General features: G+C 61.6%; 48 protein-coding genes and 1 riboswitch (1 of these 49 running past the window's edge). Of the genes, 23 read left to right on the top strand and 25 right to left on the bottom strand.

The window, feature by feature from the left end:
* The first annotated feature begins 61 nt into the window (after positions 1-61).
* Positions 62-1,714, top strand: a complete 1,653-nt coding sequence (locus tag ACMFWR_RS09085) for a gamma-glutamyltransferase family protein (RefSeq protein WP_413194663.1) — start codon at positions 62-64, stop codon at positions 1,712-1,714.
* Between the two features lie 107 nt (positions 1,715-1,821).
* Here ACMFWR_RS09085 and astB read toward each other — a convergent pair whose 3' ends face one another.
* The 4 genes from astB to ACMFWR_RS09065 form a co-directional block, all read right to left on the bottom strand.
* Complete coding sequence (gene astB / locus ACMFWR_RS09080; protein ID WP_413194833.1) at positions 1,822-3,168, bottom strand: N-succinylarginine dihydrolase; 1,347 nt, start codon at positions 3,166-3,168, stop codon at positions 1,822-1,824.
* Positions 3,169-3,179: 11 nt separating this feature from the next.
* Positions 3,180-4,262: an arginine N-succinyltransferase gene (gene astA, locus ACMFWR_RS09075; RefSeq protein ID WP_413194662.1), complete on the bottom strand. Its 1,083-nt coding sequence runs from the start codon at positions 4,260-4,262 to the stop codon at positions 3,180-3,182.
* Positions 4,263-4,380: 118 nt separating this feature from the next.
* The gene (locus ACMFWR_RS09070) at positions 4,381-6,804 is read right to left on the bottom strand and encodes a putative bifunctional diguanylate cyclase/phosphodiesterase (RefSeq protein ID WP_413194661.1); all 2,424 of its coding nucleotides are present in this window, start codon (positions 6,802-6,804) and stop codon (positions 4,381-4,383) included.
* A 243-nt stretch (positions 6,805-7,047) separates the two neighbouring features.
* A complete protein-coding gene (locus tag ACMFWR_RS09065) occupies positions 7,048-7,854 on the bottom strand; it encodes a formate/nitrite transporter family protein (RefSeq protein ID WP_413194660.1) in 807 nt (268 codons plus the stop codon).
* 285 nt (positions 7,855-8,139) lie between these two features.
* Between ACMFWR_RS09065 and ACMFWR_RS09060 the strand changes: the two genes are divergently transcribed.
* Both ACMFWR_RS09060 and ACMFWR_RS09055 read left to right on the top strand, forming a co-directional pair.
* The gene (locus tag ACMFWR_RS09060; protein WP_413194659.1) at positions 8,140-10,476 is read left to right on the top strand and encodes an FdhF/YdeP family oxidoreductase; all 2,337 of its coding nucleotides are present in this window, start codon (positions 8,140-8,142) and stop codon (positions 10,474-10,476) included.
* A gap of 249 nt (positions 10,477-10,725) precedes the next feature.
* The gene (locus tag ACMFWR_RS09055) at positions 10,726-11,076 is read left to right on the top strand and encodes a 2Fe-2S iron-sulfur cluster-binding protein (RefSeq protein ID WP_413194658.1); all 351 of its coding nucleotides are present in this window, start codon (positions 10,726-10,728) and stop codon (positions 11,074-11,076) included.
* A 107-nt stretch (positions 11,077-11,183) separates the two neighbouring features.
* On the opposite strand, the gene ACMFWR_RS09050 is transcribed toward ACMFWR_RS09055, so the two are convergent.
* The 3 genes from ACMFWR_RS09050 to hmpA form a co-directional block, all read right to left on the bottom strand.
* The gene (locus ACMFWR_RS09050) at positions 11,184-12,014 is read right to left on the bottom strand and encodes a PhzF family phenazine biosynthesis protein (protein ID WP_413194657.1); all 831 of its coding nucleotides are present in this window, start codon (positions 12,012-12,014) and stop codon (positions 11,184-11,186) included.
* Positions 12,015-12,162: 148 nt separating this feature from the next.
* Positions 12,163-12,582, bottom strand: coding sequence for a group III truncated hemoglobin (locus ACMFWR_RS09045; RefSeq protein WP_413194656.1), 420 nt, complete (start codon positions 12,580-12,582; stop codon positions 12,163-12,165).
* Positions 12,583-12,794: 212 nt separating this feature from the next.
* The gene (hmpA, locus tag ACMFWR_RS09040; protein ID WP_413194655.1) at positions 12,795-13,976 is read right to left on the bottom strand and encodes an NO-inducible flavohemoprotein; all 1,182 of its coding nucleotides are present in this window, start codon (positions 13,974-13,976) and stop codon (positions 12,795-12,797) included.
* A gap of 228 nt (positions 13,977-14,204) precedes the next feature.
* Here hmpA and norR point away from each other — a divergent pair, with 228 nt between their 5' ends.
* Positions 14,205-15,800, top strand: coding sequence for a nitric oxide reductase transcriptional regulator NorR (norR, locus tag ACMFWR_RS09035; protein ID WP_413194654.1), 1,596 nt, complete (start codon positions 14,205-14,207; stop codon positions 15,798-15,800).
* Positions 15,801-15,807: 7 nt separating this feature from the next.
* Here the strand turns inward: norR and ACMFWR_RS09030 are convergent, their stop codons facing one another.
* Positions 15,808-18,456 carry a leucine-rich repeat domain-containing protein gene (locus ACMFWR_RS09030; protein ID WP_413194653.1) on the bottom strand — a complete coding sequence of 883 codons (2,649 nt, stop codon included), beginning with the start codon at positions 18,454-18,456 and terminating at the stop codon, positions 15,808-15,810.
* Here ACMFWR_RS09030 and ACMFWR_RS09025 point away from each other — a divergent pair.
* Entirely contained in the window at positions 18,446-18,631 is a 186-nt protein-coding gene (locus ACMFWR_RS09025; RefSeq protein WP_413194652.1) for a hypothetical protein, read from the top strand. The genes ACMFWR_RS09030 and ACMFWR_RS09025 overlap by 11 nt on opposite strands.
* A 146-nt stretch (positions 18,632-18,777) precedes the next feature.
* Here ACMFWR_RS09025 and ACMFWR_RS09020 read toward each other — a convergent pair whose 3' ends face one another.
* A complete protein-coding gene (locus tag ACMFWR_RS09020) occupies positions 18,778-20,145 on the bottom strand; it encodes an amidase family protein (protein ID WP_413194651.1) in 1,368 nt (455 codons plus the stop codon).
* Positions 20,142-21,020 carry a cysteine hydrolase family protein gene (locus ACMFWR_RS09015; RefSeq protein WP_413194650.1) on the bottom strand — a complete coding sequence of 293 codons (879 nt, stop codon included), beginning with the start codon at positions 21,018-21,020 and terminating at the stop codon, positions 20,142-20,144. The genes ACMFWR_RS09020 and ACMFWR_RS09015 overlap by 4 nt, the downstream gene beginning before the upstream one ends.
* Positions 21,021-21,230: 210 nt before the next feature.
* Here ACMFWR_RS09015 and ACMFWR_RS09010 point away from each other — a divergent pair, with 210 nt between their 5' ends.
* The 5 genes from ACMFWR_RS09010 to ACMFWR_RS08990 all read left to right on the top strand — a co-directional run bounded on the left by ACMFWR_RS09010 (position 21,231) and on the right by ACMFWR_RS08990 (position 26,881).
* The gene (locus ACMFWR_RS09010) at positions 21,231-22,250 is read left to right on the top strand and encodes a BMP family protein (RefSeq protein WP_413194649.1); all 1,020 of its coding nucleotides are present in this window, start codon (positions 21,231-21,233) and stop codon (positions 22,248-22,250) included.
* A 5-nt stretch (positions 22,251-22,255) separates the two neighbouring features.
* Positions 22,256-23,935: an ABC transporter ATP-binding protein gene (locus ACMFWR_RS09005; RefSeq protein WP_413194648.1), complete on the top strand. Its 1,680-nt coding sequence runs from the start codon at positions 22,256-22,258 to the stop codon at positions 23,933-23,935.
* 71 nt (positions 23,936-24,006) lie between these two features.
* Positions 24,007-25,062, top strand: coding sequence for an ABC transporter permease (locus tag ACMFWR_RS09000; protein WP_413194832.1), 1,056 nt, complete (start codon positions 24,007-24,009; stop codon positions 25,060-25,062).
* Entirely contained in the window at positions 25,059-25,976 is a 918-nt protein-coding gene (locus tag ACMFWR_RS08995) for an ABC transporter permease (RefSeq protein WP_413194647.1), read from the top strand. Before ACMFWR_RS09000 ends, ACMFWR_RS08995 begins: the two co-directional genes overlap by 4 nt.
* Before the next feature lie 137 nt (positions 25,977-26,113).
* Positions 26,114-26,881, top strand: coding sequence for a TetR/AcrR family transcriptional regulator (locus tag ACMFWR_RS08990; RefSeq protein ID WP_413194646.1), 768 nt, complete (start codon positions 26,114-26,116; stop codon positions 26,879-26,881).
* Between the two features lie 125 nt (positions 26,882-27,006).
* On the opposite strand, the gene ACMFWR_RS08985 is transcribed toward ACMFWR_RS08990, so the two are convergent.
* The 6 genes from ACMFWR_RS08985 to ACMFWR_RS08960 all read right to left on the bottom strand — a co-directional run bounded on the left by ACMFWR_RS08985 (position 27,007) and on the right by ACMFWR_RS08960 (position 36,298).
* Positions 27,007-29,259, bottom strand: a complete 2,253-nt coding sequence (locus ACMFWR_RS08985; RefSeq protein WP_413194645.1) for a TonB-dependent siderophore receptor — start codon at positions 29,257-29,259, stop codon at positions 27,007-27,009.
* 339 nt (positions 29,260-29,598) lie between these two features.
* Positions 29,599-30,729: an acyl-CoA dehydrogenase family protein gene (locus ACMFWR_RS08980; RefSeq protein ID WP_413194644.1), complete on the bottom strand. Its 1,131-nt coding sequence runs from the start codon at positions 30,727-30,729 to the stop codon at positions 29,599-29,601.
* Positions 30,730-30,739: 10 nt separating this feature from the next.
* Positions 30,740-31,921, bottom strand: a complete 1,182-nt coding sequence (locus ACMFWR_RS08975) for an acyl-CoA dehydrogenase family protein (RefSeq protein WP_413194643.1) — start codon at positions 31,919-31,921, stop codon at positions 30,740-30,742.
* A gap of 330 nt (positions 31,922-32,251) precedes the next feature.
* The gene (locus ACMFWR_RS08970; protein WP_413194642.1) at positions 32,252-33,283 is read right to left on the bottom strand and encodes an aldo/keto reductase; all 1,032 of its coding nucleotides are present in this window, start codon (positions 33,281-33,283) and stop codon (positions 32,252-32,254) included.
* Between the two features lie 133 nt (positions 33,284-33,416).
* Entirely contained in the window at positions 33,417-34,622 is a 1,206-nt protein-coding gene (locus tag ACMFWR_RS08965; RefSeq protein ID WP_413194831.1) for an ABC transporter substrate-binding protein, read from the bottom strand.
* A 410-nt stretch (positions 34,623-35,032) separates the two neighbouring features.
* Positions 35,033-36,298, bottom strand: coding sequence for a DUF1479 domain-containing protein (locus ACMFWR_RS08960; protein ID WP_413194641.1), 1,266 nt, complete (start codon positions 36,296-36,298; stop codon positions 35,033-35,035).
* A gap of 95 nt (positions 36,299-36,393) precedes the next feature.
* Between ACMFWR_RS08960 and ACMFWR_RS08955 the strand changes: the two genes are divergently transcribed.
* Both ACMFWR_RS08955 and ACMFWR_RS08950 read left to right on the top strand, forming a co-directional pair.
* Entirely contained in the window at positions 36,394-37,368 is a 975-nt protein-coding gene (locus tag ACMFWR_RS08955; protein WP_413194640.1) for a helix-turn-helix domain-containing protein, read from the top strand.
* 647 nt (positions 37,369-38,015) lie between these two features.
* The gene (locus ACMFWR_RS08950; RefSeq protein WP_413194639.1) at positions 38,016-38,885 is read left to right on the top strand and encodes a slipin family protein; all 870 of its coding nucleotides are present in this window, start codon (positions 38,016-38,018) and stop codon (positions 38,883-38,885) included.
* Here ACMFWR_RS08950 and ACMFWR_RS08945 read toward each other — a convergent pair.
* Entirely contained in the window at positions 38,869-39,786 is a 918-nt protein-coding gene (locus tag ACMFWR_RS08945) for a response regulator transcription factor (protein ID WP_413194638.1), read from the bottom strand. The genes ACMFWR_RS08950 and ACMFWR_RS08945 overlap by 17 nt on opposite strands.
* Before the next feature lie 294 nt (positions 39,787-40,080).
* On the opposite strand from ACMFWR_RS08945, the gene ACMFWR_RS08940 reads away from it, so the two are divergent.
* The 5 genes from ACMFWR_RS08940 (at position 40,081) to ACMFWR_RS08920 (ending at position 44,364) form a co-directional block, all read left to right on the top strand.
* Positions 40,081-40,956: a carbon-nitrogen hydrolase family protein gene (locus ACMFWR_RS08940; protein WP_413194637.1), complete on the top strand. Its 876-nt coding sequence runs from the start codon at positions 40,081-40,083 to the stop codon at positions 40,954-40,956.
* A 127-nt stretch (positions 40,957-41,083) separates the two neighbouring features.
* Entirely contained in the window at positions 41,084-42,460 is a 1,377-nt protein-coding gene (locus tag ACMFWR_RS08935) for an APC family permease (protein WP_413194636.1), read from the top strand.
* A gap of 553 nt (positions 42,461-43,013) precedes the next feature.
* Positions 43,014-43,403: a hypothetical protein gene (locus ACMFWR_RS08930; protein WP_413194830.1), complete on the top strand. Its 390-nt coding sequence runs from the start codon at positions 43,014-43,016 to the stop codon at positions 43,401-43,403.
* 24 nt (positions 43,404-43,427) lie between these two features.
* Positions 43,428-43,829, top strand: a complete 402-nt coding sequence (locus ACMFWR_RS08925) for a hypothetical protein (protein WP_413194635.1) — start codon at positions 43,428-43,430, stop codon at positions 43,827-43,829.
* Positions 43,830-43,893: 64 nt separating this feature from the next.
* Positions 43,894-44,364, top strand: coding sequence for a lytic transglycosylase domain-containing protein (locus tag ACMFWR_RS08920; protein ID WP_413194829.1), 471 nt, complete (start codon positions 43,894-43,896; stop codon positions 44,362-44,364).
* Positions 44,365-44,506: 142 nt separating this feature from the next.
* Here the strand turns inward: ACMFWR_RS08920 and ACMFWR_RS08915 are convergent, their stop codons facing one another.
* Positions 44,507-45,064: a histidine phosphatase family protein gene (locus ACMFWR_RS08915; protein WP_413194634.1), complete on the bottom strand. Its 558-nt coding sequence runs from the start codon at positions 45,062-45,064 to the stop codon at positions 44,507-44,509.
* 70 nt (positions 45,065-45,134) lie between these two features.
* Positions 45,135-45,201: riboswitch (cobalamin riboswitch) on the top strand.
* Positions 45,202-45,260: 59 nt separating this feature from the next.
* Between ACMFWR_RS08915 and ACMFWR_RS08910 the strand changes: the two genes are divergently transcribed.
* Genes ACMFWR_RS08910 through ACMFWR_RS08900 form a run of 3 tightly spaced genes read left to right on the top strand, consistent with a single transcriptional unit; the run spans position 45,261 to position 46,999 of the window.
* Positions 45,261-45,470 (top strand): CbtB domain-containing protein, encoded by a 210-nt coding sequence (locus ACMFWR_RS08910; protein WP_413194633.1) that lies wholly within the window; start codon positions 45,261-45,263, stop codon positions 45,468-45,470.
* A gap of 10 nt (positions 45,471-45,480) precedes the next feature.
* Positions 45,481-46,230, top strand: coding sequence for a CbtA family protein (locus ACMFWR_RS08905; protein ID WP_413194632.1), 750 nt, complete (start codon positions 45,481-45,483; stop codon positions 46,228-46,230).
* A gap of 43 nt (positions 46,231-46,273) precedes the next feature.
* Positions 46,274-46,999, top strand: coding sequence for a copper homeostasis protein CutC (locus ACMFWR_RS08900; protein ID WP_413194631.1), 726 nt, complete (start codon positions 46,274-46,276; stop codon positions 46,997-46,999).
* A gap of 22 nt (positions 47,000-47,021) precedes the next feature.
* Here ACMFWR_RS08900 and ACMFWR_RS08895 read toward each other — a convergent pair whose 3' ends face one another.
* The 5 genes from ACMFWR_RS08895 to ACMFWR_RS08875 form a co-directional block, all read right to left on the bottom strand.
* Positions 47,022-47,696, bottom strand: a complete 675-nt coding sequence (locus tag ACMFWR_RS08895; RefSeq protein WP_413194630.1) for a hypothetical protein — start codon at positions 47,694-47,696, stop codon at positions 47,022-47,024.
* Between the two features lie 202 nt (positions 47,697-47,898).
* A complete protein-coding gene (locus ACMFWR_RS08890) occupies positions 47,899-48,408 on the bottom strand; it encodes a flavin reductase family protein (RefSeq protein ID WP_413194828.1) in 510 nt (169 codons plus the stop codon).
* Between the two features lie 189 nt (positions 48,409-48,597).
* Positions 48,598-49,626, bottom strand: coding sequence for a methionine synthase (locus ACMFWR_RS08885; RefSeq protein ID WP_413194629.1), 1,029 nt, complete (start codon positions 49,624-49,626; stop codon positions 48,598-48,600).
* Between the two features lie 26 nt (positions 49,627-49,652).
* On the bottom strand, positions 49,653-50,636 hold the full coding sequence (locus ACMFWR_RS08880; protein ID WP_413194827.1) for a DUF1852 domain-containing protein: 984 nt from the start codon (positions 50,634-50,636) through the stop codon (positions 49,653-49,655).
* Between the two features lie 188 nt (positions 50,637-50,824).
* On the bottom strand, positions 50,825-51,757 hold the full coding sequence (locus ACMFWR_RS08875) for a DMT family transporter (RefSeq protein ID WP_413194628.1): 933 nt from the start codon (positions 51,755-51,757) through the stop codon (positions 50,825-50,827).
* Positions 51,758-51,886: 129 nt separating this feature from the next.
* Here ACMFWR_RS08875 and ACMFWR_RS08870 point away from each other — a divergent pair, with 129 nt between their 5' ends.
* Positions 51,887-52,828: a LysR family transcriptional regulator gene (locus ACMFWR_RS08870; RefSeq protein ID WP_413194826.1), complete on the top strand. Its 942-nt coding sequence runs from the start codon at positions 51,887-51,889 to the stop codon at positions 52,826-52,828.
* 72 nt (positions 52,829-52,900) lie between these two features.
* Here the strand turns inward: ACMFWR_RS08870 and ACMFWR_RS08865 are convergent, their stop codons facing one another.
* The gene (locus ACMFWR_RS08865; RefSeq protein WP_413194627.1) at positions 52,901-53,476 is read right to left on the bottom strand and encodes a TetR/AcrR family transcriptional regulator; all 576 of its coding nucleotides are present in this window, start codon (positions 53,474-53,476) and stop codon (positions 52,901-52,903) included.
* A gap of 133 nt (positions 53,477-53,609) precedes the next feature.
* Between ACMFWR_RS08865 and ACMFWR_RS08860 the strand changes: the two genes are divergently transcribed.
* A complete protein-coding gene (locus ACMFWR_RS08860; RefSeq protein WP_413194626.1) occupies positions 53,610-54,344 on the top strand; it encodes an SDR family NAD(P)-dependent oxidoreductase in 735 nt (244 codons plus the stop codon).
* A 168-nt stretch (positions 54,345-54,512) separates the two neighbouring features.
* Positions 54,513-55,112, top strand: coding sequence for an NADPH-dependent F420 reductase (locus ACMFWR_RS08855; RefSeq protein ID WP_413194825.1), 600 nt, complete (start codon positions 54,513-54,515; stop codon positions 55,110-55,112).
* A 65-nt stretch (positions 55,113-55,177) separates the two neighbouring features.
* On the opposite strand, the gene ACMFWR_RS08850 is transcribed toward ACMFWR_RS08855, so the two are convergent.
* Positions 55,178-57,671, bottom strand: the 3' portion of a protein-coding gene (locus ACMFWR_RS08850; RefSeq protein ID WP_413194625.1) for an efflux RND transporter permease subunit. 716 nt of this gene lie beyond the right edge of the window; the window shows 2,494 of its 3,210 coding nt (coding positions 717-3,210); its start codon lies beyond the right edge, outside the window — the gene reads right to left on this strand; its stop codon occupies positions 55,178-55,180.

The following is a 57,671-nucleotide window of genomic DNA, read 5'->3' as shown; positions in this document are numbered from 1 at the left end:
GTCCAGGCGATTCACGTTGCGCACGCGAACCGCGTCTTCGTTCAAGAGGTCTGTCGTCATCATGCTGGACGCCTTTTCGCATCACTCCCCTTACCCGTCCCGACGCAGCGTCGTGTACTCCCTGGGCGGCATGGTCGCGACCTCGCAGCCAGTTGCCGCGCAAATCGGCCGCGACATGCTGGCGCGCGGCGGCAACGCCATCGACGCCGCCATCGCCGCGGCGGCCGCGCTGACCGTTGTCGAGCCCACGAGCTGCAGTATCGGCGGCGATGCGTTCGCGATCGTCTGGATCCGCGACCCGCTGACCGGCAAAGGCACGTTGCACGGACTCAATGCAAGCGGCCCGGCCCCGGCGGGCCTTTCGCTCGAGCAAATCCGCTCGGCCGGTCACGAAACGATGCCATGGCATGGATGGATGCCAGTAACCGTGCCGGGCTGTCCGGCCGCGTGGGCCGAGCTGTCACGGCGCTTCGGCAAACTGCCGTTCAAGGAACTGCTGGCGCCGGCCGTCTTGCTTGCACGCGACGGCTTTGCCGTGACGCCGGTCATCAGTCAGCTCTGGCAGAAGGCCGACACGCAGTTTCGCAAGAACGACATGCTGCGCGACATCGTGGGTGACGACGTCGCACGTCGCTGGTTCGAAGTCTTCACGCCGAACGGTCATGCGCCGCGCGCAGGCGAGATTCATCGATGGGAAGCGCAGGCTCGAACGCTGGAAGAACTGGCCGACACGCAATGCGAAAGCTTCTATCGTGGCGGCCTCGCACGCACCATCGACGCGTTTTCGCGCGACAGCGGCGGCTATCTGCGCGAAAGCGATCTTGCAAGCTATGCACCTCAGTGGGTCGACCCGATTTCGATCGACTATCGAGGCTATCGCGTCTGGGAGATTCCACCCAACGGCCAAGGGCTCGTCGCCCTGCTCGCGTTGAATATCCTCAAGGGCTTCGACGATCTGCACAGCCGCGAGCATCCGGCCACGCTCCATCGCCAGCTCGAGGCCATGAAGCTCGCCTTTGCCGACGGCCAGCACTACATCACCGAAGCCGATCGCATGAAAGTCCCGCTCGATGCGCTGCTCAGCGACGACTATGCCGCACGGCGCCGCGCGCTGATCGGCGACCTCGCGTCAGATCCGCTGCACGGCGATCCGGTGGCGGGCGGCACGGTGTATCTCGCCGCAGCCGATCGTGACGGCAATATGATTTCGTTGATCCAGAGTCACTATCGCGACTTCGGTTCCGCGATGGTCGTGCCGGGCACCGGGATCGTGCTGCAAAACCGCGGCGCCAGTTTCGATCTCGACCCCGCCCACCACAACGCGTATGCGCCGGGCAAAAAGCCCTACCACACGATCATTCCCGGATTTCTGACGCGCGATGGCGAGGCACTCGGCCCGTTCGGCGTGATGGGCGCCTTCATGCAGCCGCAAGGGCATGTGCAGGTGCTGATGAACCTGATCGACTTCGGCCTGAATCCGCAGGCCGCACTCGATGCGCCGCGCTGGCAATGGTTCGGCAAGCGCCGCTTCGGTTTCGAGCAAGGCTATTCGAACGCGCTCGTGCACGAGATGGCGGCGCGCGGACACGACGTCTACGTCGATCATCATTCGACCGACTATGGCCGCGCCCAGATCATCCTGCGCGACCCCGTCACCGGCGTCTTCTGCGGCGGTACGGAGCCGCGCACGGATGGCGTCGTCGCTGCGCTTTGATGCCGAGCTTGAAATAGATGCTTGAATCAAGCACGGGCCGAGCGCTGTATCGACCCGTGCGCGACACGAACACAGAGCGCGCCGGAGTGGGCCAGGCTGGCTAGACGCTAACGCTGGAACCCGTACACCGGACCAATTCCAAGCAGACCCGTGAGTTCGTCGAGTGCCGTGCGCACTTCGACGAGCAGTTGCGGATCGGCCAGGTCATCAAAGCCAAGTCGATCGCGGTAGTGCCGCTCGACCCACGCCGTCAGCGTGTCGTACAGCGCGTCGTTCATCCAGACACCCGGCGCAACCGCGTCGATCTCGGCCTCGTTGAGCGCGACACGCAAACGCAGGCAAGCGGGCCCACCACCGTTACGCATGCTCTCGCGCAGATCGAAGACACGGTATTCGGCAATCGGACCACCCGACTCGACCAGGCGATCGAGGTACGCAGCGACACGCGTGTTCTCACGGCATTCCTGCGGCACGATAAGCACTTGCTTGCCATCGCCGCGCGCAAGCAGCTGACTGTTGAACAGATACGACCCGACCGCGTCCGCGACCGTGACATCCGAGTCGGGCACCTCGACCGCTTCGAACGTCACGCCGGTACGCGCCAGCTTCTCGCGCAGCGCTTCATAGACCGACGCCTGATCGACAAACGCGTGCGCATGGCAGAACAAGACCTGCTGATTGCCGACCGCAATCACGTCGTTATGAAACACGCCCGCATCGATGACGTCGGGTCGCTGCTGCGCGTAGACGACCGCGTCGTCCGACAAACCATGGCGGCGCGCGATCGCCTGACTCGCCTCGAGCGTCTGCCGCGCGGGATACTTCACCGGTGCAGCCGCACCACCGTACACGCGACGGCCATACACGAAGAACTCCACGCCGCGCGCATCGTAGTCACCGCAAAACCGCGTGTGATTCGCCGCGCCTTCGTCGCCAAGCACCGGTGTGCCGGGCAACGCAGGATGCACCGCGAAATGGCGTTCGTCATGAAAGATGGCGCCCAGCAGGCGCTGCGTCGTGACGTGCTCGATCGAGCGATGCAGATTGAAGGCAAGATTCGCCGGCGTAAAGTGCACACGCGCGTCCGCCGTGTCGCCCGACGGACTGACCGTGGCCGCATTCGCGGCCCACATCGCCGAGGCCGAGCTTGCCGCCGACAGCAGCTCAGGGGCCATGCGCGCCGCTTCACGAATCACATACGCATCGTCGCCTTTGAAGCCCAGCGTGCGAAGCAGATCGGTCGACGGACGCTCATGCGGCGGCAGCACGCCTTGACGATAACCGAGCGCCGCGAGTGATTTCATTTTATGCAGGCCCTGCAGCGCAGCCTGCTTCGGATTGGCCAGGCGCTTCTCATTGGCCTGCGACGCGACGTTGCCGAACGACAGGCCTGCGTAGTTGTGGGTCGGGCCGACGAGACCGTCAAAGTTGGCTTCCGTTGCGTGTTTCGTCATCGTTTGCATAGTTAGTGAGCCTGAACCGGAGATGACGGCACCTGCACGAGCACGCGAACCTGCATGCCATCCGATACCTTGAGTGCAGCCTTCTGCTCCGCGTCGAGCGCAATCGTATCGCCGCTGATACCCACCGTCGCTGCGATAACGCGAAAGTCTTCGATCGACAGATTGGACACGAGGCATTTGAGTGGATGCGACGCACCGTTCAGTACGCCGATACCCGCCACATCGACGCCCTCCCCGTCCGAACCCGCAGCGCCGACCGTCAGCAGACGGCTCGCTCGCACCGTTCGCAAATCCGAGGTGTGGCATTCGAGCACGGGCCCCGCATCGAAAATGTCGACGTGGTTCTCGTAGCGCAGCCCTTCGGCTTCCAGCATGCGCCGCGCGGGCAGCGTGTCCTTGTGCGTGACCGCAATGGCTTTCTGCGCGGTCTCGGGCAACAGTCGCACATAAACCGGATGCCGCGGCATCAGCTCGGCGATAAACGCCTTCTTGCCTTGTGCACTCAGATAATCCGCGGCATTGAAATCGATTTGATAAAAATGCGAACCCAGTGCCTGCCAGAACGGCGATTCGCCGTGTTCATCGAAATATCCGCGCATTTCCGCGCAAATCCGTTCCGGAAAACGGTTTTGAAACTGCGCGATAAACATGAATCGCGAACGCGACAATAACCCGCCCGCGCCGTGAGCGCGCGCACGCGGACTCAGGAATAACGAACACAGCTCGGCATAGCCGGTCAGGTCGTGCGAAATCGTCAGCAGCGACGTACGCGACCAGACGTTGAGTTCCTTGCTCGCGTGCACGACCGTGCTCACACGGTAGTTGTAGAACGGCAGCTCGAGCCCGACCGCTGCTTCGAGCCCGCAGACGCCGATCACTTCGCGCGTCGACGTGTCTTCCATGACGAACAGATAACCCTGTTCATAGAGCGCGGCGTCGCCACGCACGGTGCGCACGATGCGGTCGATGCGTGCCGCGATCGCGGCACGATCGGGCTTGAGCGTCGTCAATCCGGGGCCGGTTTCATTGGCCAGCGCCAGAACGGACTCGAGGTCACTCGTCTGGACACTGCGGACAACCATCATTGCTTATCTCCTGCTCGGTCGGGCGGGACCTTCGGACCGGCTTGCTCACGGCAATTTGTGATCGCCGGGCAAAACAACCGGAATGATAAGCGAGACGGCGCGCCGGAGGAAACCGGCGTCAGGCGTCGAAGCGGAACAGCTGGCTTTCGTCGCCGAGCACGGGGTCGCCGTGCGGCGGGCGTGTCGGCGATCGCAGCAACGCGACCGCATGGTCGGGCAGCACGGGTTTGGAGAGCAGGTAGCCCTGGGCGTAGCCGCAGCCGCTCGCCCGCAGGATCGACAACTGGCCTGGCGTCTCGACGCCTTCGGCAACCACGCCGTAGCCGAGTCCCTTGGCCAGCAGGATCACGCCGCGCACGATACCGGCACGCGAAGGACGCGTTTCGAGCTCGCTGACGAACGAGCGGTCGATCTTGAGCCGGTCGATTTCGTAGGTGTCGAGGTACGACAGGCTCGAATATCCCGTGCCGAAGTCATCGATGGCGATACGAATGCCGTGATTGCGCAGGGTCTGAAGCTGCGACAAGGTGCGCGAGGTGTTTTGCACCAGCGAGCTTTCCGTGATCTCGAGTTCGAGCCAGTGCGCTTCGATGTCATGCCGGCGCAGCGTATCGAGCACGACGCCCACGAAGTCGCCGCTCGCGAACTGCTGGGCGGCGACGTTGACCGACACCGCGACCAGCGGCACGCCGGCGGCGCGCCACGCCGCAAGCTGGGCGAGCGCTTTGTCGAGCACGTACTCGCCAAGCCGCCCGATCAGTCCATGCTGCTCAGCGATCGGAATGAACTCCCCGGGCATGAATAGTCGACCGTGCGCGTCGCGCCAGCGAACGAGCGCTTCGAGCCCGGTCAGCTGGTGCGTCGTCAGCGAATACTGCGGCTGGTAGACCAGATAGAGTTCGTTGTCCGCGAGCGCGCGGCGCAGCTTGTTCGACATGCCGAGGCGCGCTTCGATCTCGCGCCCGAGCGACGGCTCGAACACGCGCGAGCAATTCCGCCCATCGGCCTTGGCGAGATACATGGCGGCATCCGCGCATCGCAACAGATCCGACGCCGAGCGTGCATGCAGCGGGCACAGCGCCACGCCGATACTGCCGTCGACATGCAGCTCGCTCGTGCCGCTGAACACGGGTTCACCGACGGCATCGAGCACATCGCGGCACAGGATTTCCACGTGCGCGGCGTCGTATCCCGCGGCGGCGATCACAAACTCGTCGCCGCCGTAGCGTGCAATCAACACGTCACGCGGCAGGCGTTCGCGCAAGCGCTTCGACACCTCGCGCAGCACGGCATCGCCGGTGGCATGGCCGAGGGTGTCGTTGATGTACTTGAAATGGTCGAGATCGAGGAACAGCACGACACAGCTGCTGCCCGAATCCGACGCCTGACTCAGCATCGCATCGAGACGCTCGAGCAGTTCGTTGCGATTCGGCAGCAACGTCAGCATGTCGTACTTCGCCTGCTGCCGCAGACGCTCGCGTGAAGCGAGCAGCTCGCTGACGTCGTTGAGCACGACGACATAGTGCGCGGGTGCCGACGCGCCGTCGACGACCGCCGAAATGCACAGCTGCACGCCGATCTGCGCGCCCGACTTCGCCCGCAGATGCACCAGGCGCTGATAGCGGCCGGTCTGCTCGAGCGTCGCACGCATCTCCGCGACGTCGGCCGGGTCGGCCAGCACCTCGCCCTTCATGCCGATCAGTTCGTCGTTCGCGTAGCCGAGCATCGCCGACACCGCCGGGTTCGCATACTCGATCAGTTCGGCCCCGTCATCATTCAGACGGCTGATCAGCACGCCGTTCGGACTGTCTTCAAGGGCCTGGCTCAGCAGACGCAACTGATGGTCGGACATCGCCAGTGTGTTCATGGCGTCGAGTTCCGACTGACGCGTCGCGACGAACCGCGAGAACAACGCGAGCAGCACGAGATTCGTGACGATCACCGAGCTGAGCAGAAACCCGACAACCCAGTATGACCAGCCGAACACGCTGTTCATGGCGTGCGTCACGCGCTCGCTTTCGATATTGCGTTCGACGGCAATCTGCGAAAGCACAGCGTTGAGGCGGACGTTGAGTGGCATCAGCCCGGCCGTGCCGCCACTGGTGAGCGTCTCCTTGCCGCGCCAGCGGTCGAGTGTCTGCCGGGCGGATTCGAGATATTGCTCCGTCAGGTCCCGCAGGCTGAGTCCGTCCTTGGTCACCGCGCGTGTGGCCGGCTCGAGCGCCGACAGTTCGTCGAGTGCGCGGCGCGCGTTCGCGTAGCGCTGCAACTCGAGCGAATGCTCGCCGATGACAATGGGAGCGGCGATGCCGGACGACACCGCCGAGTTGACCTGGAGCAACGCGTCCTGCAGCGAATCGAGCGCCTGTTTCGCCGCCGCGGTCTGAACGAGTTCCGACTGCGAGCGCCGCTCCGATTTAATGCAGAAATAGGCGACGCTTGCGTCGAATGCGGTCGCGAGAATGATCAGGAACAGGACATAAGTCCAACCCGATTTCGCCGGCGCCTTCGCGCGTCGCGTGAATTTTTCCGGTAGCCGCATGAAGGTCAGGAAAAGGCGCAATCAACATTGCCTAAAACCTTATTTACGGCACTCTGAATTTAAAATCGAGCGTACGAATGTACGTACTTACCCTGCCCTGATACGCGTGAATGGAATGAAGCGGTACTTTTGCCCGGTTCCAATGAAACAAATCCGCTCGATTCGGTGAATCGTGCGGATTTGTTTATTACGCAGCCGAGAAACATTCACGCATATCGTGAATGTCGGACGCCGTGAACCTCGTTATTGCGCGGCCGCCGGTACGCGGCTCTTCGACGGATGGCCGGCGCTGCCTTCCTGCAGCCAGTAACCAAGCGCCATAAAGATCGCGCCGCCAGCCAGATTACCCAGCGTCACGAACACTTCGTTATGCACGGCACCGGCCAGCGTGATCTCCGCCGGATGGTCGGCCATCAGCGCCAGGGCGAACACGAACATATTCGCGACGCTGTGCTCGAAACCGCTCGCAACAAAGGCGAATACCGGCCAGAAAATCAGGCCCAGCTTGGCGCCGTCATTGTTGGTGCGCGACGCCATCCAGATCGCAAGGCAGACGAGCCAGTTGCACAGCAGTCCCTTGGAGAACAGCGCAAGACCCGGCGCCGCCATCTTGGCTTCGACGGCCTTGAAAAACACCGGTGCGCCGTCGGTCAGCAGCACCCCGCCGCCGGCTGCATGCAACAACGCGGCAAGGATCACGGACCCGATCAGATTGCCGACCCAGCACACGACCCAAACCAGCACGACGCCACCGACGCCGGTCTCGCCTCGCAACAACGCGAGAGGCATATACATCGCCGTACCCGTGAAGAGATCCGAACCGGCGAACACGACGATCGTCAGCGCACAGGCAAACACCGCGCCCATCACCAGGTGGACATACGCGGGGTCGACGTGCGAGCCGACGGAGAACATCAGAATGTCGCCGAATCCGATATAGGCACCCGCCATCGCCGCACCGATAAGAAATGCGACCGGTGAGCGCAGAATCAAGGCAACCCGCGATGCGCCTGCCTTGGCGAATTTATCAATGCTGTCTGCGTACATCATTGCTCCGTTATTATCTTGTCTCTCGCGAGTGCGCGAGACGGGAATTCAAACTGGCGCGTAGGATAAAGCCGCAAATATCGACGGGGCATTCTGATTTCGCATCGCGCCAACTGTACTCCCCGGAGCCACCATGCTCTGTACTCCTTTTCGCGGGGGATGGACCTTTAAGCTTCGAAACTGTAAGCCGTTAACTTAGTATTCCCTGTGCCAGCATGCCGGCGTCGTCGATATCCGCGCCGAATGGGGAAACACAAAAAATAACGCGGCGGAAAAACCGAGCACTACATGTCGAAAAGCAAACCGGAAGCACGCATCGAGGCCTACACCCATCCGGCCGCAGGCTGGGGTGCACTCAAGCAAGTCGCGATCAACCTGATCCGCGAACGCGTACCGGGCGGGAACTATCGGACGCTGCTCAAGCAGAATCAACCTGATGGTTTCGACTGCCCCGGATGCGCATGGCCGGACCGCGAACACGCGTCGACCTTCGAGTTCTGCGAGAACGGAGTCAAAGCGGTGGCCGCGGAGGCCACCAGCAAGCGTGTGACACCGGAGTTTTTCGCCCAGCACACGATCGCCGAGCTGATGCTCCAATCGGATTTCGAACTCGAAGGCCACGGCCGTCTGACGGATCCGATGGTCTACGACGCAGCGAGTGACAAATACGTCCCGATCAGTTGGGATGCGGCCTTCGCGCTGATAGCACGTCATCTGCACGCGCTCGACGATCCGAACCAGGCCGCCTTCTACACGTCGGGCCGCGCGAGCAACGAAGCCGCGTTTCTGTACCAGCTCTTCGTACGCTTGTTCGGCACCAACAACTTCCCCGACTGCTCGAATATGTGCCACGAGCCGACGAGCCGGGGCCTGCCGAAGACCGTCGGGATCGGCAAAGGCACGGTCACGCTCGACGACTTCGAGCATTGCGACACGATGCTGATCTTCGGTCAGAACCCGGCGACAAACCATCCGCGCATGCTCGGCGAGCTGCGTGAAGTGTCGCGGCGCGGTGCGACGCTCGTGTCGATCAACCCGCTGCGCGAGCGCGGTCTCGAACGCTTTGCGAGCCCCTCCCACCCGGCGGAAATGCTGACCGGATCGAGCACGCCGATCTGTTCGGTATTTATCCGGCCCAAGCTCAGCGGCGACTTTGCGTTGATCAAGGCGGTCGCGAAGCGCGTGCTCGAACTCGACGACGACGCCGTGGCAAGCGGCGCACCTCGCGTGCTCGACCTCGGCTTTATCGAGGAGCACACGACAGGATTCGACGACTTTGCGGCGGACCTGCGCGCGGAAAACTGGGACACGCTAATCGAAGAATCGGGCGTGCCGCGCGACGATATCGAGCAACTGACGTCGATCTACGTCAAGGGCGAACGCGTGATCTGCACGTGGGGCATGGGCCTCACACAGCACCGCCAGGCCGTGCCGGCCATTCAGATGTTGTCGAACCTGATGATGATGCGCGGCAATATCGGCAAACGCGGCGCCGGGCTGTGCCCCGTGCGCGGACACTCCAACGTGCAGGGCGACCGCACGATGGGCATCGAGGAAAAGCCTTCGAAGGCGTTCCTCGACCGGCTCGGCAAGGTCTACGCGTTCGAACCTCCGCGCGAGCATGGCTACGACGTGGTCGAAACGATTCAGTCCATGCTCGAAGACAAGGTCAAAGTCTTTGTCGCCCTCGGCGGCAATTTCGCGATCGCGACGCCCGATACCCCGCGGACATGGGAAGCGTTGCAATCCTGCGCGCTGACCGTGCAGGTGACGACCAAGCTCAACCGCAGCCACCTCGTGCACGGGAAGGACGCGCTGATTCTGCCGACGCTCGGCCGCACGGAAATCGACGTGCAAGCCGGTGTTGCTCAAGGCGTCACGGTTGAAGACTCGATGAGCATGGTTCACATCTCGTACGGGATGAACAAGCCGGCCTCGACGAACCTGCTCTCGGAAATCGCGATCGTTGCGCGCATGGCTGAAGCGACGCTCGGCAGCGCGAAGGCCGACTGGGCTGGCTACACGAACGACTACGCAAAGATTCGCGACGCGATCGAACAGGTCATCGACGGCTTTCACGACTACAACGCACGCGTGGCCAAACCCGGCGGCTTCCACCTTGGCGTCGCATCGCGCGAGCGGGTGTGGAAAACCGCGAGCGGCAAGGCGCAGTTCATTGCGCACGCGGTCGACCTCGATACGCCGATTCATCGCGCACGCGCGCGCTACGGCGAACGCCTGATGACGCTGATGACGACGCGTTCGCACGACCAGTACAACACCACGATCTATGGTCAGGACGACCGCTATCGCGGTGTGTTCGGACAGCGCCGCGTGGTATTCGCGCATCGTGACGATATCGCGATGCTCGGTTTGTCCAACGGCGACTGGGTCGATCTCACGAGCGTATGGGACGACGGCATCGAGCGCAGGGCCGACCGCTTCAGGCTCGTGGAATATGACATTCCTCGTGGCTGCCTCGGCGCCTACTATCCGGAGACGAATCCGCTCGTGCCGCTCGAGAGCTTCGCGATCGGCGCAGGCACGCCGGCGTCGAAATCGATCCCCGTGCTGATGACGCGGTCGTCGGGTACCCTCGTCGCGCAACCCTACTTTCCGGACTAAGAAGCGATCGATCCGAGTCCGGCGCATCGGTCGCATCGTATGCGCAGCCCCATCGCGCACTACGATCCCGCGCCGGACTGAACCTTTAACAAGCGGCCCACAAGGCCGCCTGGGACGGATGCGCTGTCGACCACGGCGCATCCGTCACACCACGCCGCCCCCCTTCCACGCAGCGACTGCCGCAACGCCGTTGCAGCCATGCCCCCTTTCAGTTCGACAGACCCGCGCACGAGCAGGCACAATGCGGCCATGCCGAAGCCCACACCCACTTTCGTCGTTCGAATCGAGCCCGCCGGATGGGAGTTCTCCGCGCCAGGCGATCGCCCGATCATGCAGGCCGCCCGCGAGGCGGGCTACCTGATGCCGGCGTCATGCCGCAATGGCACGTGCCGCACCTGCATGTGCAAGCTCGTCAGCGGCAGCGTGCGTTATACGATCGAGTGGCCCGGCATCAGTACCGATGAAAGCGACGATGGCTGGATTCTGCCTTGCGTCTCGGCTGCCGAATCACCGCTTGTGATCCATGTGCCGCATGCAAGGCTGAAGTCCGAGGTCGACGCGATGCTCGCGCAGTCGATCACGCGGCAAAAGCGCTTCTGAGTCGCGTCCCCCTCACGCGCTCTCGCTGCACGCGCGCCGCATGGGTTCGATAATCTCGATGTGTGCCGGTCACTCCGCGGCGCCCGCCCCTGTTACGCGATCGCCAATCAGATCGTCACACGTCCGTCGATGCACGTGACCGACGCTCCACCCACCCAGATGTCGTCACCGACCTGTTCGATGAACACGCGGCCCTTGCGCCCGAGCGCCGTACCCTGACTTGCCACATACTGCGCCGGCGCACGACCGCTGCCGATCAGCCACTGTGCGAGGCTCGCGTTGAGACTGCCCGTCACGGGGTCTTCAGCCATGCCCTCGCCCGCGATAAACGCACGCACTTCGAACTGCGCGTCGCCGCCCGTCCAGGGCGCGACGACCCCCAGCTTGAGTCCGCCGAGCTCGTTGTAATCCGGCTTCAGCGACAGCACCGTGTCGCGATCCTTGAGCATGACCGCGATCCAGCCCGGACCGTTATCGACCCACTGGGTACCGACAACGTCCTCGCGTGCGATCCGCAAGCCGGCAACGATGCGCTCGACGATGCCCGCGTCCGGTTCACCGCTTCGAATCAGCGGCGGTGCCGCAAATGCGAGCCGCGTGCCGTCCCTGCGCAGCTTGACGAGACCAACGCCGCACTCCTGCACGATCACATCGCCTCGGGGCTGACCACCCGCCTCGAGCCACGCATGGCAGGTGCCGATCGTCGGATGACCGGCAAACGGCAATTCGCGCTGAGTCGTGAAGATGCGCACGCGATAGTCGGCTTCGTCCGTCGTGGGTTTGAGCAGAAAGGTGGTTTCGCTGAGATTGGTCCAGCGCGCGAACGCGGCCATTTGATCGTCGCTCAGTCCGTCGGCGCCGAGCACCACGGCGAGCGGATTGCCCTTGAGCGGTTCGCTGGAAAAGACGTCGAGCTGCTTGAATGCGAATGAAGCCACCTTGCCTCCGTGTTGGTCAGGAATGGCCGGGCAAGCCGATGCGGCATGACCCGAAGCCCAATCTTATTTCACCCAACCCGAAGACCTTGCGCCATAGACAAACGAGGCCGCACGAACCGGTACAGCCATCGACTGTGCGCTGCACAGATCACTCAGCGCGTTCGTGCGGAGGCAGCGACGACGGCAGGCTGTCCGGGCTGTTGTACATCTGGTATCCGTACCACAGGCTTTCCGCGATCCGGGGAGCGAGCATGTCCGCGCGTGCGCGCATCCGTTCGTTATCGAGCGTGTGTGTCGTCCGATGGAACAGTTCAAGCCAGCGCTTGAACAGCTCCGGATTCAACTCCGGCAATTGCGCGTGCCGCGGCATCGGCGTGCCACGGTAACGCGCAGTGCCTCGCAACGTGGACGACCAGAAGTCCACCATTTTGGCGAGATGGGCATCCCAGTCCTTGACGTGCGCGTTGAAGATCGGCGCGAGCAGCGGATCTTCATGGACCTTTGCGTAGAAGGTGTGCACGAGGTAGGTGACCTCTTCTTCCGTGCACAGATCGGGTGGAGCTACCACGGCGCGTGTCCTTTCCATTCAACTTCGAGATTGTGTGATCGTACCCGAACCATAAACCGCCTCGACCGCCGTTCGTCGACTGGCCGGCTGGCCGGCATTGGCGCGCAAAGGCAATGCAACGCACGGCGCCCTCAAGGCAAGGTGCGAAATCGCGGCCCGCTGCGTGAACGCCGAACGTCTGCGTTCGCCAGGCGGACCGCACGACGATACGCTTACTCGAGCGCCGACGCCGGACCGAAGAACTCGAAGCGGCTGCGCTCACGCGGCACACCCAGGTCGTGCAGATGCTTGCGCACCGCCTTCATGAACGGCAGCGGCCCGAGGAAGTACACGTCGACGTCGCGCGACTCAGGCAGCCACTGCGCCAGCGTATCGCGGTCGAGCAGGCCCACCGCATGCGGCTCCGGCTGAGCGTCGCGACGTTCTGCGTAGCAGTAAAAGCGCTTGAGCTGCGGATGACGGTCGGCGAGACGATCGATCCATTCGCGGAACGCGTGCACCCCGCCGTGACGCGCTGCGTGGATAAAGTGAATCGGCCGGTTCGTCTTGAGTGCAACTTCAAGCATGGCCAGCGTCGGCGTGATGCCAACCCCGCCGCTAATCAGCACAAGCGGACGTTCCGCATGTTCGAGCGTGAAGTCGCCAGCGGGCGGGAACAGGTCGAGCGTCGAGCCTTCGTTCACTTCGTCATGCAGGAACTTCGAAACCGTACCTTCCGGCTCGCGTTTGACGCTGATCCGATACTCGTGTGACGTGCTCGCAGCCGACAGCGAATAGTTGCGACGCTGCTCCGCCCCATTCACCACGACACGCAGGCCGATGTACTGGCCCGGATGAAACTCGAGGACCTCACCGCCATCGACAGGCTGCAGATAGAACGACGTGATTTCGTCGCTTTCACGCACTTTGCGCGCCACCTTGAAGGCACGCGCTCCACGCCAGCCACCCTTGGCTGCGGCGCGTTGATCGTAAATCTGCTTCTCCGCGCCGATCAGGATATCGGCGAGTTGCCCATAAGCCGCTGCCCACGCTTCAATGACGGCATCGGTGGCAATTTCAGGTCCGAGCACTTCACGAATGGCGCGCAGCAGACACGTGCCGACGATCGGATAATGCTCGGGTTGAATCTGCAGCGAAACGTGCTTGTTGATGATCTGCGAAACCAGGCCGCCGAGTTGTTCGAGCTGATCGATGTGGCGCGCATACATGAGCACGCCGTTGGCCAGTGCGCGTTGCTGCGAGCCGCTCGCCTGATTCGCCTGGTTGAACAGCGGGCGAACTTCGGGGTACTCGCGCAGCATGAGTTCGTAAAAGTGCTTGGTCAGGGCTTCGCCGCCGCTCTCGAGAAGGGGGACCGTGGCTTTGACGATGGTGCGATGTTCTTGGGAAAGCATAGTGGTTCGGCTCGTAGTCATTCGTTGTCGATCCCGCGTCGCGATAATCTGCAGGCGGGGCGCGACATACGTAATCCAACTTTCGTGCCAGCACCGTGCCTCAATGAAATCAGGCATTTAGGGTTAACCCGTGTTACATTCACCCATGGGTCACACTGACTCGACTGAGTCCGAATGACTCGCCGATGCTTTTAAGTTGGAACACGGCGACCCGTCGCCTGCCTGATCATGAATGCCAAGACGCTGCTCGATACACTGATTCCCCTCGTCGACGACCTGTCGCGCGAGATGTCTGAAGAACAACGGTATCAACGCCTGCTGGACGCCCTGCGCACGCTCTTTCCGTGCGACGCCGCAGCCCTGCTCCGTCTCGAAACGGACGTACTCGTGCCCGTAGCGATCAGCGGGCTTAGCAGCGACACCCTCGGGCGCCGGTTCCGCGTCACCGACCACCCGAGACTCCAGACGCTGCTCACAGCCGACGGCGTCACGCGTTTCGCCCCCGACTCAACCTTGCCGGATCCCTACGACGGCCTCGTTCAAAGCCATCTTGGCGAGCTCGAAGTGCATGACTGCATGGGATGCGCATTGCGCGTCGGTGATCGCTCGTGGGGACTCGTCACGCTCGACGCGCTCGACCCTTCACGCTTTGACTCCGTCGATCTCGATGCACTGCAGGCGTTCGCGAGCCTCGCATCGGCCACCGTCAACGTCGCCGACCACGTCAACGCGATGGCGCGCAGAAGCGAGCAGGAACACCAGCGCGCTGAGGCCTATCGTCTCGCAGCGAACGCACAGGGGGTCGACATGATCGGCCAGAGCGCTCCCTACAAGCGCATGCTCGACGATATCAAGGTCGTCGGCGCCAGCGAGCTCACGGTGTTGATTACGGGCGAAAGCGGCGTGGGCAAGGAGCTCGTCGCGCATGCGATTCACGCCGCGTCATCACGAGCCGATAAGCCGTTGATCAGCCTCAATTGCGCCGCGTTGCCTGAGACGCTCGTCGAAAGCGAATTGTTCGGGCATGTGAAAGGCGCGTTTTCGGGCGCCGTCAGCGATCGGCGCGGCAAGTTCGATCTCGCCGATGGCGGCACGCTGTTTCTCGATGAAGTCGGCGAACTTCCGCTCACGGTTCAGGCGAAGCTGCTTCGCGTATTGCAAAGCGGACAGCTGCAACGTCTCGGGTCCGATCGCGAGCATCGCGTCGACGTGCGCCTGATCGCTGCAACCAACCGCGATCTGGCCGAGGGCGTGCGCGAGGGCCGATATCGCGCGGACTTCTATCATCGGCTCAGTGTCTACCCACTCGCCGTACCGGCGCTGCGCGAGCGTGGCCGCGATGTGTTACTGCTCGCAGGCTATTTCCTCGAGCAAAACCGCGCACGTCTCGGCCTGCGCAGCATCCGCCTGTCGACGGATGCGCAAGCGGCCTTGCTGAACTACACGTGGCCCGGAAACGTGCGCGAGCTTGAACATCTGATTGGACGCAGTGCTTTGCGCTCGCTCGCAGCACGCGATGGCCGTTCGAGGATTCTGACGCTCACTGCCGCGGATCTGGATCTGCCCGATCACGAAATAGACCCTACGCGTCTACGTGTGCAGGCGAGCGACGCCGATATTGCCTTCGAAGTCGGCGGTGAATCGACGGAGCACGCCGTCGAACCGGGATCGACAACGCTGCGCGATGCACTACAAAACTTCGAGCGCTCGATGATCCGGCGAGCGCTCGAACTGAATGGTGCGAGTTGGTCGGCGGCCGCTCGCCAGCTCGGCATGGACCGAGCTAATCTGAAACGCAGCGCAAAACGACTGGGTATCGAGTAATGCCATGTCAGTGCGGCAAGCGTGAGCGTGCAGCGTCGAGTTGGGGCAGCAAACGGTCCAGCACGGCCGGCCGCGTCACAAATGGATTGCCGTCCACGATGAACTCGCGCAACCACCGGAGTTGGACCAGTTCGTCAGGCAACGCGGCCAAGTGGTTGTCGGAAAGGCCCAGTTTCCACAACTTCACGAACCGCGATATATCCGGCTTCAGACTAGCGATTGCATTGCCGGAGGCAACGTAGTGCATGAGCGTGTCGTTGCACGCCAGGTCCGTCGGCAGTTCCGTAAAAAGGTTGTAGGCAATACTGATGCTTTGCAGCTTTTCTGCTTTCATCAGCGGCCCCAGGCCTGACAACTGATTGTTGCTCAAGAACACCGACCGCAGCTGAGGCATCTCTTCAACGACGTGAGGGACTTGGGTCAGCTCGTTGAGAGAGAGATCGAGAGCACTGAGTACTGGCAGCTTGGGGGCTTCACGTCCCGACACGACAAGGTCGTGATGGGTCAGCGCATTCTGCGACAGATCGAGCCGCACGAGACCGGGGACATCCGACAGTTCAACATGTGTCAGGCCACCCGCGCTGTACGATAGCGAAGTGAGTCTTGGCGCGTTATGCACACGCATCGCGAGCGCACGCACCGACGTCAGATCGACGTACTCAAGATTCGCAGCGTCTGCAATCTCGATCGAGCCGAGTGTCGGTAGTGCTCCCAGGTTATGTTGCACACGGGTCCCGATGCGGATCACGTCGCCCCCCACGATTCGCAAGTTATTCATGGCGGAGAGGTTAAGGGGATCTATGACAAGGGTCGCACCGGGCCGCATGACAAGCGTTTCAATGCTCGAAGGTCTGAGCCAGACGGGAATCTCCTGCAGTACAACCTCACTGAGGTCCAGCGTGGGTGCACCGAAGTGATAGGCAAGACGGATTTCACGCACTAGCGCATCGCTAATCTGATATCTCGACGCGTCATTCACGAAGACTTCTTCGATACCCTCGGGCAAAAGTAAAGGCTGTCCGAGCGCATCGATCAATCCGCCCCGCAGTCCGATCTTCGGATTCAGCGGAGGCTCATCGCCGAACCTGACTGTTCCGTCCGGCAACGTCTCAAGGCGACGGTATCCGTCGGCGAGTTTCACATAGGTCTGCTCACCGTCCTTGACGATCGCATAGCCAGCCAGGTCTGAGGCTCGAAGTACGAATGCAGGAGGTGATCCGGCCTGCATGCCCTTGACTGAAAGCGAGTGCTGCTCCACCGCCGCAATCGAATTGGCGTCGTGTACATCGAGTTCTGCAATATGAGTCTCGACAGCGCCCTGCTCCAGCGCGTGCGTGAGCGACGTGGAGCCGACTGCGTTACGCGCAGTCCCGGTGAGCGCGCCTTCCACAGCGCCCCGAGCCAGACCGGCGGTCCTGGCAGCCTCGTCTGCCGGACCAGCGATAAAAAACGTCGCGATATTCGCCAGGTCGAGCATGAAGTGCTCGACGGCTTCCGCGCGCTTGCCCGCTTCCGCCGCCTCGATACCGCACCACAACGGAACGATACACTTGAGTCCGCTGACGAAATCCGCCGCCTTCTGGTTGAAGCGCTGAAGCGCTGTCTCGTCATAAGAGCGCGTGGCCAACTCGCGTGCAACCACCTGCCCGAAGTACTCGCCCAGCGTGTGACCCACCGTCGCGTTCGTCAACTTCCCCGAGCCCGTCCATGGTGTGGACGACCATCGCATCTGGTCGGCGCCCTCGCTCATATCATCGATCGCGTCCGCTTCGAACAGCGTCTGCTTGTTCGCCTCGACGAGTCCGTCGAGCGTATTCGACGTAGGCGGAAAGAATTGAATCGGGCTTGACGGCGTGGCGTTGATCACGCGCCGCGGCCACGCTTCATTCAGCAGGTCTGCCAGATTCAACATCACGTACATCGGCGAATCGTTCTCGCCGCTGGCCGGGTCGACCTTCACGATCACGTTGTCGATCTTGCCCGCGTGTTCCCACTCCTTCGTGAAATGCATGCCGCCAAACGTGTCGCCGGATCCGCGATAAACCACCTTCGGCAACAACAGATGAACGCGATCGGGCTCAATGTCTTTCAACAGCCAAAAGCCATCGGAAGTTTCCGCCTGCCGGATGCGCTCATCGAACAAGGGACCCAGCGCACCACCGAGTTTGTCGCCAAACACCTGCCATCGCGTCGCGTACTCATCGTCAAGCACCGGCATTCCGAAAGGCGGGGTGACTTGCCTTGGATTGGCCAGATACGCCTCGATCCAATGTTCGAAGTGGCGCGAATTGGAGCCAGCATGTGCTGCAACGAGTCCAGTCGCCAGTTCGCTGCGCGACGGCGGTTGATGGGCGAGTACGTCGCGCAAGTGCATCATCGCGGGTAACAGACGATCGGTCGTTTCAACTCGCGAAGTGTTCAGTGCCGTGCCGATTCGGCGTTGCATGGACGGACGCAAAGGGTCCTGAATCGCGATACCGACCGTCTGCGAATGCGCGACGTCCTTCGCGTCATTACATTGAAGGCCAGAAGACTTCGCGTCGCTCGTCGTTCCGAGAATCGTGGCGAGCCCGGCATTGAACCGGGCGTTCGTCGCCTCAGCCGATGCATCCTGTTCGAGACCGCGATAGAGCGCGCGCTCCAGCGTGGCGGTCAAGCGCTTGATCCGTTCCGTTGCCAGCGACCCCTCGCCAGCGCGCGAGACGAAGTTCACCTCCGATAGTCTCGGCGCGATCGGCGTCGGAGACGAGACAGAGGCGACGGAGGCGACGGACATCAAGGTGGGCGTGAAGGCGGAGGTGGAGATCGGCGTCGTCATGGTTAACCCCTAGCTCAGAAGGAGCCTCCACCGTAATGAGCCGCTCACCTTCGGTATTGCCGATTTCGCTCGATATGCCGCACGGCGATCGATACGAAAGACCGGCCAGCCCAACTCCCACCGGATGACCTCTCACGCTCAATGACCTCACGCCGGACTTCATTCGTTGACACCGAAACGCCGGACAAACTTCAGCAACGCCAGGTCGTCCCCGCGCGCGCCGATGATTGAAAGTGCGAGCGGTCGGTCCTTGTCATCGCGAAACGGTATCGTGACTTGCGGATATCCGCCGAATGCCGCGACCGAGTTGATCGTCAACGCTTCGGTATAAAAGCGCGAGATGTCTCCGGCGGTAGCGCCTTTATCGAGCAGCGCGACCGGCGTCGTCGGCAGAACGAGAAAGTGCCCTGCCAGCAACGCATCGAGCCTCGCACGCCACTCTGCTCGCTGTACGGCGCACCGTTCGACTTCGGCATCATCGAGCGTCGTCATGCGCGCAAAGCGCGGCGCAATCGTGGCGCCGAAACGGGGGCGATGTGAAGCGATCCAGCTGCCGAGCGCGCGCCGGATATCGGCATCCTGAAGTTGCTGATAGACATGCAGCCATTGCGCGGGCTTCCCGTCGAATATCGACACGCCCTCGAGTGCGCCCATCAGCCCGGCCGCGTCGAGCAACGCCTGCGCATCGTCGGGCTCGTTTGCAGCGCGTATCGCGAAGGCTTCATTGAAACGCACGAATCGCTTGGCGATCGCCCTGGGTTCCACCGTGGCACCCGTGACGGCATGAGCCACTTGCAAATCCACCCAGCGTTCACGCGGCCGTGAAAACCGTGCGAGCCCCGCAGTGTCATCGGGCAATGCGCCTGCCGTCTCCACCGCCGCGGTGATGCCATTCGCATCCGCGTGCCGCCCTGTTCCAGACAGCCTGGCCGGAGACAGCAACGCGATGCCGACGCGCTCGAGCATGTCGGCTGAGCGCGCAAACCACCCCACCGTATCGAAGCCTGGTGCAAAGTCGATCACACCATCGGTCGGCACGACGCCGTGTGTCGGTCGAATACCCCAGAGTCCGCAGAATGCCGCGGGCACCCGCACCGAGCCCCCCGTGTCCGTACCGAGCGCGAAATCCACAACGCCCGCCGCCACCGCCGATGCCGACCCGCTCGACGATCCTCCCGGCAGCGCATGCGGCCAGCGTGCATTGAGTGGTGTGCCGTAATGCGCGTTCTCGCCCTCCAGGCTATAGGCAAGCTCATCGGTAATGGTCTTGCCTTCGACTGAAGCGCCGGCTGCAAGCAGGCGCGCCACCACGCTCGCATGTTCATGCGCCGGGCCGTGTGTCGCGAGCCAGTCGGGATTGCCTCCCCCCGTGCGCACGCCGGCCACATCGATCAGATCCTTGACGGCGAATCGCAGCCCGTCGAGCGGCCCTCTCCCCGTCGCGTCGACCCTGACACGCGGGCCCGGCACGAGGGCGCCTGTCGCTTCGAATGCGTCCTGTGCGTGATTCAACGACGTCGTAATCATCGCGCGTCGTCCCCGGCCAGTGTGTTCGATGTGTTCGATGTGTTCGATGTGTTCGATGTTGTCGAGGCGTTCACGGCGCCCTCTGCACGGAGCGCGGCCAGCACGCGCAGGGAATCCGTCACGAAGCCAAAGCACTTCTTGACGTTCCAGATCGTCGCTTCCGTGCAAAACGCAGGAGACGACGTTGCGCAGCAGTCCTCGAGCAGCACACAGCCGTAACCGAGGAAGTTCGCATCGGTCAGCGAGTGCAGCACGCACTGGTCAGTATTGACGCCTGCGAACATCACCGTGCGGACGCCAAGGTTGCGCAGGATGCTGTCGAGCGGTGTGTCCCAGAAGCCGCTGATCCGGTATTTGTCGACGAGGATGTCGTTCGGCTCCGGCTTGAGCTCATCGACGATTGCCGCCGCCCACGAATCCTTCTCGAGCACATGGGCACCATGGTCAGGCAAGGGCTCGCCAAGTCCAATGCCCGTGCCGGTCGGCTTATACAGATGTAGCTGATTCGGCGGCATATTCGCGAGGTCGGGGCGATTGCCCCAGTTGACCCAGATCACCGGCACACCGGCTTCGCGCAGTCCGGGCAGCAAGTTCTGCAATGGTGCAATCGGCGTGCGGTCAATCTCATAGTTGCCCCCGAGATGGGCAACCCATCCGCCTTTGGTGCAGAAGTCATTCTGCATATCGATTACGACGATCGCCGTCCGACGCAGGTCGATACGTACGTTCTGAGGATCACACGCGAGCGTCAGAGGCACCGGTTCGGGCGCCTTCACTGCCATGTCGACAAGCTCGGGCGTCGCCGTCCAGCAGACATTGTCCGAACATCCAAGACGGCCGGAAACGCGCGTCGCATCAGGTCCTTCAAGTTTCATCGGTGCTCACTCCTCATCGAAAAAGTGGGAGTCCGGTTGCGTGCGCGGCGCGTGTCGCGGCATGCCTCGCCGTCTCTGCACGCCCGTGTTTTCCGGCTCGCTCACAGGTTCATCTCATGCAACACCGGTCGCGCATTGTCAGAGTTGGCACCGAAGTTGCATTTTGGTTCATGAATAAGTCACTTACCCAAACGCAAAAGGAGTGCCAGTATGTCGATTGACTTTGTCTCGTTCATCACGCGGACCACACGCTCTGCCCGCTCGGTGGTCAAGGGCGTGCTTGTTGCACTCCTCGCCCTGGGCATCTCCACCTCCGCCATGCAAGCGTTCGCAGCCGATGCATTGCGCGTCGGCGTGCTCATCCCCGGGTCGAAAAGCGACAAGGGATGGATGGAGTCGGGATACGACGGTCTTGTCGCCGCTCAAAAGGAACTCGGCCCGCGCCTGAAAACGCAGATGATCGAGAACATCAACTACGCGGACATGGAGCAGGCGCTCACGAACCTCGCCTCGAAGAACGAACTGGTCATCGGGGTGGGCGGACAGACCCAAGCCGCGGTGATCAAGGTCGCGAAGCGCTTCCCGAACGTGAAGTTCTCGATCGTCGGCGGCTCCAAGGGCGCCGATATGCCGCCGAACGTCGCGGGCTATGACGTCAAGCAGGCCGAGATCGCGTACGTAGCCGGAGCTGCCGCGGCAATGCTCTCGAAGAACGGCGCAGTCAGCTACGTCGGCGGCATGGAGATCCCGTCGATCGTCAACGCCGGCAAGGAATTCGGCAACGGTGCGCGCTCGGTCAATCCGAATATCAAATACTTCGAGAGCTATACGGGCGACTTCGACAACGTATCGAAGGCCAAGGAAGCGACCGTCGCCGCCATCGCGCAAGGCGCCGACGTGCACTACCACATCCTGAACCTCGGCCTGCGCGGCATGGAACAGGCGGCGACCGAAAAGCACACGCACATCATTGGCAGCTATACGGACCGCTGCGGCTCCGACCCGCTCTATATCGCCTATACGATCACGGGCGTGGGCTTCCAGGTTCACTACGCCATCGACCAGCTCGCCGCCGGTACCTGGCAACCGGGATATAAGGCCTTCGGACTCGCAATGGGACCGAATGCATCGGGTATCGCCGTATGCGGCGCGACGCCGCAAATGAATGCCGCGCTCAAGAAGATCGAAGACGACATCCAGAGCGGCAAGATCAAGGTCTCTGAAGGCTGAGCGCGATGAATCAGCCCGCGTTCGCTTCCCAAGAGCCTTCACCGCATGAGGGGCCATCTGAAGGACGCCCCGAGGGCGAGCACGGGCGGCCGCACGCATCACGCCCCGTATTGCGGCTCGAGGGCATCGGCAAGCGCTTCGGTACCTTCCGCGCGCTCGGCGACGTGTCGGTGGCGTTGATGCCCGGCGAAGTGCACTGTCTGCTTGGCGAGAACGGCGCCGGGAAGTCAACGCTGTGCAACGTGATATTCGGCGTGCATCAACCTGACGAAGGCGCATTGTGGCTCGACGATGCACCGTACCGCCCGCGCAGTCCGCGCGATGCGCTGGCTAACGGCATTGCGATGGTCCACCAGCATTTCAGCCTCGTCGGCGACGTGACGGTGCTCGACAACCTGCTGCTTGGCCAGTCGCGCGGCTGGCTCGACCGTAAGACGCGCGCCGCCGAAGTCCGTGCGCTCGTCGATGATCTCGGCCTTGCGCTCGACCCCGACGCGCGCATCGCCGAGTTGTCGGTCGGCGAGCGGCAGCGTGTCGAAATCGTCAAATGCCTGATCCGCAAGCCACGCGTGCTCGTGCTCGACGAGCCGACGGCCGTGTTGCTTCCCGCGGAAATCGACGCGCTGCTCGAAGTCTGCGCACGCGTCGCCGCGCGAGGTTGCGCGGTCGTGCTGGTCACACACAAGCTCGCAGAAATCCGCAAAATCGCCACGCGTGCGACCGTACTGCAAAGCGGTCGCGTGGTCGCACGCTCGGATCATCCATCGGACGACATCGACCGGCTCGTGCGCGCGATGATCGATCGCCCCGAAGTCGCCCATCAGGGATCTCGCATCGCGCAGGACGCCGCTCTGCGTGCGGCCGTTGCGTCCCCGGCAGTTGCATCTTGCGACGTTGAATTTCCGGCCGTTGAATCTCCGTATAGCAAGCCACTCAGCGAAGAAGTCCTGCTCGTCGACGGACTCAGCGTGCGCGACGCGCAAGGTGTCACGCGCCTCGATCAATGCACGCTCGTCGTCAATCGCGGAGAAATCGTCGGCATCGCGGGCGTCGAGGGCAACGGCCAATCCGAGCTGGGTGCGGTGCTCGCCGGCATGATGCGCGCGAGTGAAGGACGGTTCTTTGTCGAAGGCAAGGCGCTCACGGACGCTTCACCGCGCGACATCACCGCCGCCGGCGTCGGCATCGTGCCCGAAGACCGGCACGCTGTCGGGTGCGTGACCGACATGAGTCTCATCGACAACCTGCTACTCAACCGGCTCGATGGTTTTTCGAAGCGCGGCTTCATGCGCCGAGGCGCGATGCGCACGCACGCCCTCGAACTCATGAAGCGCTTCGATGTGCGTGCAGCCAGCGTCGATGTGCGCTTCGGCGGCCTGTCGGGCGGCAATCAGCAAAAGGCCGTGCTCGCGCGTGAACTCACACTCGACAACCTGGTGTTGCTGATGGCTGCGCAGCCGACGCGAGGTCTCGATGTCGGCGCGGTCGCCGCCGTCTATGACCACATTCGCGCCGCACGCGATCGTGGCGCCGGTGTGCTGCTGATCTCCTCGGAGCTCGACGAACTCATGACCGTTGCCGATCGCATCGTCGTGCTCTACCGCGGCCGCATCATGGGCAGTTGCAAGCCCGACCCCACTCAACGCGAGCGCATCGGCGCCTGGATGGCAGGACACACTTCATGACTTCCTCTTCGTCTTCGCCCTCGCCTTCACCTTCGATCGCCGAGGCCGCCTCACCCTCCGTGTCACGCTGGATGCGTGCACCGCAAGCACGTACTGCGCTCGTGCTCGGCGGCGCGGCGCTGGTCGCCATTCTTGCCGCACTCGCACTCATCGCGAGCGTCGGCGTGCCGATTCTCGACGCCCTCGCTGCTTTCGCGGATGGCGCGTGGGGATCGGCCTACGCTATCGGCGCATCGATCAACCGCAGCCTCGCCTTCGCACTCGTCGGCATTGGCTTCGTGCTTGCCGACCGGGCGCGACTGACCAATGTCGGCGGCGAAGGGCAGATCGCGATCGGTGGTATCGCCGCAACGGCCATGAGCCTGTATGGTGGCGCCGGCCATTTGCCCCTTGGCATGGCCTTCGTCATGCCGATGCTGGTTGCCGCGCTCGCCGGCGCCGCATGGGGCGCGGTACCCGGCGTGCTCAAAGCCAAGGCCGGCACGAATGAGGTCATCAGCACGCTATTGCTGTCCTTTATCGCGGTCTGGCTGCTGTACTGGTGCGTTCAGTCCGAAGCACTGCTGCGCCAGCCGATGAGCAATGCGTCGACGCTGCCGGAATCGCTCGAGATCCCCGATGTCACAAAGCTGCCCTTGCTCGCCAGTGCGTCATCGGCCGGATTACATATCGGACTGCCGCTTACTATTGTTCTCGGCATCGCGGTGGCTATCGTCCTGCGCCGGACGCGTTTCGGGATCCACCTGCGCGCAGTCGGACTCAATCCGGTCGCCGCGCGCCGCGCGGGCATGCCCATCACCGGCACAATTGTCGGCGCGCTGGCGCTCGCAGGCGCCTTCGGCGGCCTCGCAGGCGCGCTCATGTTGCAAGGCGACCAATACTCGCTCAAGGCCGGATTTTCGTCGGGCTATGGCTTCGACGGTCTCGTGGTCGGCCTGCTCGCGCGCGGCTCGGTCACCGGCGTGTTTGCCGCCGCATTGCTGTTCGGCTTCCTGCGTTCAGGGGGAATCAATATGGAAATGGTCGCGCAAGTGCCCTCGGCGATCGTGCTGATCGTTCAGGGCATCGTGATCGTCGCGCTGGCCGGCGGGTCGTGGTGGCTCGACAAACAGGGAGCCTCACGATGAATGCTGCCATCGCGGCCGTCTTTGTCGGATCGTCGATCCGGTTTGCCGCACCGCTGATGCTCGCCTCGACGGGCGAGCTGATCAGCGAGCGCGCGGGCGTGCTCAATATGAGCGTGGAAGGGATGATGCTGACCGGTGCGTTTCTTGGCGCAACGGGTGCATGGGTCAGCGGCAATCCGGCGATCGGCCTGCTCGCGGGCATGCTCGGCGTGCTGCCCATTGCCTTGCTCCAGGCGTTTCTGAGCATCACCTTGCGCGCGAATCAGATTGTCACGGGTATCGGCATCAATATCCTTGCGCTCGGCGGCACCACCCTTGCCTATCGCGAACTCTTCGGCGAGCGGTCCAACGCCGCGATTCCAGGGCTCGCGCATTGGGCACCCCCGGGCTTGCGTTCGATTCCGGTGATTGGCGCTCCGGTGTTCGATCAGGTCTGGCTGTTGTATCTCGGCATTGCGATCCTCGTCGCGACGTCAATCATGATGCGTCGTACGGCGCTGGGCGTCGCGTTGCATGCGGTCGGCGCCGCGCCTCGCGCCGTCGATCAATCAGGTCTCTCGGTCACGCGGCTCCGCTATGGCGCGGTGCTCTTCTCGGGTGTCATGGCCGGCGCGGCAGGTTGCTTCATATCGATCGGCGATATTCATACCTTCACGGAAGGCATGACCAATGGCGTCGGCTATCTCGCGATCGCGGCGATTATCTTCGGCAACTGGAAAATCGGACGCACCGTGGGCGCGTGCCTGTTGTTCGGTGCTGCGACGGCGCTGCAGTTTCAGCTTCCGCTGATCGGCGTGCAGGTGCCAACCGCCTTGCTGATCATGTTGCCGTATCTGCTCGCGCTGATCGCGGTCGCCGGACTGATCGGCAAGCAGACCGCCCCGCTCGCATTGACCCAGCCATTCCGGCGTTGATGCATTGCCTCACGCCAGGGCAGCGTGCAAGCGTAATATCGGACCTCGGAATGCCCGGCACCGCTGCCGCGCCCTTCATCGGGTGCGGAAGCGGTGCATGTCGCTGCACCGATCACTGTCATCCGGACTGCACCACGATGCCACGCCCGACTGCTTCAACGAAAACCACCCGTGCGGTCAAACCCACGTCGGACGAGCCTGCGTCGGCCACTACGCTGACCCAGCGCCAACGGCTTGCCGCGAGCACGCGCGCCCGCATCTTCAAGATGGCCGTTCGCGAATTCGCCGACAAGGGGTTCAGCGGTGCGCGCGTCGAAACGATTGCGTCGCGTGCGAAGGTCAACATCCGGATGATCTATCACTACTTCGGCGGCAAGGAAGCGCTGTATATCGAAGTGCTCGAGCATGTGCTGTCGAATCTGCGCGACGAAGAACGCAAGCTCGAACTCGATGTCGAGCGTATCGAGCCGGCGACGGGCATTCTTCAGCTATACGACTTTACCGAGCAGCATTTTTCAGCGCACCCCGAACTGCTCAACCTGCTGTCCGCGGAGAACCTGAATCGCGCGCGCTTTCTGAAGCGCTCGAAACTGATCCCGAAGATCTCGTCGCCGGTGCTCGATCTGCTGCGCACTCTGATCGCGCGCGGCGAGGCTCATGGCGTATTGCGCCCCGGGATCGATCCGCTCCATCTTTACGTGCTGCTCGTGAGTTTGTGCTACTTCCACAAGTCCAACGCGTACACCATTTCCCGGATGTTCGAGACCGACATGCTCACGGCGGAATGGCAGGCCGCTCATCGCGAGCAGGCGCATCAGGTGATTCAGGCGTACCTGAGCCCGGAGCAATCGCGGCATGCAGGACTGACCGCTCGCTTGCCGCGCGTGACCGACCGCGCCGCGTAAATCGACGCACAGCGCGACGCATCGGCATTCTCACGATGGGCCTTCTAAACGACAAATGGCTTGTCGACGATCGTCGACAAGCCATTTGTGCTCACAGCGGATACAGATCGTAGCTAGCTAACCGATTAGAACTCGAACGTCGCGTTCGCAAGGAACGTGCGCGTCGCGCCCGGCAGAATGTAGTAGCCGTAGCCGGTCGTCCAGTACTGCTTGTTGAACAGGTTCGTAATGCCCGCGCGGAGTACGACGCTCTTGCCTGCCACTTCGGTTTCATACTTCGCGCCGATATCGACTGTCGTGTATGACGGCACGATATGCGCATTCGTGGCATCGACCGCCATGTCACCCGTGTACTTGATGCCCGCGTTCAGCGACAGTCCGCGGACCACCGGCGGCGAGTACTCCACGCGCCCCGTAAGCTGGAAGCGCGGGGTGCCGAAAATGCGCTTGCCATCGACAGTCGCATCGTCGACGCCGACTGCCTTCGTGTTCAGCGCGAGCACGCCTGCCTCGACACGCCAATCGCGCGCGAGCGACAGCCAGCCGCTTGCATCGAGACCCTGGTAGCGCTGCGTGCCGTCCTGCACGTAGACGTTGGCCGAGTTCGTATAGTCGTAGCCCTGGTCCACACGGAACAGCGCCACATTTGCACCCCATGCCTGATGGTCTGTTTTGTAGCCGACTTCATACTGTCTGCTACGCAGCGGGCCGAAGACGGCCGGATAGTTCGCATTGGTAAAGCTCGCGGCGCCGCCCTGCTGCAACGATTCGACGTAGCTGAAGTAGACCGTCGAATACGAATCGGTCTTGTACATCAGCGCAAAAGTCGGCGTGACCGGGCTCTTGCTGTACTGCGACGAATAGGTCTGGTCCGGGTTGTAGACGTCGTCGTGGTACTGCGTATAGCGCAGGCCGACAAGCGCCGACAATCGCTCGGTGAACTGCATCGTGTCGCTGGCAAACAGCGACGCCTGCGTAATGCGACTCTGGCGATACAGTTGCGTCGCGAGCGACACATCCGGGTTGTACAGCGAGATCGGCTGATACAGGTTGCCCGTGCCCAGGAAATAGCCGCTCGTCCAGCCCGGCTCGTTGTCGTATTCAGCCACCTGCGATTGCCACTCGGCGCCCGCCACGAGTTCGTGCTTGATAAAGCCCGTCTTAAACTTGCCCTGCAGCATCGCCGTCACGTCTTGATAGAAGTAACGCGTTTGCGCGCTGTAAAGCGTGTTGGAGTAGTCGCCCTGGTCATCGGTGACGTACAGCAACGAATCCTGGTTATTGCGGTTCAGCTTCGAGAAGCGATAGTTGATGCTCGCCTTCCAGTCGTCGTTGATCCGGTATTGCAGGCCTGTGCCGACCGACGTCGTCTGCGTCTCATACCAGTTCTGCGGTTGCGTGAGCCACTTCGTCACGGAACCCGCGTCGGGCACATTGTCGGAGCCGAGCATGATGCCGAACAGCGTGCCGGTCTGCTTGCGCTGCTGGTACAGTGCATCCGCCGTCCAGGTCAGGTCCGGCGTGATGCGGAAGTCGAGCGCCAGCGAAGCCACCTGGCGACGGATATGCCCATTCGCTTCCGCCGTGTTGCCCTCTTCGTTCACCGCGTTAAGACGGTAGCCGAAGCGATTGTCTGTCCCGAAACGGCCGCCAAGGTCGACGCTTTCCTGCCAGTCGCCTGCGGACTTGTAGCCCACCGAGACAGCGTGATACGGATCGTCCGTCGGTCGCTTAAGCACGTAGTTGACGATGCCGCCGGGCGCGCCGAAGCCGTACATGAAGCCACCCAGACCCTTGAGCAGTTGCACTTGCTCGAACGGTTCCAGCGGCAGGTCCATATCCCATCCGGTGAACGCCTGACCGTCGATCTTGTAGCCATTGAGCATGTCGACCTGAAGGCCGCGCACGCTGAATGTCGAGTTTTCAGCGGTGGCATTCGAGCCGATGACCGTGACTGCCGGGTCGTACTTGAACACATCATTCGCCGTGTAGGCGTTCAGATCCTTGATTTCCTCGCTCGATTTGACGTTCGTCGAGAACGGCGTGTCGACCTGCTTGCGATCGCCGAGGGCACCGCCGTTGATGTGGTCCGTGCGCAATGCATCGCTGGTGGCCGTCGCCTCGACGGTCACCGTCGGCAGGCTCTGCACCGGCAGGTTATCCGTCGAAGAGGCTGGCGCTGCGGAATTCGAAGACGCCGGCGCGGCGGCTGTAGCCGATGCAGCGACCGGAGTCGACTGCGCGAATGCCGTTGCCGGCAACGCGACGAACGTGGCGCTCGTCAGGCTGATGGCGGCGATGGCCAACGGGGAAAGGTGAAACGGTGCGGTACGGCGAGCGGCGATGCGACGGCGTGAACCCGGGCGCTGAATCTTCATGAGCGTCTTTTTCTGACCTGCGTAGCGGTAGCGTGTGAATGCGGTGACTCAAAGGATGTCGCGAGTCAAATCCGCTGTTATGCAATTGCGAATCGTTCGCATTATCAGTAAATGCGCAAACGTTTTCAACCACAAGATTGACGATCCCGTTCACTACGACGCAAATGTCAGGGCACTACCGGGGAGTTAAAACGAGTAAATGACTTGCGAAATCAGCGCGTTAGGACGCCAGGGACATTGATTTGCGTAGGCGCGTCGATGACGGCCCATGTGTTTCATGGCAACAACACCGGATGTCGGCGCGTTCACACGCGTCGGCATCCGGTATCCAAAGCAGCCCTACGCGCGCCCGAACGCGATATAGCGTTCGAGATGATGGTCCTGATCGCCGAACTGATGGTCGATCATGACAAGCCGTTTGGCGTAGTGAGACATTGCGAGCTCCCAGGTCATGCCGATCCCGCCGTGCAACTGGATGCTCTCTTCGGCGACACGCGTGCCGGTTCGACCGATCGTGTATTTGGCCGCCGAGATCGCACGCTCCCGCGCCACACGGTTCATATCGAGCGACGCCGCCGCATTGATGACCGCCGACCGGGCCTGCTCGATATCGATCAGCACATCGACCATGCGATGCTGAAGCGCCTGGAAACTGCCGATCGGCACGCCGAACTGCTTCCGCGTACGCAGGTATTCGAGCGTGTCACGCTTGACCACTTCCATCGCGCCGATTGCCTCGGCGCACAACGCAAGCGTGCCGCGCGCAATGGCGCGCTCGAGGACCGGATACCCTGCCCCCTCTTTGCCGACCAGCGCGTCGGCGCCGACCTTGACCGCCTCGAATCGCAGATCGGCCGCGCGCCCGCCATCGACACGCGCGTAGCCGACGGCACGCAATCCGGGCGCGGACTTCGGCACGAGGAACAGCGACACGCCCTGCTCGTCCTGCGCTTCGCCCGCCGTGCGCGCCGAAACGAGAATGCAGTCGGCCTGCTCGCCGTGAATCACTGCCGACTTCGCGCCCGTGATCAGCCAGCCATCGGCGGCGCGCTCTGCCAGCGTCTGCACATTGACCGACTCGTAGTGCGAGCCCGGCTCGTCGTGCGCGAGTGCCGCAACGACCTCGCCCGAGACGACGCGCTCAAGAGCGGCCTTATGGCTATCGCCGCCCGCTTCCGCCAATGCGGAACCCACGACCAGCGCGCCAAGAAATGGCTCGACGACGTTGCCACGGCCAAGGCTTTCGAATACCACGGCAATATCGAAGCCCTCGCCACCAAACCCTCCGTCGGCCTCGCCAAACAAGGCCGACACCGCACCCAGTTCGACGAGCTTGCTCCATGCCGCGCGATCAAATCCTTCGGGCGACTTTGCCGCTTTGTCGCGCACGTTGAAGCCATAGGCATCCGACACGTAGCGATTGAGCGTATCCGCGAGCATGCGGCGTTCTTCGGTATGTTCAAAGTTCATCGTGCTCGCCTCACAGTCCGAGGATCATCTTCGAGATGATGTTTCTCTGGATCTCGTTGGAACCACCGAAGATCGAGAGTTTGCGGAAATTGAAGTAGTGCGCCGCAGGTCCACGCGCACCATCGACCGGCGCTTCGAGCGACTCGGTGTGATCGAACTGCGCGAGCGCGTCGATGCCGAGCACGCGCCGTTGCAGCGCCGTGATTTCCTGACGGATTTCGGTGCCGCGAATCTTGAGCATCGAGCTTTCCGCGCCGGGCGCTCCACCGCCGGCAACCGCGGCGATCACGCGCAGATTCGTGGTCTTCATGTTCTCGAGTTCGATCTCGACACGCGCAACACGTGCGGCGAATGCGGGGTCATCGAGCAGCGAGCGGCCATTGCGACGGCGCCCAGCAGCGGTACGCTTCACCTCGTCGAGCGCCGCAATCGACCCGCCGACACCGGCGATATTCGTGCGTTCGTAGGTCAGCAGATATTTGGCGTACGTCCATCCGCGATTCTCTTCGCCGACGAGATTCTCGACCGGCACGCGGACGTCCGTGAAGAAGACCTCATTGACCTCATGATCGCCATCGAGCGTGATGATCGGGCGCACCTCGATGCCCGGTGTCGTCATGTCGATCAGCAGAAAGCTGATGCCCTCCTGCTTGCGCGCATCGGTTTCCGTGCGCACGAGGCAAAACATCATGTTGGCGTGCTGACCGAGCGTGGTCCACGTCTTCTGGCCATTGACGACGTAGTGGTCGCCATCACGCACGGCAGTGGTCTTCAGCGATGCGAGGTCAGAGCCGGCGCCGGGTTCCGAATAGCCCTGGCACCACCAGTCTGCGCCGTTGAGGATGCGTGGCAGCCAGTGGCGTTTCTGCGCCTCGCTGCCGTATTTGATGAGCACCGGGCCGAGCATGCCGACGCCAAAAGGCACGATCGGCGGCGAGTCCGCCAGCGCGCATTCGTGCTCGAAGATATAGCGGAACACCGGGCCCCAGCCAGTGCCGCCGTACTCGACCGGCCAGTGATTGGCGAGCCAGCCTTGCTCGTTGAGGATCGCGTGCCAGGCCTCGATATCCGCCTTGCCCAGCGTCTGCCCTCGGCGGACCTTGTCCGACAGCGCAGCGGGCAGCCTCTCTGCGAGAAACGCCTGCACCTCGCGCCGGAACACCTGCTCGGCTTCAGTAAAGTTCAGCTCCATCCACGTCTCCGGTAGTTGTCGAGTCGGCGAACGTTGTTGCGGTATGGGAACGCATTCGGCAGCGGCCAACCGGTGCTCACTATGCACCCTGTCGGCCCCGCCTCATGGGCAAGATGCCCTCTCGCATCCGGGACTTCGCACTTTTTCGCACGACCGTCCACTTTTATACCGCGTCAACGCCGATTCGTCACGGGCGAAGCACGTAGATTCAGTACAAACCCTGATCACCGCGACGCATGGCAGCAGGCGTGACGATCGAAAGACGTCAACCTGCTGCCACCCTCCGCGGCGGACTTCAACGGGATGCACCCTGCCGCAACTTGATCCGGCTCAGGCAACAAACGCCAGTTCCGTCGGCGCGTCCTCGCGGATCAGCGCACGGCGTTTGAGCTCGCCCCAGAATTCAGCCGGAATCGGTGCGCGGCACGTCTTGACGTTGTCGTCGAGCTGGGCCGGCGTACGCATGCCAGGAATGCATGTCGGAATCGCCGGATGTGCGAGAACGAATTGAAGCGCGGCTGCCTTGAGCGGCACGTTGTAGTCGCGGCAGACGTCTTCGATGCGGCGCACACGATCGAGAATGTCGGCCGGTGCTTCGGCATAGTTGTAGCGCGCACCGGGTATCGCCCCCGTTGCGAGGATGCCGCTGTTATAGCCACCGCCGAGCACGACCGAAATACCCCGCTGCTCGCATTCGGGGAGGAAGCCGTCGAGTGCATCCTGCTCGAGCAACGTGTAACGCCCGGCGAGCAGCAGGCAGTCGAAATCGACGCGACGAATCGCGTCGTAGGCAACTTCCCACTCGTTGACGCCGACGCCGATGGCTCGCACCACGCCTTCGTCACGAAGCTTGAGCAGCGCACGCGCCGCACCCGACACGGCGGCTTCGAACATCTGCGGTTGAACCTGTGCGCCATGCGTCGCAATGTCGATATCGTGGATCAGCGCGATGTCGATCCGCTCGATGCCCATGCGCTGCAGACTATGCTCGATCGAGCGCATCGCTGCGTCGTAGCTGTAGTCGAAATGAATCTTGAACGGCAGGCCGTCGGCCCACGGCGTGAAGTCGATATCTTCGCGGCGTGCGGGCGTAAGCATCCGGCCGACTTTTGTCGAGACCACATATTCGTCACGCGGGTACCAGCGCAGGCTGTGCCCGCATCGCGCTTCGCTGAGACCATGGCCGTACATGGGCGCGGTGTCGAAATAGCGAATGCCCGCATCCCATGCGGAGCGGATCAGCGTATGACTGTCTTCTTCGCTGACCGGGCGAAACAGATTGCCGATCGGCGAAGCGCCGAATCCCATGATGGTCGTCTGAAGGCCGGATCTCGGCCAGGTGCGTCGCGTTGCAGGGTTCACGTTGGCACATTCTCCTGGGCAGGTCCCGATGAATCGGAACGTCATCGGGATACATATTGAAGATCGAAACGCGGGCGCGACCGCCACGCAACGATGCGAGGCGGTCGCCTGTCTGAAGATGAAACGGCTCGGACTACTTGACCTTCGACGCGGCCACGAGCTCCTTCACACCCGCTTGCGGATCTTCGCTCGAATTCATGAACTTCGTCACAGCATCCGTGATCGCCCCCGCCGTCACCGTTGATTGCACCATGCCGAACGCAAGCGAAGGCAGGAAGCCACCCGACTTGAGCGTGCTTTGCTCATCGGCATACGACTTCTTCGCACAGTCGTCGAACTTCGTGACCGGCACATCGAGCCGCACCGGAATCGAGCCCTTGTACAGGCTGAACTGTTCCTGGAACGACGTCGACATGATCGTCTTCGCCAGCGCGATCTGACCGGCAGACGCCTGCTTCGCGCCGTGCTGCTCGAAGAACGCAAACGAATCGACCGTGTACGTGAAGCCGTTTGCCGTGCCCGGCGTAACCGCGCACACATAGTCGTTGCCCGGCACCTTGTTGGCGTTGGCGAACTCACCCTTGGCCCAGTCGCCCATAAACTGCATGCCGGCCTTGCCGCTGATCACCATCGCTGTGGCGAGGTTCCAGTCGCGTCCGACATAGCCCTTGTCGAAATAGCTTTGAATCTTGCGCGTCGTCGTGAACACATCGACCATCTGCTGCGAACCGAGCGTTTTCGGATCGAGTTCGATCAAGGCCTTGCGGTAGAAATCCGGACCTTGCGAGAGCACGACGTTTTCCCAGACCGTCATGTCTTGCCAAGGCTGTCCGCCGTGGGCGACCGGAACGATGCCGGCCGCACGGAATTTATCCGCAAGCGCGAAGAATTCCGGCCATGTTGCGGGCGGTTTGCCGCCGACCTTGTCGAGCGCGGCCTTGTTGATCCAGAGCCAGTTGATCCGGTGCACGGAGAACGGCACGGCAACGTAGTGCTTGCCCGCGCGCATCGTCTGATCGATTTGCGGCGGCAGCTCCGTCTTCCAGCCGCTCGCGGCCGAATCGATCGGCACGAGCATGTCCTGGTCGGCCCAGTCCTGAATCGACGGGCCCTTGATTTGTGCAGCGGACGGTGCGTTGCCCGCGATGACTTGCGCCTTGAGCGCGGTCATCGCCGCGGCGCCTGCGCCGCCGGCGACGGCGAAGTCATCCCACTTGAAACCCTGCTGCGTCATGTCGTCCTTGAGGACGCCGATGGCCTTCGATTCGCCGCCCGACGTCCACCAGTGCAACACCGAGACGGACTCGGCAGCTATCGTTGGGGTGCTGGTCGCGAGCATGGCGATCGATACGGCCGTCGTCGAGACGATGCCCTTCGCGAACCCCTTCAAGCGTCCCTTTCCTCGTCCCTTTCCTCGCCCTTCCACCAACGCTTCGTCGAATCCCTTGGCGACACCCTCAAACCGTTGCAACGGCGCGCGGCGTGCTGCTTTGTCGAAACCTGCATTCATGTCTGTCTCCTCCGGTTGCCGGCGATCGTGCGCCGGCTTTGATTACGGGGTGAATCTGCTTCAGGACGAGCGAAGCCGCGCGCCCGATATCAGGTCGAGCGCGTGCGAACCGCCGTGGCAACGGTCGTCAGAGCGTTTGAGTTGCGGCCGATGCGCCGGCCGCGAGCGTGAATCGAACGAAGGGCGACCGCGAAGTGCAGCGCGGCGCGTTATGCAACGGCGCGGCCGCCCTCCATGCGTCAGGCGACGCCGGCGTTTTCCCGAGCGAGACCGATCTGCGCTTTGCCCAGGCTCGTCAGGTCATCCGCGAGCGCGCGACCGTCGAAGCCGGTTTCGAAGTTATCGGCCGGAAAATCCGGGGGGCTGCGGCCATCCCGGAACGCAGGCAACTGGCGTTCGAGATATGCGTCGTTCTTCGCGCAAGCCGGCACCGACGCGATATACATCACGTTGCTGTAGCCCTTGCCGCGATGCTGGTCCTCGACGGCGTGAATCACATCGCTGTGCCAGAACACCGTATCGCCTGCCTGCATATGCGGGATCGACACGAGCGCGTCATACAGCGGCGCGTGCCACTTTTCATTGATCGACAACGCGCGGCCCGGCAATGCGCCACACAGATCGTCGTCGGCCACATCGTCCTGCAAGGCGCGCAACAGGATGTACGCCATCGCGTTCGCGATCGGCACGAGTTGCAGCGTGCCGTCGCCCGGCCCTTGCGGCGTGAGCGCCGTCCAGCCCTGGAAGGTACGGAACATCGAGCAGACCGCCGGCGAAGCGATCTCGCGCACTTCGGTACGCCATGCCGCATCGAACGCGTCGTAGTCGCGCCATTGCCCGCTGAACACGTGGCGATAAACCTGCCGGAAGTTTTCGTCGAGCCAGCGCTCGACCGAGCCGCCGTCGCAGTGCGCCGACAGACCCAGCGATTCCGAGCCCGGCGGACGGCGGCGAATACGATCGGCATAGACCGGCACATGCTCGGGATCGAAGTGCTGGATGCCGTTGCTCTCGACCTTCCACAGGCGGTTCAGGAACACGCGGGCGGCTGTCAGCTCCGCAGACTGGCGCGCTTCAACCTGCGGCTTCGACCAGTAGATCCCGTAGATCTGCGGCTTGCTCGACTTGAGCTCGCCGAAATACTTGTCTTCGGCGCGATGCTGCAGCTTCTCGTCGAGACCGTTGCGCTCGACGTAGTCGCCGATTTCCTCGTCCCATCGCGTGGCCTGCTCACGCGAAAACACCTGACGGATCACGCATGCCCCGCGCTCGCGAATGGCCGCGATCGTCGAAGCCTGCACACGGCCGGCCGCGATGTCGGCGAACGGCAACTCCGGAATGCTCTCGGCGCCGCGCGCACGCTCTGCGGCGATCGCCTTCGCCTGGCGAATGACATCGGCCTCGACCTCCCGGAAAATCTGCACGTAATTCGGCAAACGCGTGCGCAGTTCGCGCTTGGCGCTGCGAATGGCGGAAGGAAGATCGTCAATCTGAAGCGAGGTCATCGTTGTCTCCGGCACGTCTTGAATGTGCAGTGAGCATACGACCGGCGTTTTCGGCAAAGTGATACGATTCAGCCAAACATTGTGCAGATTCGGCCATGAAGCCAGCCTATGAACATGTGTCGTTCGGCGACGGTTGTTCGGTACGGGTTTACCACCGGCAGTTACCGCGCATTCCGTTCGAATGGCATCACCATCCCGAGTACGAGCTGACCCTGACGCTCAATAGTCACGGCAAGCGCTATATCGGCGACTCGATCACCGCCTACGACGCCGACGACCTCGTGCTCGTGCCGCCCGACCTCCCACATACGTGGTCGTCGAATCGCTCGATCGACGCCGACGCGCCCCAGGTGGCGATCGTCGTCTGGTTCAGCGGCGAATGGGCGCGGCGTCTGGCGGACTGCTGCGCCGAGTATGCGGGCTTGCATCGTTTGCTGCGGCGCGCAAGTTGCGGACTTGCGTTTGGTGCCGAAATGGGCCGCGCTCTCTATGACAAACGCGCGTCGATCCTGTCCGAATCGCCACGCGAACGCCTGGCCGCCGTGCTCGATGCCTTGTGCTTGCTCGCCGACGCGCCGGCCGAGCCGCTCGCCTCCCCGAGCGCGTTTGCCGCGCCCAAGGGCAAGGACGGAGCGATCGAACGCGGCCGCCCGACGGGTCACGAGCCCGAACGCATCAATCGCGTGCTGTCGCTGATTGACACCCGATTCGCCGAACCCCTGCGCATCGCCGACTTCTGCGAAGCAGCAAGCTTGTCGGAACGCTCGCTGCACCGGTATTTCATTCAGCACGTCGGCGAGAGCGTGAGCCGCTATTTGCTGCGCGTGCGCATCGGGCACGCTTGCCGGATGCTGACCGACACCGCATGGCCGGTGTCCGTGATCGCCGCGCGCTCCGGCTTTCCGAACGCCGCACACTTCAATCGCCAGTTCAAAACCCTCAAGAACACGACGCCTGCGGCGTTCCGCAAGCAATTCGCCACCACCGGTTTCGAGCCGGACACCGCCGCGACGCCCCTGACGGCCCGCTCGCCGTCGCTCGAACGCCCTTCCCGGCGCCAGGCCGCGTAAGCGTTCGCGACGCATCCGCGCGGCGCTCAAAGCCTGCGGACCGGCTTCCACCACGCCTTCGTGGGGCCTGCACTTATCCGCCCCCGGTCATGCCACGCAGCCCTGCATACGCTGTTCGTCACACAAATGCCTCGGGCGACAGCCTCGTCGTCGCGGCGACACTTGCATCGGCAAGGTTTGCTGCGCGGAAAAAAGATCAAAAGAAATTCTGTCTTGTGTTGGGTTGCGCGCTTATTAATCGCAACCCATTTGATACTTTTGGAGTTGCACACACCCCGTGTGCGATTGGTCTGTTTGCCCCGCGCCGTTCCCCGACGGTTCGGGGCTTTTTTTCGGGCATGCCGCATGCGCGCGATCCTGCGTGGACAATCGCCGCCCGCTCGGTGACATCGGCTGCGCAAGCGCGCATAGTGATGTCGGTATCGACGCGAATGACGTCAAACGCTTCGGGCTGGGTCGCCGGGTCGCTGGGTCGCTTTCTTTCCTGCGTTCTCTGCTGTGTTGCGCGATTTGTCACTAAACAGCAACCCGACCCCGAACCCGACATGAGACGACACGACGCTCAATCGATACGACTACGCGCAGCACGCGCCTCGTCACAAGCGAGGCCGACCCGTTCGCTGCGCTCTCCGGATGGAGGCTTTGCCATGAATCCGATCACCTTCCTGCTGACCGTACTCTTTATCGTTGCCGGCCTCGCGCTCGGCGAATTCGTCAATCTGTATCTGGCGCCGCCACTGTTCATCATCGCCCTGCTTGTCGCGCTGTCCGTCAAGGTCGCGAACACGTGGGAGAAATACGTGATCCTGCGCGTGGGTAAGCTCCAGAGCGTGCGTGGAGCCGGGTTCTTCATGATCGTGCCGTTTATCGATAACGTCGTCGCCGTCATCGACGAGCGGATCCAGACCACGGCCTTCAATGCCGAACAGGCGCTCACGCGCGATACCGTGCCCGTCAATGTCGACGCGATCATCTTCTGGCATGTCCACGATGCACAGAAAGCGGCCCTTGCCATCACGGACTATCGCCAGGCCATCGACCGCGTCGCGCAGACATCGCTGCGCGAGATGATCGGCGAATCGCTGCTCGCGACGCTGCTCTCTGACCGTCGCGCCGCCGATACGCACCTGCGCGATGAAATCGCTGCAAAAACCGCCGAATGGGGCATTTCCGTCGGCTCGGTCGAGATTCGGGACGTCGCCATCCCCGTCGCCCTGCAGGATGCGATGTCGCGTCAGGCACAGGCCGAACGCGAAATGCAGGCTCGCGTGATTCTGGGTGCCGCCGAAGCGCGCGTCGCTGCGCAATTCGTCGAGGCCGCCAACGTCTACGAACATCACCCTGCCGCGCTGCAGCTGCGCGCGATGAACATCATTTACGAAACCACGAAGGAACGCGGGGCCACGATCCTGATCCCGAGTGCGATGGTGGACAGCCTGAACCCGGGGCTCACTGTCGCGTTGGCAGGACAGGCTCAGCCGGGCGACCCGAAAAACCCGCTCAAGTCGGCGGCATAGCGAGCGATGCGCCCGCACGCGTCGCGTCGTAGAACATCGCGAACAGCTCGGATTGCGAGCCGATGCCGAGCTTCGTGTAGATATGCTTCTTGTGCGCGCGCACGGTTTCGAACGAAATCGCCAGTTTCTCTGCGATCGCGCGCGACGAGTGGCCGCTGAGCGACAGCATCGCGACCTCGATCTCGCGCGCGGTCAGTGCACCGCGCCCGAGGCGGTCGGTCAACGTACCAAAGCGTGTACGCATGTCGCGCACACTTTCCGCCGGCCCTTCCATTTGCCCGATCGTGCCGGCCATCATATTTGCGCCGAGCGCATTCGAAGCCTCCGCGTGCTCACCGCGTGAGGCATACGACGCGTCGACGTCGGTTTCTCCGAGCCCTTCGTAGGGTACGCGCTGCCGTATCAATGCAATGACCCATTGCGAATAGAGCGTCAGCAAAGCAAGTTCGCGGTCGCTGTATCGGCGCGTCGCACCGAGCGAAAGGCACAGCGTGCGATGCGCATCGATTGCGACGTTGAACTGCACCTCGTCCCCGACGATGTTCTTGCGGAAATACCGTTGGTAGTACTCCGTCATCGTGAAGTTGTCGGGCGCGACATCGGCCAGCGTAAAGAACCCCGAGGCACGATGTTCCGTGGCCGCCAGAAAGAACGGATCGAGCACGTAGAGCGTCGACAGATAGTCCTGAAACATCAGATCGATCTGCCCTTCAGGCATCGCCTGCTCGGCGCAGACATGCGGCCGCCGATCGTCGATAAAGCAGAGGGCGACCCAGCTTTCGACGACGACGTGACGCTCGAGGACACGGATCAGACGCGGCCAGAACTGCACGCCATCGAGCGCGTCGATGACGTTGGCGATCTCGCGGTGGAACGCAAGATCCTGCCAGTCGAAATCCATCCGATCCTCCGGTGAGGGTAACCCTCGCGGGTAATTGCGAGACAAAAATAATGCCCCGATGATAGCCCCGTCCGCTTCGAGGGCCACGTTCTACGTGGCGTGCGGGCGCTTATCACGGTGTGCGACGACGGTTTGACCGATGACTCGCACGTCGATGCAGCGCCGCATGGACGGCGATTCACGCATGGCTCACATGTCGTGCAATCGCCCTGCTCGCAAGCCGTACGCCGGCGCTGCCCGTCATGATGCAGCGCCGCAGACAGTCGAACGAAAGCAAGGCAGGAGACAGAAACAATGCAGATCGAACTTGCGCAACTCGCGCTGATCGACGGTGACGTGGCGACGAACACCGAGCGCGTGCTCGATGCGATCTCGCGCGCCAACGTCGCGGGTGGCACGCAGATGATCGTTTTTCCCGAGACGACATTGACCGGCTTTCCGACCCGCGACAACGTTGCCGCCCTCGCGGAGCCGCTCGATGGCCCTTCCGTAACCCGCGTGCGCAACGCCGCACGTGCGAAGGGCGTCGCTGTCGTGCTGGGCCTCGCCGAGCGGGAGGGCGGTCGCTTCTACAACACGACGGTACTCATCGATGCGCAGGGCGACATCCTGCTGAACTACCGCAAGACCCATCTGTGGGCGTCCGACGTCGGCGTCTTCACACCCGGCGACCGCTATGCGACGTGCGTCTGGAACGGGCTCACCGTCGGCATGCTGATCTGCTACGACATCGAATTCCCGGAAACCGCGCGTGCATTGGCTCAGATCGGTGCCGATCTGCTGCTCGTCACCAACGGCAATATGGATCCGTTCGGCGCCGTGCATCGCCGCGCCATCGTGGCGCGTGCGATGGAAAACCAGGTGTTCGCCGTGCTCGTCAATCGATGCGGCACCGGTGACGACAATCTGGTGTTCGCCGGCGAGTCCGCCGTGATCGATCCGAGCGGCGATGTGCTCGCCGAAACGGGCCGCGACCCGGCGGTCTTCACTGCGCGCCTCGATCGCACAAAGCTTGAAACCGCACGCGAGCACTACCGGTATCTCCACGATGCACGCATCGGCCTGGGGCTGACCACCCTCGACGATGACGGTAGCGGCGTGCGCACCGTCGTAATCGACGGCGCATCGAGCGACGCGCGCACAAGAACAGCATCGCGTCAGGTCGCCTGACACGCATCAGGCACCGCAGCGGCATCCCGAACGCCGCATCGACGAAAGACGAAAGACAAACGCCATTCGCAGGCACTCGCATGCCTGTCGTTGACGCGCACACCCGCATTTCACAGAGGACATATTGATGGATCTCTCCGCGACACCGCGCGCTGCCGATTCAGCGCAATCATCGACTCATGAGGCACGCCTCAAGCGAACACTCGGTCTTCCTTCCGTGCTGCTCTTCGGCCTCGCCTATATGGCGCCGCTGATCGTCTACGGCACCTACGGCGTGCTTGCACAGGCGAGTAAAGACACCGCCGCGCTCGCCTATCTGATCGCATTGATCGCGATTGCCTTTACCGCGCTGAGCTACGGCAAACTCTCACGGCTCTATCCGGTTGCGGGTTCCGCGTACACGTACACACGCAAGACCTTCAACGCCCACCTCGGCTTTATGATCGGCTGGGCCACCCTGCTCGATTATTTTTTCCTGCCGATGGTGATCTGGCTGATCGGCGCGGCCTATCTGAATGCTGCGTTCCCGCATGTGCCGCAGTGGATCTGGATCGTCGCGTTTATCGTCGTGACGAGCGCGCTCAATATCATCGGCATCGAACTCGCTGCACGGCTCAACATCGCCCTGATGGTCGTGCAGCTCGCGATCGTCGCGTTGTTCGTCGGGCTGTGCTGGCACTACGCGGCGGCCGCTGCAGCACCGGGTGGGCTCGCATTGGCCGAACCGTTCTTCAAACCCGTGCCGCTCGGCGCCACGATGGCCGGCGCGGCCATCGCTGCGTATTCGTACCTCGGCTTCGACGCGGTCTCGACCTTGACCGAAGAAACGATCGAACCTGAAAAGACGATGCCGCGCGCGATCCTGCTGATCGCACTGATCGGCGGCGCGATCTTCGTCATCGCGTCGTACACCACGCAGCTCGCCTACCCCGGCACCGTGTTCAAGGACGTCGATTCGGCCGCGTTCGAAGTGGCCAAGAAAGTCGGTGGCGACATCTTTGTGACGATCTTCCTCGGCGGCCTGATCCTCGCGCAATTCGCGTCCGGTATTTCCGCGCAAGCCAGCGTGGGTCGCTTGCTCTACGCAATGGGCCGCGACCGGATCCTGCCGCACCGCGTGTTCGGCTTTATTCACCCGACGTTCAAGACACCGGCAATCAATATCGCCATCGCCGGCATCGTCGGCCTGATTGCACTGAAGCTTGACGTTGCGACATCGACGTCGTTTATCAACTTCGGCGCTTTCCTCGCCTTTACCGCAGTGAACCTCTGCGTGATCCGGCTCTATCTGTCCGGTCAGGCGCAACAGGGTAGTCACCGCAAGATCGGTGTGATCGGCGGACTGCTGTTCCCAATCATCGGCGCGATTTCAGATATCTGGCTGCTCGTGAGCCTCGAGCGCACCGCGCTGGTACTCGGCGCAATCTGGTTCGCCATCGGTCTTGTCTATTTGTTTGCGATGACCCGGGGCTTCCGCCGGCCGCCCCCTGAAGTCGAAGTCTGATATGAACCTTCACCGATTGATTGACCCATCGGTCGACCCATCGATCGACCCAATGTTCGGCCCATTGGTCGACGCATTGTCTGGCGCATGAGCGGGTCCATCCGTTCGCCCGCAATAAGGCAAGCGTGATAAAGCCGGGTCGCGTGTTTATTTGATTGTTACGAAACAACCCGCCTCATTCCTATTGCACGCATTCGATATGCGGCGATACGAGTCAGGCGGGTTTTTGTTTCATTAGAAATGCCTCATTACCCGACCGCGAAGCTGCGGCTGCGAAAAGAATCTTTGCCGTCGTTTACCCTGAATAGCCGTATCAATACCCGCTCCATACGCGCTGTATGGATAACGGATGTGTAACGCAGGCCAAGCCGGATCGCCGCAAATCGCGTCCGGTCACGGGGATTCCGTTTGTAAACTTTGCTCGGCTCGTAGAGAATTTTTTCGCACTTACAATCAGTTACTTATTCGAAATCAAGTTTTAATCCCGGGTTGCCGAAAAACAGGAAGTAAGCCGCGAAGGCGTGTTCAACCCATGGGAGAGCCACTTGTGAAGATGCAAGCGCGTTCTGTATTTTTTGTTGCCCTGTTGCTGGCCGGTGCTTTGGCCGGATGCGCCCAGGTCCAACCTGTGACGACTGCTGCAACGCCGGTGGCCAAACCAGCCAAGCCGGTCAATGAAGTGCTCGACTTTACGATCCCGCCCGACGCCCTCGGCGCGCACGATCCGCAGTTGACCGCGATTCTGATGAAGACGGGTACGCTCGCGGCCGCGCAAAAGCGTCCGACGACGATCCGTGTGGTCGCGTTGAGCCAGGACTTCCAGTACCTGAACCAGGCGATCTGGCGCGGCGTGCCGCCCCGTCGCATCGCCGACATTACGCTCGAGAACCAGACGGCCGGCCTGGGTCAGCCGTACGGCGTGTCGATCAAAACAGCGCCCTGAGCGCGCACAGACCGAATGCCGACCATGACCCCACTCCTTTCATTCGACCCGCGCACTCGCATCGCATCGCGTGCGCTCGTGTCCGTGCTGTGCGCGCTGTGCGTCGCGCACGGCCGTCCGGCTCAAGCTCAGCAGCCCGAGGCCAAAGCGGCCGCCGCAAGCCCCGCTTCCGGCGCATCGGCGGCTGCCGCTTCCGCCGCACCCGACAAGGTCTACCCGCCGCTGCCCTCGCTCGCCATGTTGCCGCCGCCTTCGGCGACCGACAGCGACGACGACACGCCGCCGCGCAAGACCAGCTCGCGCAAGAAAGGCGCGAAAGAAAAGGTCAGAAACGAGATGCCCACGCCGCACCTTGTGGTGTCCGACGCGACGCGAACGTATCTGAACTCGGTCGAGCAGGACATCGAACACGCCATGCCGAAGTAACGCTGCGGGCCGCGACGACCCGCTTGCTCCCTCACCCGGAGATGCACCCTTGAACCCTGTTCAAATGATCAAAGGCGCGCTGCGCGCATGCCTTGCCGCGCTGTGCGCGCTAGTCGCAACCACTGGCCTCGCCCACGCGGCCGACGATTGCTTTATGAAGGCCGCCGTCTATCAGGGCGTCAATCCGTCGATCCTGCGTGCCATCGCCTGGTACGAATCGAAAGGCGACGCCAGCGTGATCAACCGCAATGCCAACGGCTCGATCGACGTCGGTCAGTTGCAGATCAACTCGATTCACTTCGGCGACCTCGCCAAGCAAGGCGTGCCGCATACCGCCCTGACAGATGCGTGCGTCAACATCTTCGTCGCGTCGTGGCTGCTCAAGCAGAAGATGGTCAAGTACGGCAACACGTGGCGCGCGATCGGCGCCTATCACTCGGAATCGCCGAAACTGCGCGACGCGTATGCGCGCAGCATTCAGAAGATTCTCGTGCAATGGGGCGAGCTGCAGCCGACGTCGGCTGCGGTGATGTAAAAGCGTCGAATCGGGGCAGCACATCGCGCATGCCCTGACTCAGCGTTGCGTCGTTCGGCGTGGAGCAACGTGACGTTCCGCTTTACCTCGCTGATCGCTTCAATCCGCCACTGCGCTCAGAGGCGGTCGTTCGATCCTCGCCTCACCCTGTCCACAGCGCCCAACCCTTCGATGTCCGCCGCAAGTCGACCAGACTCAGCGGCGGAATCTCCAGCCGCGTAAAAGCCCCGAGCGGCATTTCCAGCACCCGCACCAGCGTCGCGCGCACCACGACCGCGTGCGTGACGGCGATCACCGTCTCCTCGCCCGTGCTGTCGAGCCAGCTCGCCACGCGCTCGGCCAGGTCCCGAAACGACTCGCCGCCATGCGGCGCAAGCGAGGGACTGCGCGCCCAGTCGGCAAAGGCTTCCGCGTCCTCCGCCGCGACATCCTTGAGCGCTCTGCCCTGCCAGCGGCCGTACTCGAGATCGGCAAGCGCAGGCTCGTCCTGCGGCTCGAATCCCATCGCGATGGCCGTCTCGCGCGCGCAGCGCGCGGGGCTCGACACCACCCTGAGCCCGGCATAACCCGACATCCGCTGACTGCCAAACGCACGCGCGGCTTCGACATCACGCGATTCAAGCGCATCGTCCGCCGGAAAGCGGCCGGCCCGCATGGCCTGGGTGGCGGCATGGCTGATCATGAGCACGCGAGTCTGCATGGAACGTCTCCGGGGAGGTGGCGCTTTCATCAGAAGGCAGAGCGCGTAGAATACCTGCACCACGAGTTACGGAAGCCGGTGCAAATCCGGCGCGGTCGCGCCACTGTAATCGCTATTCCAAGAGCCGAGAGCCAGACCCGAGGCTCGTGACGTTTCCCTTCATCGCTATCGGGGCGCGCAACCCCAGGAGAGTCCCATGTCTGACCTCGTTCTCGAACCCTCTGCGGTACCGCAGCCGATTCCCGTGCGGGAAATCCTGCCCTGGGCCGTCTTCGTCGGCTTGCTGCTGTTGCTCGCACTCTATTTCGTGGGTGCGGAAGAAGGTGCGACGTCGCTGATTCCGGGCATGTACGTCCACGAATTCGTCCACGACGGCCGGCATTTGCTCGGCTTCCCCTGCCACTGACGGGGGCCCCATGGTCGGAAAACTGTTAGTACGCGGCATGCTTGCAGGCATCGCCGCGGGGCTGCTCACATTCTGCGTGGCCAAAATTGCCGGCGAACCGCAGGTCGACGTCGCTATCGCTTTCGAAGCCAAGGCCGATCAGGCCAAGGGCGAGGCGCCCGACCCCGAGATTGTGAGCCGCGAAACCCAGTCAGGGTTTGGGCTGTTCACCGGCGTCATGGTCTACAGCACGGCGATCGGCGGGTTGTTCTCACTCGTCTACGCCTATGCGTATGGCCGTGCCGGCCGGATCGGCGCACGCGCGCTTGCCGTATGGCTTGCGGCGGCGGCCTACATCGCGATCGTGATCGTGCCTGCGCTCAAGTACCCGCCGAATCCGCCCGCGATCGGCGACCCGCAGACGATCGGCATGCGCACCGGGCTCTACTTCACGATGATCGCCGTATCGATCGCTGCGATGATTTTCTCGCTGAGCGTGCGCCGGCATTTGATCGCTCGCCTGGGTGGCTGGAACGCCTCGATTGTCGCGGGGCTCGTGTACCTTGCCATCATCATCGCCGTCGAACTCGCGCTGCCCGTGATCAACGAAGTACCGGGTGATTTCCCGGCGAGCACGCTCTGGCGCTTCCGCGTCGTATCGGTCGGTATGCAGCTGACGATGTGGACGACGATCGCACTCGTGTTCGGTGCAGCGATGGAACGGCTGGACCGCGCACGCACAGGCGTCAGTGAGCGAACCAACCGTCTCAATCACGCCTGATCCACCAACACCTGACCACGACCGCTCCCTGAAGCACCGCGCGATGATCACACTCGAAGTTTGCGTCGATAACCTGGCTGGCTTGCGTATCGCAGCGGCGGCGCCCATCGCGCGGATCGAACTCTGCGGCCCGTTGGCCGTCGGCGGCACGACACCGCCGACGGGCGTCATGCGAATCGCGGCGCGTATGCCCGTGCCCGTCTACGCAATGATCCGGCCTCGCGACGGCGACTTTGTGTTCGACGCCGACGACGAGGCCGCGATGATCGCCGACATTCACGCGGCGCGTTCGGCGGGTCTTGCGGGCGTCGTGCTCGGTGCCAGCCAGGCAGACGGGAGTCTTGACGTGCCGATGCTGGCGCGGCTGTCCTCGCAATGCGCCGGCCTCGGTCGCACCTTGCATCGTGCGTTCGATCTCTGCCCTGATCCGTTCGCCGCGCTCGATGCCGCCATCGAACTCGGCTTCGAGCGCGTGCTGACGTCAGGTCGTGCCAAGTCCGCCATCGAAGGCGCTCCCCTTCTCGCCGAACTCCGCGAACACGGCCACGGCCGCATCTCAATCATGGCCGGCGCAGGCGTCACGCCATCAAACGTCCGTGAACTGGTCGAAGCCTCCGGCGTGCACGAAGTCCACGCTTCTTGCCGGTCCGCGGTGCCCATCGGCAACCCGGATGTGATTCGATTTGGCTTTGCAAGCAGCGTGATGCAGACGGATCGGGCTGTTATCGATGCGATGCTTGAGGCGATTGCGGAGAAGCAGTTTGGGTAAGTGACGTCGGATTGTGTGTTGCTCAATCCAGATCAGCGACCTCCATCCTTGCCAGCGCAATGACCTTGTCGAGCCGAGTTTTCATCGAAAGCGAGAGCATGTGCGTTTGCTCAGGCGCCACCATTCGGCGAGCTTCAAACGGCATTCCCGCAAGTACTTCAGCGGGCGACAATTCATTCAACGAGTCCTGCTCGGACATAAAAAAGGTGTTGACCTGCATTCTTGAATTGCTGCGAAGAATCTCAAGCAACCTGGGTAAATGCGAAGGCACATCGGCGACGAATTGCCACGCGGGATACACGCGCCCATTCTTCTTGCCGGGCGGCACCACGCTGTAGAACTGCACATGGTCGCATCGATAAACCGTGCTCTTGGACATACCGGTGTGCTCGATCACCTCCTCAGGACTCCATTTGGACATCGGCAAATGCGTCTCGCGAATCGCTCCGCTCGGGACAGGATCTCCGATCAACCAAGTAGCAAGACGAAGAGCAAGCGCCCTACGGGCGGCACTGCCTGTCAACACGGTGGCTTCACCTGTGCGTGACTTCGATCGAATACGTTCGGTGACTCCGTCGAGCAAGTCGGCGGCCACCGTTTCGATCAGTGCATCTGCATCACCCGCATAGCTACCGTTCACAAGTGCACGCAGCTCGGCTCTAGCATTCGCTTGCCTTCGTTTCGTTGCCAATTCCATATCCACTCCTGCACAGCGATCCCAAGGATGAGCGCCCAGGGGCGCGCACATTCGAGATTGCGAGGTGAGACCGTGGCTGGAAGCGCAGAGTACGTGAGCAGGCCAAACAAGCCTTTCACAAAATGATCCTCGCCGTTCGCGTGGTCGCTCAACGATCCGCGCCTTGAAATGAGGACACTTGCGCGTCGGCCGGGGGAAGCAGTCAAACCACGTCGTGCGCGGCGATGTTGCGGTATTGACCTTTGAAATACAGCAACGGCTGCGTGGTAGCCGCCTCTTGCAGGTCTATCGCCTTCACCTCACCAATCACGATCAGATGATCGCCTGCGGCGTGCTCGGCGTAGATCTCGCAATCAAGCCAGTGAAGGCTGCCGGCAATGATCGGATTGCCCAGCGGCGACTGCTGCCATTCGACTCCGTCCCATTTGTCCGCGCCTCGCCGGGCGAACTGGTTCGAAATCTTGACCTGCTCTTCGGACAGGATATTCACGGCAAATCGACCTGCCTGGCGAATTTTAGGGAAGCTGGCCGAACTGGACATGACGCTGAATGACACCAGCGGCGGGTTCATCGACACGCTATAAAACGACTGGCATGTAAAGCCAACGTTCTCGCCGTCAATGTGCGATGTGATCACCGTGATACCGGATGCGTAGTGCCCGAGCGCTTCGCGAAAGCGCGTTGGTTCGATAACGGTACTAGGGAGTGACATGGTAGGCACTAAATACGGGGTGCAGCTCGAAAAAGTGAAGAGCGGGCTGAAGTCATTCGCGAACGTTGACTGACCTTAGCCTTTGCCAATATCGAAAGCGACCCATCGATCAGAGCCAACCGGATCGATGAGTCGCTTTCTGCGTTCGGCCGTCGCAAGCAGCGCACGACGGCCTTTTCCGCCGCGGAATTAGATCGAAAGCTCTTTTCGAACGATTTCCGCGCCTGCACTCAATGCTTCCAGCTTGCCCTTCGCGATCGCACGAGACAGGGGGGCCATGCCACAGTTGGTGCACGGATAAAGCTTGTCCGCATCGACAAACTCGAGTGCTTTTCGCAGGGTATTGGCGACTTCCTCGGGCGTTTCGATGATGTCGCTCGCCACATCAATGGCCCCCACCATCACTTTCTTGCCGCGAAGCAGTTCGATGAGTTCCATCGGAACGTGCGAGTGTTGGCATTCCAACGAGACCATGCCGATACCGGATTTTTGCAGCTTGGGGAAAACCTTTTCGTACTGGCGCCATTCCGTCCCCAGCGTCTTCTTCCAATCGGTATTGGCCTTGATGCCATAGCCATAGCAAATATGGACAGCGGTTTCGCACTTGAGCCCTTCGATGGCTCTTTCCAGCGTGGCCACACCCCAATCGTTCACGTCATCAAAGAACACATTGAATGCTGGCTCATCGAATTGAACGATATCGACGCCAGCGGCCTCCAACTCCTTGGCCTCCTCGTTCAGGATCTTCGCGAACTCCCACGCCAGTTTTTCGCGACTCTTGTAGTGATCGTCATAAAGCGTATCGATCATCGTCATCGGGCCGGGTAGCGCCCATTTGATCGGGGCGTTCGTTTGCTCCCTCAGGAACTTGGCATCGTCGACGAAGACCGGCTTTCGGCGAGACACGGCACCCACGACCGACGGTACGCTCGCATCGTAACGATCACGAATTCTGACGGTCTTCCGATTTTCGAAATCGACTCCGTCCAGATTCTCGATAAACGTGGTCACAAAGTGCTGACGCGTTTGTTCGCCATCGCTGACGATGTCGATACCCGCGTGCTGTTGTTCTTGCAGAGACAAGCGCAAGGCATCCTGTTTGCCCTCAGTTAGCGCCTCATCCTGCAATTTCCACGGTGACCACAGTTTTTCGGGTTCTGCGAGCCATGAGGGTTTGGGCAAGCTGCCAGCTGTCGCCGTGGGAAGCAATTTCTTCACAATAGATTACCTTACGTTTTAATTGATCAAAGAGCGTAGTTAGCAGACCACTGCTCAAGAACAGCCTGATAGGGTTTTATAAACTGCTCTTCGACATACCGCCCCTGCTCAATCGCCAGCCGGCTGCGTTCTTCCCGATCATAAACAATTCGGGTAAGCGAAAAGTCCTCATGCTTCAAACTTGGCTGATAGGACTTCCCTGCGACCGAGTTTGCGTTGTAAATCTCGGGGCGATAAATTTTCTGGAAGGTATCCATCGTACTGATGGTGCCAATAAGCTCGAGATTGGTGTAATCACCAAGCAAGTCGCCGACAAAATAAAACGCCAAAGGCGCAGCGCTATTCGGAGGCATGAAGTAGCGAACCTTCAGCCCCATTTTCTGGAAATATTCGTCCGTCAACGAATACGCATCCTGTTCGTATTCAATACCCAATACAGGGTGTTGATTTTCAGTCCGGCGATAGGTCTTGCTGCTCGACACACTGAGACAGATGACGGGCGGCTTCTTGAAGTTATCCTTGTAAGCGTCCGAATTGATAAAGCACTTGAACAACTTGCCGTGCAGGTCACCGAAATTATCCGGGGTGCTGAAATTCGACTGATTTTTATTGTGTTCCAGCAGCAGCACGCTGAAGTCGTAATCCCGCACATAAGACGAGAAATTATTTCCTGCAATACCTTCAGTGCGCTCGCCAGTTTTGCGATCGACAATATTCGTCTTCAATATCTCGATCAAGGGTAGCGCGCTACCGCTGCTTGCACCCTCTATATTCATTTCGACGGAAATGATTTCAAGCTTGACCGTATAACGATCGCCTTCAGGATTGTCCCAATGCGCCAGGGAGTTGAAACGGTTGTCAATCATCCGGAAGGTGTTGCGCAAATTTTCCTGACGACTCGCTCCTCTGGCCAGATTAGCAAAGTTGGTCGTGATGCGCGTACTTTCTGAAGGACGGTAGTCTTCGTCGAAAGAAATACGCTTGATAGCAAATGTAAATTCTTTACTCATGGTGATCTGGCAATCTGAATTCTGATAGAGAAGTCGCATTGACCTCTTGCGTTATCAAAATCTTATGCCCCACCATCTATGAATAAAAGTGAATTGATTTCATGTATCCATTAGCAGCCTTCATGTGGGACGTACGTGTCGAAGGGCCTGTTCACGTCGGGCCCGCTGTATGGGTTGTCGAACGGGCACTAAGCATCGACTGAAGTGGCGTGACGCATTTTGATCGCAGCGTTGGCCCCCCCCTTAAATGGAACCGTCGCGAGCACAGATGCCAGCACCATCAACGCGCCCCCGAACCATGCCCCGACGGAAAGATGCTCACCGAGCCATAGATAGGCGAATAGCGCACCGAATGCAGGCTCGCTGCCCATCAGCAAAGCAACACGCGTCGGGCTACTGCGCTTGACGGCGAAGTTCTGAGCGAAGAAAGCGAACAAGGTGCAGGCGACTACGAGGTATCCGATGCTGGCCCAGAAGTCGGCGTGCGCGGTGAACGACGGCAAAGCTTGCCAATGCTGTGAGGGCAGCACGCAGACGACCAGAGCACTGCCCAATGCGACTACGCCCGCTTGCACGGCCGTCACCGCCAACGGAGTCAATTCCGATTCGCGCATCACACGCTTGGTCACGCACACCATCAGCGCTCGAAGTAACGCAGCGAGAAGAATTAGTGCATCGCCTGCGCTCGGAATGATTACGCCGCCGCTCACAAACGCAGCACCCATCAATGAAAGCCCCACGGCGAACCATTCGCTGCTGGACGGCTTGCGTCGTAGCAACACCCATTCGACGAGCGGCGTCAGCGCGACACACAGGCTGATCAGGAACGCCGCATTCGACGCGCGTGTGTGAGCGATTCCGAACGTCTCGGTCAGAAAGATCCCGAGCAGAATCACGCTCGAGCCAAGCGCGCCGACCAATGCCGAGGCACTCACATGTCGAAGCGATCGCAGCGACGGCGACAAGACCATAAACGTCAGCCCGAAGCGCAGCGCAAGCAGACCGAGCACCGGATACAGCACGAGCGCGCCTTTCACGACCCCATAGCTTGTACCCCACACCATCGCTACCGCGAGCAGCATGAGATCGGACATCCATAACGCGCTTTTTTGCTTCGACATAGCGGACCTTCTCTTTTGATTCAGATAGTCCGAATTGTCGAGTATTGCGCACGAAACTATAATCCCGCCCATCGGCATATCTTTTATGCCTGAAATGCACAGATGGAGGACACCCGGGCGCGGGTCATGATGAATCCCAACGAGCTGTTTGCGTTGCTTCCCGACATGGCGACCTTTGCGAGAGTCGTCGACGCCGGCAACTTTTCGGTCGCCGCCCGGCAGTTGGGTACCACGCCCTCCACCGTCAGCCGACAGATCAAACGCCTTGAGGATTCGCTCGGCACGCGCTTACTTGAGCGTTCGACCCGGAGCATTCGCTTGACCGATTCAGGCGCGCAGATCTACCGGCATTGCAGGGACATGATCGGCGCAGCATCGGGAGCCGTCGACGTCGCAGGACAAGGCGTCGGAGATCCGCGAGGCAAAGTCAGCATCAGTGCGCCAATATCATTTGCGCGATCCGTCATCCATCCGCTGATACCGGAGTTTTTGCGGACATGGCCGGACGTCGATGTCCAACTGGTCTTTGCCGATCACGAAGTCGATCCCTTGCGTGACGATGTCGATATCGTGATTCGACTCACGCGATCGCCTCCTCCGGGTCTCGCCGCCCGGCGACTTGGCGAGGTGAAATGGATTCTTTGCGCGTCGCCTGCTTATCTCGCAGAACGTGGCACGCCGGCTAAACCGCGCGACCTCGCGCAGCATGCATGTATCTATCTCGGGGAAACGGTCGACGACAACCGGTGGCAATTCCGCCATGGCAATGAGACGCAGTCGGTCGAGGTGAAAGGACGCTATATCGCCAACGATGTGGACGCCCGATTGGATGCAGCCCTACTTGGCCTCGGCATTGCGACCTTGCCGGAATTCGCCGCTGCACACGCGCTTTCCGAAGGCACTTTAGTTCGGGTACTCGACGACTGGGAGTTCGAGGCACGCCCCTATATGGGACCGGTGTGGCTGCTCTATCCGCCGAACCGGTTTTTACCGTCAAGGGCGCGCGCGCTGATTGACTATCTGGCGACTCACCTCGTCGCAGGCAACGTTGAAAATCACCATGACGACTAGTTTTCGCCTTATAGCGGTCTACGCCGAGACGGAAATCCAGTCGCTTGCGAGGCGGCACGCAGCCGCACTGCCCTACCCGACCTTCTCCACCTCATCACTCGCCCGCTTCGTCAATATCGCGCTCGCGATGATGTCAAAAAGATGATCGCCCCGCGGTGCGAATGCGGGTTGGTCAGCGGCCCAGCCGAGCGCCGACATCAGGGCAAACAAGTCGACCCCGGTCATATCAGCGCGCGCCGTTCCCTCGGCCTGAGCACGAATCAGGAGTCGTTCTCCCACCGCATGCACCGTTGCGCATGCCGCATAAAGCGCAGACTCCGGGTCTGAATGGGCACTCGCCATCATGGCCACAACGCCTCGATAGCTCTGGACGAACGCCACGCCTTCGCGGAACCACGACACGAGCGCTTCGCCCGGCACATCCGACGTTTCAAGTTCGCGCGCCTTCTGCGCCAGTGCATCCATATTCGTGCACAGCAACGCTTCAAACAGCGCTTCCCGCGTCGGGAAATGACGTAATACCGTCGCCAGACCGACGTCGGCCCGACGGGAAATATCTCGCATCGACGCATCCGCGCCGTGCTCGGCAATCACCTCACGCGCGACTTCAAGGAGGTGGTCGTAATTTTTTCTGGCGTCGGCTCGCATGGCTTTCGTTGACAAATGGATCAGTGATCCATATATTCCCAATCAGGATCCGGATCACTGATCCACAAGATACAGCGGATTTGCCCCGAAGGGAACAGAGACGCTGTCTGACACCATCAACGGAGTTGAAGTCATGGGAAAGCTTGACGGTAAGGTTGCGGTCGTTACAGGCGGATCGAGCGGCATGGCGCTGGCGAGCGCGAAACGGTTCGTTGAAGAAGGCGCGTACGTTTTCATTACGGGCCGCAGGCAAGAGGTGCTCGACGAGGCTGTCGAGCAGATTGGACGGAACGTGACGGGCGTGCGCGGCGACTCCGCCAATCTCGACGATCTGGATCGCCTGTTCGATACGGTCAAACGCGAAAAGGGCAAGATCGACATTCTTTACGCGAGCGCTGGCACTGGCGAATCCGTTCCTCTGGGCGAGATTACCGAGGAACACTTCGATGCGACCTTCGGCCTGAATACGCGCGGCACGGTGTTCACGGTTCAGAAGGCATTGCCACTGTTCAACGATGGTGGATCGATCTTTATGACCGGCTCAGTGGCGTCGGTCAAAGGGTTTCCCGGTTACGGCGTGTACTCGGCGAGCAAAGCCGCATTGCGCTCATTCGCGCGCACCTGGCTCAATGAATTGAAGGGCCGAAATATCCGGGTGAACGTGCTGAGCCCCGGACCGATTGCAACGCCGATGCAGGACCAGATTCTCGATGACCAGGCGAAGCAGATGTTCGAATCGCTGATTCCCCGCGGAAAGATGGGTCTTCCAGAGGAAATTGCAGGCGCTGCGCTATTCCTGGCTTCGGACGATTCGAGCTTCGTGAATGGCGTTGAACTATCGGTCGATGGCGGTTTCTCGGCCATCTGAAGTCACACGCAAAAACACATATAGAGGGCGTTGCAGCTTGAAGAAGGTGACTCGATATCGGCTTATCCATTTGCACTCCTCACCGATAGACGGAAAGGATTTCAATGCATAGCCAACAAGTATCGTGGCACGGGTCAACGGCTGCGCCCTCTTGAATGGAGAGTTCGCATGAGTTATTCAATTATTGGCTTTGGTCCCGTAGGTCAGGCGCTTGCCCAAGCGTTTGCACGAAAGAACATTGACGTAATCGTCGCCAGTCGACGTGCACCCGAGGCGTTGATGCCGCAGGCTCAGGCAATCGGCCCCTCGATCCGCCCAAAGACGCTCAAGGAAGCATTCGCGGCTGACACGATTTTCCTTGCGGTTCCGTTCCGGGAACATCGCGAGGTCGCGAAGCAACTCGCGACGTGGCAAGGCAAGACGATTATCGACACGACCAACGCTTATGGCATTCCCGCTGCGGAACTGGAAGGGCTGCCGTCGTCCGCCTTGGTCAGCAAAGCGTTTACTGGTGCGACGCTGGTCAAGGGCTTCAATCATTTACCCGCTGCGGCCCTCGCCGCTGATCCGAACGTCAATGGTGGCCGGCGCGTCGTGTTTCTTTCGAGCGATGACGAAGCCGCAGTGGCACCCGTCGCTGAGTTAGCCCAACAACTCGGCTTCGCGCCGGTCGCACTCGGACGGTTTGAAGAAGGCGGCGCGCTGGTCCATGCCAAGGGCAATACCTGGGGCAAGCTGATTTTCAACGACTTCATCAAAATCAAGTAAGCGCGCATCTCCTCGAGGTCGTACCGGCCACGCAGTGCGTGGCCGATACCCCGCAGCGCCCTCGCCTATTGAGTCCCTCCGCGCTGACGCGACGTCATTTGCATGCCGGAGCCCGCTGCAACGGACGAACGCGAGTTCCGGCTCCTCGCAATCCGCCGACGCTGCAACAAGACCCACGCGGCAGGAATCACAAACATCGACAAAATCGGCGCAGTCACCATGCCCCCCACCATCGGTGCGGCAATGCGTTGCATCACTTCTGAACCCGCGCCATGACCCAGCATGATGGGAATCAAGCCTGCCAGCACCACCGCCACCGTCATGGCTTTCGGACGCACGCGCAGCACCGCGCCTTCTCGAATCGCATCGAGCAACGTGGACTCATCTAGAGGCTCCCCTGACTCAAGTCGCCGATTGAGCGCGCTCTTCAGGTACAGCAACATCACCACGCCAAATTCAGCCGCCACCCCGGCCAAGGCAATGAAGCCCACCGACGTCGCAACGGATACTGCATGCCCGAGTATCCAGATAAACCAAAAACCGCCGACCAATGCAAAAGGCACGGTCGACATCAACAAAAGCGCATCGGCCGCGGAGCCAAACGTCAGGAACAGCAACACGAAGATCACGACGAGCGTGACCGGAATCACGGTGCGCAACTTGGCCTCTGCACGCTCGAGGTACTCGAATTGCCCGGACCACGCGATCGAATAACCCGGAGGCAATACGACCTTTTGGGCGACAGCTTCCTGCATGGCCTTCACTGCAGTCTGCAAGTCCACGTTTCGAATATCGACGTAGACGTAACCCGACAGACGCGCGTTTTCGCTGCGAATCGACGGAGGACCGTCCTCGATGTTGATGCTGGCCACATCACCGAGCTGAATCTGGGCGCCTCGATCTGTGACAACAGGTAACTCGCGCAGCTTATCTACCGAATCACGCACCTCGCGGGGATAGCGAATGTTGATCGGGAAGCGCTCGCGTCCGGCCACCACTTCGCCGACGTTTTCGCCCCCGACTGCCGACGATACGACAGACTGGATATCGCTGACGGAAAGCCCGTAGCGAGCAGCGACCTGACGATTGATATCCACGTCGATGTATCGGCCGCCGTTCAATCGCTCGGCAAGCGCGGAAGTCACACCCGGCACGTCCTTGACCGTGGCCTCCACTTGCGCGGCCACCTTGTCGATCTCGTTCAAATCCGGGCCTGATATCTTCACGCCAACCGGCGACTTGATACCCGTCGACAGCATGTCGAGCCGATTCCGGATCGGCGGTACCCATAGGTTCGACAAGCCCGGTACTCTCACGATCCGGTCCAGCTCGTCTCGCAGTTTTTCAGGCGTCATACCGGGGCGCCACTGACTTCTGGGCTTGAACTGTATTGTCGTCTCAAACATTTCAAGCCCCGGCGCGGGATCGGTCGCCGTCTCCGCACGCCCCGACTTGCCGAATACCGTCGCTACTTCGGGTACCGTCTTGATGAGTCGATCGGTTTGCTGGAGCAGTTCCGCCGCCTTCTCCGTCGAGATGCTGGGAAGCGCCGTCGGCATATACAGCAGATCGCCCTCATCGAGCGGTGGCAGGAACTCGCCCCCCAGGCGCGAAAGCGGGAGCACGGTCAGCAGAAGCGCGACGATCGCGAGCCCGATCGCGACCCAAGGCCGACGTAGTGTCGCTTCAAGCAACGGCCGATACAGACGGACCAGCACACGATTGATCGGATTCGACGCCTCATGCGGAATGCGTCCGCGTATGAGATACCCCATCAACACCGGAACAAGCGTCACCGACAAACCTGCCGCAGCGGCAATTGTGTAGGTCTTGGTGAATGCCAGTGGCGAGAATAGCCTTCCCTCTTGTCCCTCGAGTGAAAACACCGGGATAAACGACAGCGTGATGATAAGCAGCGAAAAGAACAACGCCGGACCCACCTCCGCCGCCGATGATGCGATCAGCTGCCAACGTTGAGCATGCGTTATCGGGGTATCCGGATGCCGATGCTCGAACGCTTCCAGATGCTTGTGCGCGTTCTCGATCATCACGATGGCCGCATCAATCATGGCCCCGATGGCGATTGCGATACCGCCCAACGACATGATGTTTGCGTTGACGCCCTGATAGCGCATCACGATGAATGCCATCAACACGCCAAGTGGAAGCGACAGGACAGCGACCAACGCGCTGCGCAGGTGGAACAGAAACACAGCGCAGACGATACCGACCACGATGAACTCCTCGAGCAGCTTGTCTTTGAGGTTGTCCACGGCACGATTGATGAGTCCCGAGCGATCGTACGTCGTCACGATGTCGACGCCTGGCGGCAGCGAGCGCTTGAGTTCGTCAAGCCTGGCTTTCACCCCTTGAATGGTCGTCAACGCATTCTTGCCGGACCGCATGACAACGACGCCGCCTGCCACCTCGCCTTCTCCGTTGAGCTCGGCGATGCCTCGCCGTGCTTCGGGTCCGATCTGGATGCGCGCAACGTCACCGAGCAGTACCGGTGTCCCCGTGTCGTTGGTGCGAAGAACGACATTGCGGAAATCCTCTAAC

This window comes from Pararobbsia alpina (genome assembly GCF_965118125.1).
Lineage (GTDB): Bacteria > Pseudomonadota > Gammaproteobacteria > Burkholderiales > Burkholderiaceae > Pararobbsia > Pararobbsia alpina_A.
This window is presented reverse-complemented; position numbering and strand designations above follow the sequence as displayed.

What these genes read in the sequence shown, in the direction of transcription:
- ACMFWR_RS09020 (WP_413194651.1), bottom strand. Translation starts at nt 20,145, where the DNA reads ATGATTACGACGTCGTTGAATCACGCACAGGACGCATTCGAAGCGACA.
- hmpA (WP_413194655.1), bottom strand. Translation starts at nt 13,976, where the DNA reads ATGCTTTCCCAAGAACATCGCACCATCGTCAAAGCCACGGTCCCCCTT.
- ACMFWR_RS08940 (WP_413194637.1), top strand. Translation starts at nt 40,081, where the DNA reads ATGCAGATCGAACTTGCGCAACTCGCGCTGATCGACGGTGACGTGGCG.
- ACMFWR_RS08910 (WP_413194633.1), top strand. Translation starts at nt 45,261, where the DNA reads ATGTCTGACCTCGTTCTCGAACCCTCTGCGGTACCGCAGCCGATTCCC.
- ACMFWR_RS08880 (WP_413194827.1), bottom strand. Translation starts at nt 50,636, where the DNA reads ATGAGTAAAGAATTTACATTTGCTATCAAGCGTATTTCTTTCGACGAA.
- ACMFWR_RS08875 (WP_413194628.1), bottom strand. Translation starts at nt 51,757, where the DNA reads ATGTCGAAGCAAAAAAGCGCGTTATGGATGTCCGATCTCATGCTGCTC.
- ACMFWR_RS09015 (WP_413194650.1), bottom strand. Translation starts at nt 21,020, where the DNA reads ATGAAACTTGAAGGACCTGATGCGACGCGCGTTTCCGGCCGTCTTGGA.
- ACMFWR_RS08855 (WP_413194825.1), top strand. Translation starts at nt 54,513, where the DNA reads ATGAGTTATTCAATTATTGGCTTTGGTCCCGTAGGTCAGGCGCTTGCC.
- ACMFWR_RS09055 (WP_413194658.1), top strand. Translation starts at nt 10,726, where the DNA reads ATGCCGAAGCCCACACCCACTTTCGTCGTTCGAATCGAGCCCGCCGGA.
- ACMFWR_RS08985 (WP_413194645.1), bottom strand. Translation starts at nt 29,259, where the DNA reads ATGAAGATTCAGCGCCCGGGTTCACGCCGTCGCATCGCCGCTCGCCGT.
- ACMFWR_RS08890 (WP_413194828.1), bottom strand. Translation starts at nt 48,408, where the DNA reads ATGTCACTCCCTAGTACCGTTATCGAACCAACGCGCTTTCGCGAAGCG.
- ACMFWR_RS08930 (WP_413194830.1), top strand. Translation starts at nt 43,014, where the DNA reads ATGCAAGCGCGTTCTGTATTTTTTGTTGCCCTGTTGCTGGCCGGTGCT.
- ACMFWR_RS08935 (WP_413194636.1), top strand. Translation starts at nt 41,084, where the DNA reads ATGGATCTCTCCGCGACACCGCGCGCTGCCGATTCAGCGCAATCATCG.
- ACMFWR_RS08960 (WP_413194641.1), bottom strand. Translation starts at nt 36,298, where the DNA reads ATGACCTCGCTTCAGATTGACGATCTTCCTTCCGCCATTCGCAGCGCC.
- ACMFWR_RS08870 (WP_413194826.1), top strand. Translation starts at nt 51,887, where the DNA reads ATGAATCCCAACGAGCTGTTTGCGTTGCTTCCCGACATGGCGACCTTT.
- ACMFWR_RS08915 (WP_413194634.1), bottom strand. Translation starts at nt 45,064, where the DNA reads ATGCAGACTCGCGTGCTCATGATCAGCCATGCCGCCACCCAGGCCATG.
- ACMFWR_RS08995 (WP_413194647.1), top strand. Translation starts at nt 25,059, where the DNA reads ATGAATGCTGCCATCGCGGCCGTCTTTGTCGGATCGTCGATCCGGTTT.
- ACMFWR_RS09070 (WP_413194661.1), bottom strand. Translation starts at nt 6,804, where the DNA reads ATGCGGCTACCGGAAAAATTCACGCGACGCGCGAAGGCGCCGGCGAAA.
- ACMFWR_RS09000 (WP_413194832.1), top strand. Translation starts at nt 24,007, where the DNA reads ATGCGTGCACCGCAAGCACGTACTGCGCTCGTGCTCGGCGGCGCGGCG.
- ACMFWR_RS08945 (WP_413194638.1), bottom strand. Translation starts at nt 39,786, where the DNA reads ATGGATTTCGACTGGCAGGATCTTGCGTTCCACCGCGAGATCGCCAAC.
- ACMFWR_RS08865 (WP_413194627.1), bottom strand. Translation starts at nt 53,476, where the DNA reads ATGCGAGCCGACGCCAGAAAAAATTACGACCACCTCCTTGAAGTCGCG.
- ACMFWR_RS08860 (WP_413194626.1), top strand. Translation starts at nt 53,610, where the DNA reads ATGGGAAAGCTTGACGGTAAGGTTGCGGTCGTTACAGGCGGATCGAGC.
- norR (WP_413194654.1), top strand. Translation starts at nt 14,205, where the DNA reads ATGAATGCCAAGACGCTGCTCGATACACTGATTCCCCTCGTCGACGAC.
- ACMFWR_RS09085 (WP_413194663.1), top strand. Translation starts at nt 62, where the DNA reads ATGCTGGACGCCTTTTCGCATCACTCCCCTTACCCGTCCCGACGCAGC.
- ACMFWR_RS08925 (WP_413194635.1), top strand. Translation starts at nt 43,428, where the DNA reads ATGACCCCACTCCTTTCATTCGACCCGCGCACTCGCATCGCATCGCGT.
- ACMFWR_RS08975 (WP_413194643.1), bottom strand. Translation starts at nt 31,921, where the DNA reads ATGGAGCTGAACTTTACTGAAGCCGAGCAGGTGTTCCGGCGCGAGGTG.
- ACMFWR_RS08920 (WP_413194829.1), top strand. Translation starts at nt 43,894, where the DNA reads ATGATCAAAGGCGCGCTGCGCGCATGCCTTGCCGCGCTGTGCGCGCTA.
- ACMFWR_RS08990 (WP_413194646.1), top strand. Translation starts at nt 26,114, where the DNA reads ATGCCACGCCCGACTGCTTCAACGAAAACCACCCGTGCGGTCAAACCC.
- ACMFWR_RS08905 (WP_413194632.1), top strand. Translation starts at nt 45,481, where the DNA reads ATGGTCGGAAAACTGTTAGTACGCGGCATGCTTGCAGGCATCGCCGCG.
- ACMFWR_RS08895 (WP_413194630.1), bottom strand. Translation starts at nt 47,696, where the DNA reads ATGGAATTGGCAACGAAACGAAGGCAAGCGAATGCTAGAGCCGAGCTG.
- ACMFWR_RS09010 (WP_413194649.1), top strand. Translation starts at nt 21,231, where the DNA reads ATGTCGATTGACTTTGTCTCGTTCATCACGCGGACCACACGCTCTGCC.
- ACMFWR_RS08980 (WP_413194644.1), bottom strand. Translation starts at nt 30,729, where the DNA reads ATGAACTTTGAACATACCGAAGAACGCCGCATGCTCGCGGATACGCTC.
- ACMFWR_RS08955 (WP_413194640.1), top strand. Translation starts at nt 36,394, where the DNA reads ATGAAGCCAGCCTATGAACATGTGTCGTTCGGCGACGGTTGTTCGGTA.
- ACMFWR_RS09065 (WP_413194660.1), bottom strand. Translation starts at nt 7,854, where the DNA reads ATGATGTACGCAGACAGCATTGATAAATTCGCCAAGGCAGGCGCATCG.
- ACMFWR_RS08950 (WP_413194639.1), top strand. Translation starts at nt 38,016, where the DNA reads ATGAATCCGATCACCTTCCTGCTGACCGTACTCTTTATCGTTGCCGGC.
- astB (WP_413194833.1), bottom strand. Translation starts at nt 3,168, where the DNA reads ATGACGAAACACGCAACGGAAGCCAACTTTGACGGTCTCGTCGGCCCG.
- ACMFWR_RS08900 (WP_413194631.1), top strand. Translation starts at nt 46,274, where the DNA reads ATGATCACACTCGAAGTTTGCGTCGATAACCTGGCTGGCTTGCGTATC.
- ACMFWR_RS08965 (WP_413194831.1), bottom strand. Translation starts at nt 34,622, where the DNA reads ATGCTCGCGACCAGCACCCCAACGATAGCTGCCGAGTCCGTCTCGGTG.
- astA (WP_413194662.1), bottom strand. Translation starts at nt 4,262, where the DNA reads ATGATGGTTGTCCGCAGTGTCCAGACGAGTGACCTCGAGTCCGTTCTG.
- ACMFWR_RS09005 (WP_413194648.1), top strand. Translation starts at nt 22,256, where the DNA reads ATGAATCAGCCCGCGTTCGCTTCCCAAGAGCCTTCACCGCATGAGGGG.
- ACMFWR_RS09060 (WP_413194659.1), top strand. Translation starts at nt 8,140, where the DNA reads ATGTCGAAAAGCAAACCGGAAGCACGCATCGAGGCCTACACCCATCCG.